Raw genomic sequence first — 57,671 nt, forward strand, 5'->3', positions numbered from 1 at the left:
CCGAACTCAGCAGTGAAACCGCTCAGCGCCGATGGTAGTGTGGGAGTTCCCATGCGAGAGTAGGTCATCGTCAGGCACTTACATGAAAAATCCCCCGGTATCCTCGGGGGATTTTTTTATGTCTGGACGATGGGCTGTCATCGCCTGCGACCCGTTCACCGGGAGTGAACGGGAACCGTCTTGAGACGGGCCCTTCGGGCGAGTCTCAGGGAGGAGACGAGTCGAGTCGGGGGAGCGCCGCTCGGACAAGGTATCGCCTTGTCAGGCGCGAGCGGGCGAGGTGGAAAGCCACGGCGTGCCGTGGAGGCGTCAGGCATCTATCCCGAGAAAACCCCGGCTTCATGCGAAGTCGGGGTTTTTTCATGTCTGGAAGAAAGAGCTAAAAAAAGAAGGGCGATCTTGGAGGTTCAGCCACTGATCTCGTAGCACTCGATGGGGGTGCCGTCCGGATCGGTGAGAAAGGTGAAACGGGCACCGGTGTGCTCGTCGACGCGGATCGGTTCGGGCGTGGCGCCTCGCGCTTCAAGGAGTGCCATGCAGGCGTCGAGGTCCGTGGTTGCGAACGCCAGGTGGCGCAGCCCGCAGGCTTCGGGGTAGCTCGGGCGCGGGGGCGGCGAGGGAAAGGAAAAAAGCTCCAGTTGGATGCCGCCGGGCAACAAGAGATCGAGCTTGTGGCTGTCACGCTCCTCACGGTAGGTCTCGTTCAGGATTTCGGCATCCAGGACTTCGAGATAAAAGCGTCGGGCACGGGGGTAGTCGGCGGTGATCAGCGCGACGTGATGCACGCCAGCAAGTGGTAAACGAGTGGAGGAGGCGTCCATGGGTGTCTCGTCGACGATGGTGTCATTGATCGACGCCCCGTGAGGGGCGCCGAAGGCGTCAGGTGCAGAGTGGTTCCAAGGCTTCGATCAGGCTATCCATCTCATCCTCGGTACCGATGGAAATGCGCAGGAAGTCGCGAAGCGTATCGGTATTGAAGTGGCGAACCAGGATCCCTCGTTCGCGGAGGCCGACGAAGAGTTGGGCGGCATCGATGTCCGGATGGCTGACCAGGAGGAAATTGGTCTGGGAGGGCAGGACCCGCAGCCCCAGCTCCTCGAGACGTCCCCGGGTGCGTTCCCGAGTAGTGATCACGGCTTCCCGGCAGGCCTCGAAGTGATCGTGGTCGGCCAGTGCCGCGATGCCCAGAGCACTGGCGAGGCTGTCGATGGGGTAGGAGTTGAAGGAGTCCTTGACCCGTTCCAGCCCTTCGATCAGTTCTCGGGAACCCACCGCATAGCCGAGTCGGAGACCGGCGAGACTGCGAGACTTGGAGAAGGTGCCGGTCACCAGCAGATTGGGATAGTCGGCAACCAGGGGAATCGCGCTTTCCCCACCGAAGTCCACATAGGCCTCGTCGATGAGCACCACCGAGCCGGTAATGCGTGACAGGAGACGGGCGATGGCCTGGCGGTCGTGCCCGTGACCGGTCGGGGCATTGGGGTTGGCGAACACCACGCCACCGGCTTCCTGGCTGAAGAGGTCCAGGTCGACGCGCCACTGGTCGTCCAGGGGCAGGGCGCGTCGCGTTACGTCATACAGCCGGCAGTAAACGGGGTAGAAGCTATACGTGATCTCCGGCATTTCCAGCGGCCGGTCGTGACAGAAGAATGCCTGGAAGGCCAGCGCCAGAACTTCGTCCGAGCCGTTGCCGACGAAGACCTGTTCCGGCTCGACGCCAAACTCCTTGGCCAGTGCGTCGCGCAGGGCGCGGGATTCGGGGTCGGGGTAGCGGCGCAGGTGATCCACCGGGAAATCGCGCAACGCGGTTTCGACACCGGGCGCGGGCGGATAGGGGTTCTCGTTGGTATTCAGCTTGATCAGTCGCTCGCGGGGTTGCTCGCCCGGGACATAGGGCGTTAGCTCCCGCAGCTTGGGGCTCCAGAACTTGCTCATCGTCACTCGCTCGGGGTGGAAATACTCGGGCCATGGTGACCCGCTCGCCGGCACCGCGCAAGCTGGCGTCGTGCTAAGCTCGACGTTCCCGCAAATGTTGGGGAAACACTGTATAAATGCCTACGCACGCAAATTACTGCGTTGCACGGTGCTCGAAAGCTCGCCTAACACCCGTTATGTCTCACTTTCTGTGCTCCGAGCGCCTTGCACTTCACTATGCTCGGCGATTTATTCAGCGCTTCCTTAGTTCGCCATGGAACGAGGCCGAATGCTTGCCCAGATTCTGTCCACCCTGCTGCCGGTATTCCTGATCGCGGGGAGCGGTACCCTCTATGGACGCTATCGGCGTCCGGACATCCAGGGACTGAACACGCTGAACATGGAGCTGTTCGTGCCCATGCTGGTGTTTGCCGCGCTGGCGGATCGGCAGGCGCCACTGACGGATTATGCTCGTCTGGCCCTGGCCGCCGCCGTGGTCGTGCTGGGTTCCGGGATCCTGCTGTGGCCACTGGCGCGCTGGCTGAAACTGGAGGTACGCACCTTTCTGCCGCCGATGATGTTCAACAATGCCGGCAACATGGGACTGCCGCTGATCGTGCTGGCATTCGGCGAACAGGCATTGCCGGCGGCGGTCGTGGTGTTCATCGTCGAGATGCTGCTGCACTTCTCGGTCGGCCTCTGGATACTCTCTCCCCATACGCCGGTGTGGCGCTTGCTGCGCATGCCCATTGTGCTGGCCAGTCTCGCGGGGCTCGGGGTCAACCTGAGCGGGATGATGTTGCCCGACTGGTTGCTCGAGGCGTTGAACCTGCTGGGAGGTGTCAGTATTCCACTGATGCTGTTCGCCCTGGGGGTTCGCATGCTCGACATCGACTTCGGACACTGGCGCATGGGGCTGCTTGGTGCGGTGTTGTGTCCGCTGTCGGGGTTGGTGGTAGCAGCGCCGATGGTGGCACTGCTGGATCTTTCGGGCATTACGGCGGCGGCGCTGTGGGTGTTTGCCGCCCTGCCGCCGGCAGTGCTGAACTATCTGGTGGCCGAGCAGTATCGGCAACAGCCGCACCTGGTGGCCTCGCTGGTACTGATCGGTAATCTGGGCAGCCTGGTGGTGATGCCGTTGCTATTATGGGTGGTGTTCGAGCATGTCCGTCCGATGGCATCATGAACAACGGAACCTGGCGGCGCCCAGGCTGTCCGCTGATGGCGCGAAAGGTTATGCTATCGAGCAGGTTGCCGTGTAATGCGGTGCCATGCCCATTGGTTAGGAGAACGAATATGCAAATCAGGACGTTGCTGGCGGGCTCGGCCATGCTTGCCTTGCTGGCGGGCTGTGCAGCTGGCCCCACCGATCAGGGAACCGCCGAGCCGGGGGTGACAACAACCGAGCAGACGTATCAGGGAACCCTGCCGTGTCGTAATTGCGAAGGGATCGACCTGAACGTCACCATGAAGGGAGAAGAGCAAAGCGCGGCCGCCGACCGTACTTTCGACCTGGAAGCGACCTATCGTGGCCATCCAGAAAATCCGCCCAACGAAACGTATTCCGGCAACTGGGAAGTGCTCGACGGGACGGCCGATGATCCGCAAGCCACCGTCTATGAGCTCACCCCGAATGGCGAAGGCCAGATCTATTACTTCCTGCGTGTGGATCCGCAGACCCTGGAGCTGATCGACCCACAGCGCCGTCGCTTCCAGAACAACGAAGTGCTGCGCTTGAAGCGCCTGTGATGCGACAAGCATCGCGTTGACGAGGGGCGGCCATCGGCCGCCCCTCGCGTATGGTTCCAACGTAAGTCTTCACACCTTCGACGAGACCCCCATGGCCAAAGCCAAGAGCGCTTTCGTCTGCACCGAGTGCGGCGCCGAATATCGAAAATGGCAGGGGCAATGCTCCAGTTGCCAGGAATGGAATACCCTGAGCGAGGTGCGGCTCTCCGCGGCCCGCCCCGGGGCCGCCAGCGGCGGTAGCGGTCGAGGGGGATACGCCGGGGTTGTGTCGCGAGAGGTGGTTGAGCTGTCCAACGTCGACCTGGGGGAAGTCCCCAGGCTGACCTCTACGTTCGAGGAGTTCGATCGGGTACTGGGGGGCGGTTTGGTGCCTGGCTCGGCCGTGTTGCTGGGCGGGCACCCCGGGGCTGGCAAGTCGACCCTGTTGCTGCAGACGGCCTGCAAGCTAGCCCAGCAGCGCCGTGTGCTCTATGTCACCGGCGAGGAGTCGCTGAGCCAGGTGGCGATGCGCGCTCACCGCCTGCAGTTGCCGACCCAGGGCTTGCAGATGCTGGCCGAGACCAGCATCGAGACGATCCTCGGCGTCGCCGAGCGCGAGCGGCCGGAAGTGCTGATCATCGACTCCATTCAGACCACCCATCTGGAGGATATCGCCTCGGCGCCTGGCGGTGTGGCCCAGGTGCGTGAATCCGCCGCCGCCCTGACGCGCTTCGCCAAGCAGTCCAGCACGGTACTCATGCTGGTGGGGCACGTGACCAAGGACGGCACGCTGGCAGGCCCCAAGGTGCTCGAGCACATGATCGATGCCTCGCTGTTGCTGGAAGGCGGTGCCGACTCGCGCTTTCGTACGCTGCGCGGCCAGAAGAATCGCTTCGGAGCGGTCAACGAACTGGGCGTCTTCGCCATGCTCGAGCACGGTCTCAAGGAAGTGAAGAATCCCAGTGCCATCTTCCTGTCGCGCAGTGAGGAACAAGCGCCGGGCAGCCTGGTGATGGTGGTCTGGGAAGGTACCCGTCCGATCCTGGTGGAGGTGCAGGCGCTGCTCGATGATTCGGCTCTGGGCAATCCGCGTCGTGTGGCGGTGGGGCTGGATCAGAACCGCCTGGCCATGCTGCTGGCGGTGCTGCATCGCCACGGTGGACTGTTCACTGGCGATCAGGATGTCTTCCTCAACGTGGTCGGCGGGGTCAAGGTACTGGAGACCAGTGCCGACCTGGCGGTCTTGCTGGCGGTGGTGTCGAGTCTGCAGAGTCGCCCGCTGGCCCGCGAGCTGGTGGTGTTCGGCGAAGTCGGGCTGTCCGGCGAGATTCGCCCGGTGCCCAGTGGTCAGGAGCGCATCGTCGAGGCTGCCAAGCACGGCTTCCGCCGGGCCATCGTGCCGCGTGCCAACGCGCCCAAGCAGGCGCCTGAGGGGATGGAGGTGGTGGCGGTGGATAAGTTGGCCGATGCCCTTGAGGCGCTCTAGACGTTGTAGAATGACGATAATGAACGCCAAGGAGAATGAGATGAGCGCCATCCGCCTGACCCAGTACAGTCACGGAGCCGGCTGTGGCTGCAAGATTGCCCCTGACGTCCTGGACGGCATCCTGGCCAAAGCCGGGCCGGGGGCCTCCCACTCCCGATTGATCGTCGGCAATCAGGGGCGCGAGGACGCCGCTGTCTATGACCTGGGCGACGGTCGCGGCATGATCGCCACGACCGATTTCTTCATGCCGATCGTCGATGATCCCTTCGATTTCGGTCGAATCGCCGCCACCAATGCCATCAGCGATGTCTATGCCATGGGCGGTTCGCCGGTGATGGCCCTGGGCATTCTCGGCTGGCCGTTGGACAAGCTGGGGGCGGACATCGCCGGCGATGTGGTCGGCGGCGCGCAGGCCGTGTGCCGCGAACTGGGCCTGGCGCTGGCCGGAGGCCATTCCATCGACGCGCCGGAGCCGATCTTCGGACTGGCGGTCAATGGCCTGGTCGATCTCGAATACCTCAAGCTCAACAAGGGGGCCCAGGTCGGCGATCTGCTGTATCTGACCAAGCCGCTCGGCGTGGGCATGCTGACCACGGCAGAGAAGCAGGGGCGGTTGGAGCCGGGCCATCAGGGGCTGGCGCGCCAGACGATGCTCGAAACCAACCGAATCGGCATGGACCTGGCGCGCATTCAGGGCGTGCATGCCATGACCGACGTCACCGGTTTCGGCCTTGCCGGTCACCTGACCGAGATGTGCGTTGCCAGCGACGTCGCGGCACGCATCGACTTCCGGCGACTGCCGCGTTTGGCCGAGGCTGAGGCCTATCGGCGTCAGGGCGCCGTGCCCGGCGGGAGCGGCCGCAACCGTGAGGCGCTGGGCGCGGCGCTACCCGCCATGGATGAGGCCCACTGGCAGTGGCTGTGCGATCCGCAGACCTCCGGCGGCCTGTTGCTTTCGGTTCATCCCTCCTGGGAGGACGATATCGAGCGCGTCGGGCGTTCCTATGGTCTCGAGCTCGAGCCCTTCGGCGAAGTCATCGCCGCGCGGGGCGAGGCGCGCATCGAGGTTCGAGGATGAGTCCGACGCTGGTCGAACCCGATCTCGAGCTGTTGCGCGAGCGCCGCGTCCTGATCGACGTCCGGGCGCCGGTGGAGTTTCGCCAGGGGGCGTTGCCCGGTGCGGTTAACCTGCCGTTGATGGATGACGAGGAGCGCCATCGGGTCGGTATTGAGTACAAGCATGCCGGCCAGGATGCCGCCATTGCGCTGGGGGAGCACCTGGTCGCCGGCGGTGTGCGGGCCGGACGCGTCGACGCCTGGCAGCATCTGCTGGCTCGTCATCCCGATGCGCTGATCTACTGTTTCCGGGGAGGCCAGCGTTCGCGGATTGCCCAGCAGTGGCTCGCCGAGGCTGGAATCGAGCGACCGCGCATTCGCGGTGGCTGGAAGGCCATGCGTCAGGCACTGTGCGAGCGGATCGATGCGGCAGCGGAACAGCCGCTGCTGGTGGTTGGAGGCCTTACCGGCTGCGCCAAGACAAGCCTGATCCAGGCGCTTTCATGCGGGCTGGATCTCGAGGCCTGTGCGCGTCACAAGGGCTCGGCCTTCGGCCGTCATCCACTGGCGGCGCCTTCCCAGATCGACTTCGAACATGCCATGGGCCTGCGCCTGTTGGACCTGCCAGGGCCGGTGGTACTGGAGGACGAATCCCGCCACATCGGCACCGCCAATATTCCTCTGGCCTTCTGGCGGAGTATGGGGCGGGCGCCACGCATCCGGGTCGAGATGCCCCTCGACTGGCGCCTTCAGCAGATTCACAAGGATTACATTGAGGACCTCTGGGCGGTCTATCGCCAGCAGTTCGGCGCGTGGCTGGGCTGGACGTTGATGCGCAAGCAGCTTTCCGGTGCCCTGCAGCGCCTGCGAAAGCGGCTGGGCGGGGCGCGACTGGCTCGGCTGCAGCGTCTTCAGGCACTGGCCTTTCGCGAGCATGAGCGGGGCAACAGCCAGGCCCACGAAGCCTGGCTGGCGCCATTGCTGACCGAGTATTACGACCCCATGTATCGCTATCAGCTGGAGAAGCACGACGATCAGCATTTCCTGCACGTGGGCGATTGGGACAGTTGTCTGGCGGCGGCGCAAGACTGGGTCGAAGGGGCATCGCGTGACGCTCGGGCATCCACTTCGACTTCAGCGGCGAGCGCAGGCCAGCCACTGGGATAGCCGTCGAGCCAGTCAGCGATCCGGCGGGACCTCGCAATGGGCATGAAGCAAAGGACGAGGAGCGGAAGGGCAAATGAAGCCGGTGCTCAAAGAACAGATCCTGACGATCTTGGCCGAGATTCCTCCGGGGCGGGTGACGACCTACGGTCGCATCGCCACCATGACCGAAGGCGCTACCCCGCGTATGGTGGCTCGGGCGTTGCGAGAGCTGCCCTCGGGACACGAACTCCCCTGGTTCCGGGTCATCACCGCGTCGCGGCGGCTGGCCGACCATGGAGGAGCGGATGAGCAGCGTCGTCGCCTGATTGATGAGGGCGTGGCGTTCGACGCTCGGGGGCGGGTGGCCAAGGAGCGCCTCTGGCCGTGAGCGATGCCATTATATTAGGAGATTTCATGAGTCAGTCATCCGGCGGTTTCTTCGAACGGCTCCAGGCGCTGACGCTGCGTGGTCAGCAGGCGTTCATGGCCGCTCTCTGTGAGCGTTTGGTGCCCAATTATGCCCTGTACGCCGAGACGACCGGTCATGGGGATGTCCAGGCGCTACGCGCCGTGCTGGCCCTGGTCTGGGAGCGGCTGTCGGTCAAGGACGCGCGCATCGACTTCGATCGGCAGGCGGAAAAACTGGCCGAGCTGGAGCCCCCGGAGGATGACGACAGCTTCGGGGCTCGCCGAGCGCTGGAAGCGGTTGTCGCCATTTCGGCGCTGCTCGATACCCTGCGCGGCGAGTCACCGGACTCGGTTCTGGACGTCAGCCGCACCTCGCGTGGCGGTGTGCGGGCCTTCATCGAGTTGACCGAAGGCGAGGAGGATGCCGGCAAGCTTGCCGCCCTGACGCGTGAACATCCGCTGATGTGCGAGGAAAACGACTTCCAGGATGCGGTGCTCGAGGCGGCCCAGGGCCACCTGGATCGCGACGCCCTCAAGGCCTTGCGTCACCTGGGGCGCAACGAAGGTGTCAGCAATCTTGGCCTGACGACCGACTGAGCGGTTAGAAACGCAGCCCTGCCGTGACCATGAGGCCGGCGGCACCGAACACGATCAGATCGCCTTCGACACGCTTCCAGCGTATGCCAATGCTGGGAAGTGCGGCAGGGGCGGTTTCCAGATGGTTGAAGGGAATCTTGTCCCGATACTCTCCCCTGTAGCCATGCAACAGCCCTGCCGTCAGCTTGGCGCGTAGGGTGGTGTCATGAGCGAAGTGCCAGAGAGGAAACTGCCTGCCGATGTAGAGATAAAAGGTCTCCTGCGCGAAAGAGTTCTGGAAATGAGCGCCACCGGCCAGCCAGTCATCCGGGGTATGGAATTCGAGGCCGATCAGTTCCTGATGGTTGGTGTGTTCGGGGTCAGGGTCGAAATGCCGAGTGTAAAGGCTGGTTTGCACGAGGGTATGATCCAGCTCCAGCGTGGGCGGCCAGTCGAGAGAAAAGGCGGGAGGATTGGCATGAACTGGGGTGGCATGAACTGGGGTGGCATGAACCAGGTTGGCCAGTAGCGCCCATGAAAGGATGACAACGAGCTTTCCGAGCGAGCGAGGCGTCATGACGAGTCCATCGTAGTATATGGATGCATCATGCCTGCCCTGGCCCGGGGCGACAACTGAGCCTTGTGCCTGGAAGGCGGCAACGTCTCGAGAAACGGCCCGGAGTGCCCCGGGCCGTTATCTTTACAGCGATTTAGCGTACCTCTGTTGCCGCTCGATTCCCGTACTCGACAGGCACCCAATCATAGCCCTCGGATGCCTTGCGAATATGGCCGATACCTGGGAAGGGCATATGGGGCACGGCGACAAGGTCTCCTGCTTCGGCAAGGACGGAAAAGGCCTTGGAGCGCACACTAGCGGCCATTTCCGGATTGACGTCATAGGCAATGGTCACCGATGGATCCGGGAACTGCACGGCCGCCACGTGGATGATGTCGCCGATGAAGGTGAGCGTCTGTCCCTGGTTTTCCAGCGTGTAGAAGGCACTGCCCGGTGTATGGCCTGGATGGAGAGACGCTGTCAGGCCTGGAAGTATTTGCGTGGTCCGGTCGAAGGAGTCGACCTTGCCGGCATCGACATAGGGCTTCAGGCTCGTGAGTGCCTGATCAAAGTAGCGCATGTCATAGTCGGCACGTTCCGCGTTCTGACGATCCAGAAAGAAGTCAACATCCGGCTTGCCGACGTGGACCGTGGCGTTGGGGAAGACGATCTGTTCGTCCCTGGTGAGTCCGCCCATATGGTCGGAATGCACATGGGTGAGCAGGACGTCGGTAATCTGTTCGGGCTCAACGTCGGCGGCATGTAGACTGTCGATCAGCTGGTTGCCCAGCCCCGGTCCGAACAGTGTGCCCACGCCCGTATCCACAAGGACGAGCCGGTTGCCCATTTCGAGTAGAAACGCATTGATCGATGCTTCGACGGGGTTGGACAGATGGGCCCGCTCCAGCATGGCATCAATTTTGTCGTTGGTAATGCCATGCAGGATCTCATGCAGGTCCTGTGGCACTGTGCCATCGGAGAGTGCCGTGACCCGGACGCCCCCTATCATGACGGCATAGGTATCGGCGCCCTGTTGGGCAATACCCGGAGAATGGTCTGGAGCGGAGTGTGAGGTCGCGAAGACCTGTCCCGACGTGATCAGGCCTACCAATAAGGCGGAAAGCATCAAGGATCGTACAGCCATTGGTCTGTTTTCCTGTTCAAGTGAATGTCAGGGCCAGAGCATAGGGGGCGAGATGATTGCCGAGAAAGCGATGGCCGTTATACCTTGCATAAGCCGCACTGATAGCCCCTGTATCGGCCTGTCCCGAAAGGGAATGAAGCCAGGAAACGCTAATGCCTGACCGTTTGAGCGAAATTGATATTGGCTTGTTGATGGCGTTCGAAGCCCTGATACAGGAGCGAAACGTCAGCCGCGCGGCGGATCGGCTGGGAATTACCCAACCGGCCCTTTCGGGGCGATTGACGCGCTTGCGTGCGATCTTTGGCGATCAGCTTTTTGTCCCGGTCGCCGGTCGAGGCGTGGCGCCAACTCCCCGCGCCAACGCGCTAGGGGCGACATTGCCGCAACTGCTGGACCATTTGCGCGAGTTTATCGGGCCATCTCCCTCGTTCGATCCAGGGAAAAGCGATCGTGAGTTTGTACTTGCGGCCTATGATAATCCCGCCATCATGCTGGGGCCGGACATTGTCCCCGCGCTCAAGCGGGCGTCGCCTAATATCAGGATCACATTCGTGGTGCCGGATCCCGAGACGATCACGCAGGCCCTCGAGCGTGGGGATATCGATATGGTCGTTGGTCTACCCCGATCGGAGGATGGAGGGCTGATTGGCCGGAGGCTGTTCACCGATGAATTCGTTACCGCGCAACGACATGGTCATCCGAGGGGCCGTCACCCGATCACGCTGGACGAATTCTGCACTGCCGAACATATGCTGGTGTCGACCAGCGGGGGAGGATATAGGGGAGCGGTGGATCGTGCGCTCGACAAGCTGGGCCGGTCGCGTCATGTCAGTCTGTCTGTCCAGAGTTATGCCCTGGCACCGCTCATCCTCGGCAGCAGCGATCTCCTGTGCACGCTGCCTGGCCGTTTCCTGCGACGCTTCGAAGCCATGGTCGATCTGTTTGCTCCACCGCTGGATATGGGCAACGTTGAGTTGTATGCCCTTTGGCATCCACGCATGAGGGACGATCCGGCGCATCGCTGGTTTCGTAATCTGGTGTTTGAGGTGGCTCGGGTAACACACGACTGAGGCCTGCCCATCGATTGCCTCGGGCAAGGCGCTGCCGTGGCCATCACCCGCCTTGCCCACAAGCGAGTATGTCGCTTCCGCCTGCGCTGCATCTTGGTATTCGTTTCGTTAGTGGTTCCTGATGCGCAAGGTCTCCAGACCGCGAAACACCAAGCTGGGTCGCCACTGCGTCCCGCCGGGTGCCAGAGAGAAGTCATGCTGTATCAAGGCCGGCAGAACACGCCGTAGTTCGATTCGTGCCAGATGGGCGCCCAGGCAGTAGTGCGCGCCATGAGCGAAGGCCACGTGTCGTCTGGTGTCACGGCCAAGGTCAAGTCGGTCGGGTTCGCGAAAGGCCTGGGGATCCCTGTTGGCTGCGGAAAAGGAGAAGACGACCATTTCGCCACGACGTATTTGGCGGCCACCGAAATCCAGGTCTTCGAGCGCGTAGCGTATCGAGCAGCGGACAGGACCGTCGTATCGCAGCAACTCTTCCACGGCGTTGTCGGAGATTTCGGGATGGGCTTGCCAGCGCTCGAGCTGGTCGGGGTGGCGAAGCAGGGCGAGTGCGCTGTTGCCGATCATGTCGGTCGTGGTTTCGAAACCGACGGCAAACATCAGGGCATAATGGGTGACCAGTTCCTCGATGCTCAGCCCCTGGTCCAGTGCGGTGTTCGGGTCGAGAATCCCGGGGCCACTCTTTACCTTACGTTGTGTTTCCAGGTGCTCGCGAATGTACCGGCTGAACTCTTCCGCACTGTGATTGATGCGGGCGGCCGTGTCATCGGACATCAGTGGATCGAAACCCGATATCATGTCCTGTCCCCAGGGCAATACTTCGGGTACGTCTGCGCGGGGGAAGCCCAGTATTTCGCTGATGGCAGCCGCCGGCAATGGCAAGGCGAGTTCCTTGATCAGATCGGCTTCCCTGTTTTGGCGCAGATTGCCGATAAGCTCTTCGGCGCATTCGTCGATATAACCGGCCCAGTGTTTGACGGCCTCGGGGGTGAACAAGGGCGAGAAGACGCGCCTGAGTTGTTGGTGTTGAGGTGGATCCAGAAACAGCATGAAGCGGTTGAGGTGTTGGCTGAAGGGAACCTCTTCCTGCTGTCGACTCAGGGCACTGAGGAAAGGAAAGTTGGCACTGCTCGTGTCGAGGTGTGGCAGCGTTTCGGCCAGCCCTCGTGGGTCGACACCAAAGCGCTTGTCGCGCAGTCCTGCCGAGACTTCGGCGTGGCGGGTCAGCCACCACCTGGAGACCGTGTCCTTGAGAACCGGGCCGCAGTCGCGCAGTTGTGAAAGGAATGGGTAAGGGTCGTCGACATGGTCCGGATGGTAAGGATCGAAGGAGATGCCATGTCGGGAGATCTCCAGGGCTCGCCCCGGTGCGCGAGGTGGTCTGGCGGGCAGCAGGCGATCCATCCCCAGGGAGAGCCGGGATTGTGCATCCATCGCCGGCCGCATCGCCTCGGCGAGTGCCTGAACATGGGGTGGACGTACCATGGTGAGGTGGTCGCCAGGCACCGTGATGACGTTCAGCGAGGCGCACAGTCCTTTCCAACCCAGGTCCGGCTCGTCGGTACAGAAATGCAGGCTGCGGGCAGGATGCACCAGTTGCGCGGGAAACTCGGAGCGCGCGCACAGCAGGGTGGCCGGACCGGGGTAATACCGCGGCCGGAATCGCATCATCGCCGTATAGTTGGTGTTATGGACGGTGGTGATCCTGTTCAGCGATGTCTGGAGCCGGTTACCTAACTTGTGCGTCAACCATTCCCGTTGCTTCTCCGGAGTGAGCGACTCCAGCTTGCGGGCGCTGATCGGGTTGCCGGAATTTTGGGTCAGGCGCAGGGTGATGTTGTGGAGTTCGTACAGCGCCATCAGGTCGGAGGGGATGTCATCGCTGGCATCTTGGCCCCCTCGGACCTGGAAGGTATCGATCAGAAATAGCGCTTCTATTCGCTCGCCCCGCTCGTGGAGTTGGCAGGCCATTTCATGAGCGACCAACCCTCCGAAGGAGTGCCCCGCGAGGCGATAGGGGCCTTCGGGCTGGATGGTCTGCATTTCGGCGATATAGCGCCGTGCGAGCTCCTCGACCGAACCGAGAGGGGATTCGGTACCGTCGATGCCCGGGGATTGAAAAGCGATCGTCGAGGCAAGGCCGGCCAGCTCGGTACAAAGACTCGATAGATAGGTTGCCACACCCATCGAGCCGGGAATGCAGAACAGGGGAAGGGCGACCTGCCAGTCGTGCAACGCGACTGCACAGGCACCGGATTGTTCTCCCAGGGGGGTACGCAAGGAGCCTCCGGCACTCTCCTGCATCCGGGTTTCTTCAACGAGGTCGATCAGTTGGCCCAGCGTCATGGAGCCGAATAGGGACATCAAGGGCAGTTTCACGTGGAAATGCCGCTCTATGTATGCGGTCAGTTCCACGGCGGCCAGAGAATCCAGGCCAAGCCGGTTCAGAGGGGACTCCTCGGGGATCGAGAGAGCCTCATCGTTATTCTCGGCAAGTCGAGCTATTTCCCGGGCCAGGCTCTCGCGAAGATTAGGTCGGTGAGAAGGGCTAGGCTGTTCCCGGGCAGTATCGTGATCGGTGGACTCAGGCGCGGTGTCGCCCTTGACGCTCACGGAATCGAAATATTGATCCACAGGCCCTCCTTGGTCATTCCTGCGTGGGTACTTGTCAAAACGTTGTGCTCAATGATGAACCCATGACTTTATGATGAATATTCAGACTTACAGAGAAGTAGCTGTAGTGATGAATAGAGTAATACCTCTAGTTTCTTGGTGATGAGGCGTCAAGTTGCTTTCGGTGTCGGTTTTTTAATTTCAGTTTTGATGGGGGTTATGTCGTCGGGAACCAGGCGAATAGCTTTCCTATTGCTTCAGGTTGGTGGCATGGTTGTAGTTAGTTGCTGAGAAGTCATGAAATGTTGCGCAGTGTTGTTGTTTTGTAAGTCAGAGCGTCTCGATTTGAGATAGTCCTTGACGTGATGGGTGCCTGTTGTATTGAAATGGTGGCGTCATCGCATAAGGCAATGGCAGCGCGCGCTGGGGATGCGCCAAGGGTACCTTGAAATCCCTGAGTTTTCTTGGGGTGTCGCATGTTTGATTGTAATTATTTCTTAAAGTGTTTCGGCAATTCTTCGGGTCTGATAAGGCGTGGGTGGCGTGGGTGATAAAGTGAGTCGAGTGAAAGACCCAATGTTTAATAATGGATAAAAACGGTTGTTCGTCCAGGGTGGGCGGCGAATATTGCAGGGAAGTGAGTTACATGGAGGTAGGGAATGAGGCGAGAAGCTGAGGTGGTCAGTGTCGGAGAGTGGAATGTCCATGTTGAGAGGTATCTGTTTTCCGGGGTGTCGGAGTCAGCCATTTTTGTCAATGGAGCGCTTTCAACAACACAAGCTTTTCGTAATACCATAAAAAATCTCAAGGGAAAGGTGAACATGATATTGTTTGACCTTCCCTTTATTGGAAAGTCCCGACAGTACAATGCCATTACCCGCCCCATGTCGAAAACGGAAGAGGTGATGGTGCTTCAGGGGTTGATGGATCGTTATCAGCCGTCTTACCTTCTTTCTGTGTCATGGGGAGGGCTGGCGGCATTGATGGCGCTTGCCAAGAAGCCACCCTCTGTTCGTAAGGCGTTGATCGCCTCCTTCTCTACCCGAATTACCCCGGAAATGCACCGCTATATTGAGCGTGCCAAGGTGTTGCTCGATGAAAGGAAAAATCATGAAGTTGCCACCTTGCTGAATGACGAGGTGGGGAAGTATCTGCCTGGCTTGTTGAAGCGGATAAACCATGAGCATATCAAGAGCCTCGATGACGAGACGTATCGCCAGGCCAGGTTTCATATTGGGCAAGTAGCTTCGCTCAGCTTTGATGATTACGTAGGTGTTTTCAAGGAGGTCGAGGTTCCTGTGCTGTTCGTGAATGGGGATTGGGATGAATACACCTCAAAAGAAGATGTCAGGTGCATCGAAAGCTATATCGATGAGTGTGAGTTTTTTGTGGTACCTGAGGCTGGTCATTTTCTTGATATGGAGAGCAAGTCTGCATCCAGGCACATGAACGAAATATTTGACCGTCATTTGCTGGCCTAGGCACTGTCCGAAAAGTGCCTGCGCTCGGTTATACGACGTTGAAAATCCGCTCAAATTCTCATTTACTCCTTGTAAACTCCGCGTTTTCGCAAATTTTCGCCTTGTCTAACCTTCGCTCGTCGACTTTTCAGACAAGGCCTAGGCTGGATGCTGTCGCGAAATGCTTTTCTTCGGGCTGGCCGTTGCATGCGGCCGGCCTTTTTCCAAGCCTGCTGATCAGGGAGCCATCTCAGCTGCGGAGCGCTCCGGTAACTACCCCTCTGCATTGGTTGCCGCGTCTTGCTGATGCACAATACCAAGCGATCAGCGGATAGCCGACATGCTGCTATGCCACTCCGCGCGGCTTGGAACCATGGCGTTGTCCCGGAAGGAGCGACTGCTCCGATTGAAAGCGGATCTACACTAGAGGAAGGTCACACGGCCAGCCGGGTCGCAAGGCGCGCTCCTGTTCGTCGATTCAGGGAAGGGCAAGCCACCCGGCCGATGTCATGGAGATGCGCTTTTGAAATATCTACGCCCCCTGCTTGCCGTGTTGTTGCTGGCAGTGATTGCCGGGATTCTTGCCAGCGATGTTCTGGACTTTCTCAGTCTGGACTATCTGAAGGCCGAGCAAGCGAACTTTCACGCCTGGTTCGCTGCCGAGCCTGTCGTCGTCGCTGGCGGGTTCTTTCTTCTCTATACCGTCATGGCCGCGCTGTCGCTGCCTGGGGCGACCCTGCTGACGGTATTGGGCGGTGCATTGTTTGGTCTGGGCTGGGGGCTTTTGATCATTTCCTTTGCCAGTGCGCTCGGGGCAACCCTGGCGGCGTTGATCGCGCGAACCCTGGCGCGCTCTTTTCTGGAGCAACGCTTCTCTACCCAGCTTGAGCGGGTCAATGCCGGCATTCGTCGTGAGGGTGCCTTCTACCTGTTCACGTTGCGGTTGATACCGTTATTTCCCTTCTTCGTGATCAATCTGGTGCTGGGGCTGACGCGGATGCGCCTGCGCACCTTCTATTGGGTCAGCCAACTGGGCATGCTGCCGGGTACCGCAGTCTTCGTGAATGCCGGGCGAGAGCTCGGTAATCTGGAGTCCCTCTCCGGCATCCTGTCGCCGTCGCTGATCGCTTCCTTTGCGCTGATCGGGCTTTTCCCCTGGCTGGCGCGTGCTCTGGTCGCCCTGGGCAAGCGGCGCCGGCTGGCCCGGCGGTTCCGGCGACCGCGTCGCTTCGATCACGATATCGTGGTGATCGGTGGTGGCTCGGCGGGCCTGGTGGCCAGCTATATCGCCGCGGCCGTCAAGGCCGATGTCGCGCTGGTGGAGCGTGACCGCATGGGTGGGGACTGCCTCAATACGGGCTGCGTCCCCTCCAAGGCCTTGATCCGGGCGGCCCGCTCGGCCAAGGAAATTCGCCAGGCGTCGGACTTCGGCGTTCACGCCGGCGAGCCCCGTGTGGATTTTGCCGCCGTCATGGCGCATGTGCGGCGTGCCATTGACGAGGTGGCGCCCCACGACAGTCGCAGCCGCTACGAGGGGTTGGGCGTCGAGGTGATGGAGGGGCAGGCGCACCTGGATGATCCCTGGCGTGTCGTTGTTACCACCGCGAATAGCGAGCGCGTTTTGACGACTCGCCACGTCATCATTGCCAGCGGGGCTCGGCCCCGGGTGCCGGACCTTCCAGGTCTCGAGCAGGTGGAGGTGTTGACCTCGGACTCGCTCTGGACACTCGAGGCATTGCCCGAGCGCCTCCTGGTGCTGGGTGGAGGGCCTATCGGCTGTGAGCTTGGCCAGAGCTTCGCGCGGCTGGGCAGCCGGGTCGACCTGGTCGAGATGGGCCCGCAACTGCTGCCCCGAGAGGATCCCGAGGTTGCCGACGAGGTTGCCTCGAGCCTTCGTGGCGAGGGCCTGCACCTGTATCTGGGATATCGGGCATTGCGGGTGGTGGCTACCGATGAGGGCCATGCATTGGAGATCCAGAGGGCTGGGGAGGTAGTCGAGCGTCTGGGCTTTACCCATCTGCTGGTCGCGGTGGGGCGGCAGGCCAACGTCGAGGGCATGGGACTCGAGGCCCTTGGCGTTGAAACCCGCGAGGATGGCACACTCCGCGTGGATGAAACGTTGCAAAGCGTGCTGCCCAACGTCTGGGCATGTGGTGACGTGACGGGCCCTTATCAGCTTACCCATGCCAGCGCGCATCAGGCGTGGCACGCCACGGTCAATGCGCTGTTCGGCGAGTTCAAGCGGTTCAAGGTCAATTATCGGGCGCTGCCGGCGGTGACCTTCACGGACCCCGAGGTCGCCCGGGTCGGGCTCAATGAGCGCGAGGCCCGGGAACGGCACATCGTGTATGAGGTTACCCGCTATGCATTGCACGACCTGGACCGGGCTTTGGCGGAGGGAGATGCGACGGGGTTCGTCAAGGTGCTGACCGTGCCCGGGCGCGATCGAATCCTGGGGGCGACGATCGTCGGCACCGGGGCAGGCGAGATGCTGGCTGAATTCACCCTGGCGATCACTCGCGGCATTGGGCTCAACAAGTTGTTGGGCACCATCCACCCGTATCCCACGCGCAGTGAGGCGGTGAAGGCGACGGCCGGCATCTGGAAGAACGCCCACAAGCCAGAGCGCCTGCTGGGGTGGCTCGGGCGCTACTTCCGCTGGCGGCGAGGCTGAAACGACTCGGGCATCATGGCGGTCCTTAGCCGGCATAACGGAGCAGGCGAGCACACGAAATCCCCGTGTCGTGGTGAACGACCGGATGAGGTGTTGAAGGCTGGAAAAATCGCCGATGGGTGATGGGTCACCTGATGCCTGGCCCCTCCTCACCACTCACAGTCCCTGTTCAACGCACGGCGCATGCCTCAACGTCTCGAACTCAGACAGATAAGGTAGCAGAGAAGGTAGCAGAGAAAGACAAAGCGTCTGTGCGCCACATCATCCCTTATATGGCATCCTGTTTAGCGCCTTACCCTTGGTGAGGCTAAGTAGCCGGTTGTTGGCGGTAGACCTTTGCTCAGGAATCCTGGATACGGCAGGTGCTGCACATATTACTCGAACCCAGGAAATGAGGTCACGCTTGTGAGCTATAACCCCCCTTCGATGAAGTCGCTGATTGCCTTCGAGGCCACGGCTCGCCAGGGTTCGATGACGGCGGCTGCCGACGAGGGATGCACTTCCCAACCGACGATTTCGCAACGTATTCGAGCGCTGGAAGAGAATCTCGGACTGCCGCTTTTCGATCGGCGGGGCGGGCGTCTCGTCCTGACTGTACAGGGTGAAAGCTTTTATCGAGAGATATCGCCCAGTCTCAAGACAATTCGCGAAGCTTGCGAGCGACTGATCCAGCATGGCGATCGGCCTGCACCATCCGTGGTGATCGCCGCTGGCTCGGGGTTCATGCACTTGTGGTTGCTGCCTCGCCTGCCAATGCTCAAACGCGCCTTCCCGGAACTGACCTTCAAGCTGATGCCGATCGACCGGGCCGACGCCCCGGAACTACAGGCCGCGGATATCGCCATTCGTTTCGGGCCTTACATGCCCCAGGACGAGGGACGGTTGCTGGCCAGTGAAGCCGTTTTTCCCGTCTGCAGTCCCGATTACGCAGGCGAGCATGGCGTGAAGGGTGAGTTGACGGCATCGGATTTAGCGCGTGTGTCGTTGCTGCACCAGGACATCAAGGACCCGCGCTGGCTCGACTGGACACAGTGGTGCCGGCATGCCGGACTGAGCCTGACGCCCAGGGAGGATATTTTCGCCTACCAGAACTATGCCTTGTTGCTGAACGCCGCACTTACCCACCAGGGCGTGGCACTGGGCTGGTCGATCCTCGTCGAGGACTATCTGGCGAGCGGGCAGTTGGTGGCGCTGTCTCCTCGCGTGACGCGCGAGGATTACGGCTATTGGCTCAGCGTCAAGCACCACCGCAGCGCGGTCATCGAACCGATCAGCGACTGGCTGCTCGATGTTGTCCAGCCGTAGGAGGGGCTCCGGTGGACGGGCGTCACGCGCCCCTGCGAGGAGGCTCGCGGGTGGGGGAGGCCATCATATCGCCAACGGATGCTCCTCACCGATGACAGCAGGATCGAAGGGCGTGCGCGCGAACACCCGCCGCAGCATCGGTTCGAAGTGCTCGAGCGGAGGCGTGGGGTAGTCGGGATCGAAGGCGGCCTGATCATAGCGCTCGCAGAAGTCCACGCAGCTCTGATACCAGGGATGATCCCGGTAGCGGTCGCGCTCGTTCGGGTCATCGCCGAAGTGGTGGGCATAATAGAATTTCTGGAACAGGCCATGGTGATGTACCACCCAGGTGACCTCGCCACGCACATAGGGACGGATGATCGCTGCGGCCAGCTGGGAGTGATTGTAGGGCGCCAGTTCGTCGCCGAGGTCGTGTAGCAGGGCGCCAATGATCATGTCCTCGTCGGCGCCGTCTGCCTCGGCGCGGGCGGCCGATTGCAGCGAATGTTCCAGCCGCGACACCCGGTAGCCGCTCAGACTGTTATCCAGATGACGCAGGGCACGGAGCAGGCGGTCTACTAGCCCCTGGTTGAATTCATCCTCCAGGCGCTCGAGAAAGACATACTCTTCCCGGGTGCCATCCTTCATCTGGCGGGATGTGACCTGTTCCATTTCAGGCAACCTCCTCGATCGAATCACTGTGTTTCAAGAGGCTTGCGAAGCGCTCGCGCGGGCCGTCGGTGTCGAGGTAACACCCCTGCAGGTGGCGATGCCCCTCGTTGGTGTCGTAGCGAGTACGTCCGTGCAGGACACGACTGTTGTCGAACAACATCAACTCGCCTGCATCGAGGGGAAAACGCACCTCGTAGGCGGGGTCCGTCAGTAGCTCGCCGAGCCGCTGGCGTGCTCGGTGGAACAGTCGGGTCTGGGCATCGGAGAGCAGCGGCAGGGCATCCAGGCGTGGGCTGTAGTGAACCCCGGTTGGATGACCGTCGTCATCGGTCTGGATCATGGTGCGATGGGTGACCAGTTCGGTCCCGGCATCGACGAAACGAAAGCGTACCGAGGTCGTCTTGAGCAGCTCATAGCCCTCCGGGGTTTCCTCGCGCAGCTGCTCGAGTACCTTGAGGCTGTCGGCGAGGGTCGAGAGCCCGCCGCTAGTCTCGTTGACCAGGCAGTGCAGGAGCTGGATGCCCGGTACCGGGCTGCGGTATGGGTTGTCCGTGTGGGGACCCAGAGCCACGCTGCGATACGCCAGGTCGTTGCCATTCGGCCGCGAGTAGACTTCGAAATAACGGCCGAAATTGGTTTCCTTCACATAGCCGTAGTGGCTGCCGACCTGGAGGATGCGCTCAGGGTCGGTCGGCACGCCGTGAAGGACGATATAGCCGTAGCGCAAGTAGGCGTCCAGCGAGGCCTGGAAGTAGGTCGGATCCTCGAGCACCCGGAGCCAGTCGAAGCGCACACGGCGTTGGTCGAGACTTGCATCCCAGGGCTCGGCGTCGGGGAAGCGGCGGGTATCGTCCAGTTCATTGGCCAGTACGCGGAGATCATAGGTCTCGCGATGGCCATCACTGAATGCCAGGGCGACATGGTGTTCGTCGCATCGGGTCGCACTCTCGAGCGTCAGCCCCGCATCGATGGCGTGAGAGTCGAACAGGCGTTGCTGGGTCATCGCTTCCAGTTGATCGGGCGCCTGGGTACGTTCACGCAGCCATAGTGGACTCATTTCCCATGATTGTTCCCCCTCGTTGATGACGACGGACGGGGGATGTTCATGAATGACGAACGCATGGCGGGTGGACATGTCGGTCTTCCTCGTTTGGCTGTGGTCAGCACGCTGGCGATCGCCGACAGGGTGACGAGTGAATGGCCAACCGAGTAGAGCCTTCCGCTTATGCCTTGGTATTCATTTTTCTTATACCCGCCCGGGATGCGCTTCGAGAGTCGCAGAAGGGCGTATTTCCCAGGCCAATGTGAGCTTGGGCTCAGGGGGCAAATAAATCGTTGGTCTGTTGGCGACAAGGACGTCATGGTGCGGAGACCTAAGACGACCAGACGGGCTGCTTCAATGTTGGCAATCCCCGCCAGGGAGGTTTCTCCATGACGCAACCCCATACAGGGACAGGCCGGCGGTTTCTCGGCTCGCCATTCGATGCAGTAGGGCAGCACCTGCTGCATCGAATGGATTACGCGACCGCCCGGACGAGCGAGCCGTTGCATGATGAAAGCGCTACGCGTTGGCATGTCGGCAGGCGCCTGCCGGATGCCATCGTGCCGGATGATCTCGCGCGATGTGCACGTGGCCCGGAACGTAGTCCGGAGACGCCATGATGACGTCGCCACCCCGCGCGCGTCAGCCGGCCGCGCTGCGGCGCTGGTTGCCGTTTCTCCACTGGCTGCCGCAGCAGACGCCACGCTCACTGCGCGTCGATGCCATCGCGGGATTGACCGGCGCTGTACTGGTGTTGCCCCAGGGGGTCGCCTATGCACTGCTGGCCGGTCTGCCTCCGGAATATGGCCTTTATGCGGCCATCGTGCCCGTCATCCTGGCGGCTCTGTTTGGCTCGTCCCGACAGATGGTCAGCGGCCCCGTGGCCGCGTTGTCGATCGCGCTCTTTTCTACCTTGCAGCCTTTTGCCGACGCCGGCACCAGCGAATTCATCACGCTGGCGATGACGCTGACGTTTCTGGCCGGTGCCTTTCAGTTGCTGTTGGGCCTGGCGCGTCTGGGGGCGCTGGTAGAACTGGTGTCGCACTCGGTGATCACGGGGTTTACGGCGGGGGCTGCGCTGATTATCGCGGCCAGCCAGTTGCCTCATGCGCTGGGGCTGACGCATATCGAAAGTGGCAACTTTCTCGCCATCTGGCCGCAGTTGATCGCTCACTTCGAGGCGATACAGCCCATGGCTCTGTTCATCACGGGGTTTACCGTCATTACCTGCTTGGCGTTTCAGCGCTGGCTGCCGCGCTGGCCGGGCATGATCGTGGCGATCGTGGCGGCCACGTTGCTGGTGGCCTGGCTGGATCCGAGCGGTGACGCCGTCCAGCGCGTCACGACCGTCCAGGCCGGGTTGCCTCCGTTATCGACGCCCGATCTTTCCCTGGACAATCTGCGCTTGCTGACACCAGGCGCCATCGCGCTGGGCTTGCTCGGGCTGGTTCAAGCGGTAGCCATCTCCCGGGCCATCGCGGCCAGTACCGGCCAGCGCCTCGACAATAATCAGGAATTCATCGGTCAGGGGCTATCCAACCTGGGCGGGGCCTTCTTTTCCGGTTATGTCTCTTCGGGGTCCCTGACGCGCTCGGGGCTCAATGCCAGCGCGGGGGCTTGCTCGCCCTTGGCTGCTCTGTTCTCGGCGTTGTTTCTGATACCGATTCTGCTGGTGGCGGCTCCGCTGCTGCAGCACGTGCCGATGCCCGCCATCTCGGGCCAGTTATTGCTGGTCGCCTTCAAGCTGGTCGACCGAAAAAGCATTCGCGAGGCACTGACGCTCAGCCGTTCGGAAGCCACGGTGTTGCTGATCACCTTTTTCAGCACGCTGCTGCTGGCGCTGGAATTCGCGATCTACCTGGGCGTGCTGGCCTCGTTGATCTTGTATCTGCGCCGCACGACTCGGCCACCGGTGGTGGAAAGTGACCTGTCCCAGGCGCCGTTGACCATCCAGCAAGTCGTGGAAGCGCCGTACTGCGATGTCGTCAGGATCGATGGCTCCCTGTTCTTCGGCGCCTGCGACTCGATCGGGCGCAGGCTGGAACGTTTCGAACAACCCGATCTGGTGATCCTGGCGGCGGGCATCAACTTCATCGATCTCAGCGGTATCCATCTTCTGCAGCGCCAGGCGCGCCGCTGCCATGCCCGGGGCGGCAAGCTGCACCTGGCCTGGACGAAACCCAGTGTCGTCGCCCGCCTGCAGCGCTTGGGGCTGGTCGATGGCGCTCAACAAGGCGGGCCGCTCGTGGCCATCACCATGTGACAACAACGACAACACTATCATTACAACAAGGAGAGGGTATTTTATGGGCTTCTCGAATAGACGGGCGCCGGGAGCGGCGTACGACGATAACGACATGCATACGGATTATGTGGTCGGACAGGACAACATCGAAGGACATCTGGGGCCTATCGGCTTTGACATCCATAACCGGGTCTTCGTCGTCTCCGCACTCGCCTCGGTGATCTTCATCGTGCTGACCCTGATGTTCCCGGAGCGGGCCGGGGAACTCTTCCAGTCCCTGGTCAGCTTCTCGACGAGCACCCTGGACTGGTACTTCATGATCCTGGTGGATTTCTTCATCGTGTTCTGCCTGGCCCTGGTCGTGCTGCCCCATGGCAAGGTGAGGTTGGGCGGCCCGGATGCCCGACCGGAACACGGCTACCTGTCATGGTTCGCGTTGCTGTTCACCGCGGGCATCGGGATCGCCCTGCTGTTCTTCAGCGTGCTGGAGCCGGTGTATCACGCCAATGTCTCTTCGCCATTGGGCACGCCTTCGCCCTTTGGTGCCGATGGCGTGCTGAACCGGTCGGCGATTCCCGAAGCCACCGCCATGGGATTGGCGGGCACGTTTCTGCATTGGGGGCTGCATGGCTGGGCCGTGTACGCAGTGATGGCGCTTGCGCTGGCCATCTTCACCTATAACAAGGGACTGCCGTTTTCCATTCGCTCGGTCTTCTTTCCCATCCTGGGGGACCGTGTCTGGGGCTGGTGGGGGCACGCGATCGATATCCTGGCGGTGTTTTCCACCTTGTTCGGCCTGGCCACGGCGCTCGGGCTGGGCGCCAAGCAGGCCAACGCGGGGATGAATTTTGTCTTTGGCCTGGAGGTCAATACCACGACCCAGGTCATCGTCATTGCACTCGTCACGGCAGTGGCGCTGGTGTCAGTATGGCGCGGCCTGGAAGGGGGCGTGAAGCGACTCTCCGAACTCAACATGGGCGCGGCTGTGCTGTTCTTCATCTTCGTGCTGCTGGCTGGCCCGACCCTGGTGGCGCTCAGCGGCATGTGGTCGGGGATGACGCATTATGTGACGGAGTTCATTCCGCTCTCGGCGCCCTTTGGTCGTGACGATGATGCCTATCGCCAGGCCTGGTCGGTCTTTTACTGGGCGTGGTGGGTCAGTTGGGCACCTTTCGTCGGCATGTTCGTCGCTCGTGTATCCCGGGGGCGTACCGTGCGCGAATTCGTGCTCTGCGTACTGATCGTGCCCAGCCTGTTCATCTTCATCTGGATGGGCGTGTTCGGCAGTACGGCGCTGGACCAGCTTTATGCCGATCCTGGCGTCAGTCTGGTCAAGGAATACGTGATCGATAACTACCGCCCCGAACTGGCCCTGTTCGGCATGCTCAATGAGCTGCCGTTGACCGGCTTGATGTCGACGCTGGGGATCATCCTGGCGCTGATCTTCTTCGTGACGTCCTCGGATTCCGGCTCGCTGGTGATCGATACCATCACCGCCGGCGGCAAGATCGATGCACCGCGGCCCCAGCGCATGTTCTGGGCCACGGTGGAGGGGCTGATTGCCATCGTGCTGTTGATTGGCGGCGGGCTGTCGGCGCTGCAGGCGGGCGTCACCGCGACGGCCATCCCGTTTTCCCTCGTGATGCTGCTGATGTGCTACTCCATCATCAAGGGCCTGAACGGCGAGCTGCGTCGCATGCGCAACGGAAGGTGATGTGACGCCCCTTTTGCCGGGTGGCAACGTCCGGCAAAGGGGGCTTTTGCTATCCCGCACGACAAAAAACGCCCGTACCAGGCTGGTACGGGCGTTTGCATTGCTTGCCGATTCGGCTCAGACGAGGTAATTCATCATCGTCTCACTCGCCGCGGGGATAACGCTGGGCTTCCTCGACCTCGTTGAGGTCCATGTGATTACGCATGTAACGCTCGGAAGCGTCCTGCAGCGGTTGATAGTCCCACGGATAGTAGTGGCCATTGCGCAGGGCCTCGTAGACGATCAGGCGCTGAGCCTGGGAGGCGCGCACGTCGGCATCGAAGGCCTTCATGTCCCAGCGCTCGTGCACCTTGGCCTGATATTCGGCCAGTACCTCGGCATAGTCGGGATGCTCCGCCAGATTGTGCTGCTCCAGCGGGTCGGCCTCCATGTCAAACAGCTGGGGCGGGTCGATCTCGCAGTAGTTGAATTTCCACTTGCCCTCGCGGATGGTCACGATCGGCGAATAGCTGGCCTCGGCGGCGTATTCCATGTACACCGGGGCGTCGCGCTTCTCGCCTCGGGTCAGGGGCAACAGCGACTGGCCATCGGTATAGGGGGCGATCGATGACAGGTCGATTCCCACCAGGTCGGCGATGGTGGTGTTGATGTCGATGATCGACACCGGGTCCTCGACATTGCGCGGTTCGATCCCGGGAGCGGACAGCATCAGCGGCACGCGCGACGAGCCTTCATAGGGGCTCATCTTGAACCAGAGCCCCTTCTCGCCAAGCATGTCGCCGTGGTCGGCGCAGACCACGATGATGGTGTTGTCGAGCATGCGGGTGCGCTCGAGCACGTCCATGATGCCGCCGATCTTGTCGTCGACATAGGAGATGTTGGCGAAATAGCCCTGGCGGGCGTTGCGCACGTCCTGGGGCTGGATATCAAACTTGGTGTAGTCGTTGGCCTCGAAGATCCGCTGGGAGTGCGGGTCCAGTTCATCGAAGGACACGGCGCCTTGCTGCGGCTCGAGATGCTCGCAGTCGTTATACAGGTCCCAGTACTTGCGACGCGCCACATAAGGGTCGTGCGGGTGGGTGAAGCTGACACACAGCGCCCAGGGACGCCCGTCATGACCGCGCGACAGATCGTACAGTTTCTGCTCGGCATGGAAGGCGACCTCGTCGTCGTATTCCATCTGGTTGGAGATCTCGGCGACGCCGGCCCCGGTCACCGAGCCCAGGTTGTGGTACCACCAGTCGATGCGCTCGCCCGGCTTGGTGTAGTCCGGCGTCCAGCCGAAATCGGCCGGATAGACATCGGTGGTCAGGCGGGTCTCGAAGCCGTGGAGCTGGTCGGGGCCGACGAAGTGCATCTTGCCCGACAGGCAGGTGGAGTAGCCGGCGCGGCGCAGGTGATGCGCCCAGGTCGGCACGCTGGAGGGAAATTCCGCGGCGTTGTCGTATACCCCGGTACGGCTCGGGAGCTGGCTCGACATAAAGGCGGCCCGCCCCGGTGCGCACAGATAGCTCGGCGTATAGGCGTTGTTGAAGTTGACCGAGCGCTTGGCCAGTTTCTTGAGGTTGGGGGCATGTAGGAAGTCGGCGGGACCATTCTCGAACAGCGTGCCGTTGAGCTGGTCGGCCATCAGGACCAATACGTTGGGTCGTGTCATGGGAAAACCTCCCTGGAGAGTATTGTTGGTGTCGAAGCTGCGGAAAGGAGCGTCTTCGTCCCCGTACAATGACGCGCCCGGAGGCAGCAGACCAACGATTTATTTGCCCCCTGAGCCCAAACTCACGTTGGCCTTTGGGAGGGGCGATGATGACTGAACCGTCCCGGTTTTCTCGGGGCATTCCAGAGTCAGGCCGCCTTCCTGGTCTGATCCTGTTGCTCATAATACAGCGCTTCTCGCTCGGTCGGCGGCATGTGGCCGATCGGCTCCAGTAGCCGCCGGTGATTGAACCAGTCGACCCAGCGAACTCAACGGCTTCCAAGTGCTAGGATGACGTCGTAGTCGGGGAGCTGGCCGAGGCTGTCGTTGGAGGTGATCAGGTCCAGCCCCTCGATCGTGGTCGAGGAGATGATCTGATCGGGCTCGGTGATGTTGAGGGCGATCAACTCGTAGATCCCGCCGGGGCGTCGTGAGCCAGCGGGTAGTAGCTGCTCAGCGTGGGCTGGGTATCGAGATCGATCAGTAGGGTGCAGTAGCCGGCTTCTGCCAGCAAGCCGCCAAGGTTGGCGGTCGTGGTCGTCTTGCTGACGCCGCCTTTGGAAGAGTCAATGGAGATGACACGCATGCAAAACCCCCGTGTCGCGATAGGCGAACGGGGCAAGCATATATCTACAGAGGAGGCGCCTTGGCGCTGTTCCGCAACCCTGCGATGTCAAAGGGTTTCCCGATGGTGCCGGCACCAGGAGTCGAACCCGGGACCTACTGATTACAAGTCAATTGCGGGTTACTGGGCGGCTGGAATAGCGCAGTCGCCATGCGCTATGAAAATTGTCATTCCCCAAGCGTGCAAGGAAGGCCTAGTCCGGCCTATTTACTCTATTGCACTACATTGGCGCTTAGAAGCATGGCCAACACCGACAGGGATGTCAACCCACCGATCATACGTTGTGGTTAAGCGAGGAGGGGGCATCCCTCCTCACCTCTCACCGCCCCAGTTTAGCTAAACTGGCACACGTCTGTTCAACGCACGGCGCATCGCTTCAACTTCTGGATGTATGTACTCCATCGTGGTGCGTATGTCGGAGTGGTTCAGGATGTTCTGCGTGATATGAATGTTCATTTCTGGGCTATCCATGAGGTCTGTTCCCAGGAAGTGACGAAAACGGTGCGGTGACATCTTGTACCCCGTGAGCTCCGATAATACTTGGAAGAATCGCTCAACTTGCTATGTATCCATCGTCGTTCTTTTATGGCGATGGCTAAACCGGTTCACATTAAAGAGTTGATCCTCTCTTTTGAACCCAGAGTTATGAGCAGCGACTATTAATTGGCGCATATATGGATACAGCCCATCAGGTATGGGCATTATACTTTCAGAGTGGGTCTTCGATCCCACAGCTGACGTGCGAAATACACGCTTTTTCAAATTTATGTCCCCTGCCTCAATATGTAATAATTGGTTGAGACGTATCCCTGTATAGAAGAATGTTTCCATCAAGGTCTGCCAGAACCAGGCTGGGTGGATTTTGGAGCGTTCATTGTAGCAATGCTCGTACCGTCGGCAGACCTCAAGGACCTCCCTGGCGTAGCGTATCTGAAAGGGTTGCAAGGATTTTTTGGATACCTTGGGCTGCTTAACCGAAACATCTATGAATGGGTTTTGGCTGCAGGCTATCAACCCATGCTTGATGCCGAAGCTATAGAGCGCCTTGAGATGCCTCACGTAGTTATTCCAGCTTGATTCAGTGATGCCATCAGGCCTGTCCTTGGTGCGTATGATCGTCAATCACCACCTGTCGTGTCACCATGCTCGGATAAGTCTCATGGCCTAAGTAGCGCCGAAATAATCGGACGACAGCCGTGTAGGTGCTTACGCTTTTAGGGCGAAGATGTTTGTCGGCAGCATAGCGACTCATCAATTCCAAGAACGACACATCATTCATCTGAAACTCCCTTTTCTCCCTTGGTGGTAACAAGAGTCAAAACCCAGTTGTCAGGTGGGATCTTCTGACTCACAAGCACCGGATCCTTGATTAAGTACCCCATCAGGTTTCCGGTTTTGTTCTTTCCCTCGACAGAAACTTTATGAATATTCTGTCCCTTGGTTCTGACGTGTACACCCAGCTTTTGAAACCGCTTCTGAACTGCCTGCCATTGGTTTTTGTCATTCAGCACGCTGTTACAGAAACGCTTAAAAATGCCGGGGCTGACAAGGAAGTAGGTACCATTAACGGTATGTACCGGGGCCTTTGTGTCATTAATGACAATGGAATGGTCCGCTAGACCCATCTTAAGCCACTGCCAGAACCGCTCTCCAAGGTCTGCTGGATCATTGGAATTGTTGGCATCCTCACTAGACTTTTGTATAAGAGGTGCCGTTTTAGCAGATTCTGATGCTTCTTGCAGTTGTGTTTCAGATTCGCTACTCGATCTTTCTTTCGTAACATCCTGTTTATCCTCCCTATTTACTTCCGGAAAAAGTGCCATGATGTCGTCATCTATTGACCCAGACTCTGCCTCAGACGCTATTGATGAGGTTGCCGCTACCTCTGCAGAGGCAGGGGCGGGGGTAGGCGTATCGGTCTGATCCTGCGTTGATTGTTCTACTGCAGAAGTCGGCTCTGTAGATTTTTCCAGGGGAGCCGTAGCTGTAGGTGGCTGCTGCTCCTCGACTGTCCCTGCTCCCTGGACCGTCAAATGACCGCTGAATGAACTCGGTCGATCGTCGACACCCCAAATCAGGGTGGGGGCACTTTGATCATGTTGAAGGTCTGCTGCCAGTCACCATCCGTGATATTGCATGTCCAGACGTGCTTGCCATCCTCAACTTCCTCGATGATGCCGTGAGCATGCATTTCACCCTGCAGTCTGTTTAGGTCGACAGGAATGCTTTTTATTCCTTGTGCATAGATATGCGCTTTGAGCTCGTTGATGGCACGAGGTGATACCAGCCATAGTGCTTCATCGGTCAACCAGGCTTGCCCCCCTCGTTTGTTGAGCTTGAACTGTTCTTTGACCAGGAACCTCAAGCCTTCGGCCAGCTTGCGCTGTATAGATTCGATGGGGGCGGAAAGCGCTTGAACAGGGTTTCCACCAAGAGCCTTGGCGACACTGGCGCGGTCAGCCTGATGGATCAGTTCGGCAATGATGCCACCTCGCTCGGTATGCCCCGAGATGGTGTACATGAAAAGAGAGAAAAGCTTGGGCTGGCTCATCAGCCAGTCCATGACCTTCCCTCCAAGGATCTGTTGACCTAGCAGGGTGTTGGCAGCGCTGTGAAGGTGATACTCCCGGTTTGCGCGATACCTCACGCGGTAGGGTTTCGGGATCACACCGTGCCATACACGCCATTCACTGCCGTCCTGGAGGTGGATCTCGATGTCGACCAACACTTTGGCGACGTCGTGCATCAGCGCGCCATAGATGATGGCAGCACTCCACAACTCACCGGTTGAGCTCTGGTCCTCTGGTTTCGCACCAGGAGGGAGAAGATGGCGTTGCCGGAGACGCAATCCATAACAGGCCATCTCGAGCGCGTGATCAAGCATGCCGCCGGCGTAGGCATGGTGGTGGGACTCCGAGGCTGGAAGTAGCTGCACCAGTTCGGCGTACCGTTCTATCGGGGCCAGCAAATACTCGTTGAAGACAGGCTGCGTCAGGGACGTTGTATCCCACAGCATCTTGACCATGGACTGACGACGCGGCGTCGCCAGGAGCTCCTTACCTGAACGCGGCGTATGGAACCCCTCTGATGCTTGCGAGGTGGTCGTGGAGCGCGAGAATAGGCGTCGGAGCATCGGTTGTTCCCTGCAGCTGTCAAACAGTCGATAGGTGTGACAGAGGAAGGGGGGCTACGCGAAGCCAAAACGTTAAGCCCAAGAGCGAGGTTTTTCACCCTGAAGAGCACTGTCGGCGTGGAAGGACTCGGAGGCTGGCAATTCCTGGACCAGTCCGGCATACCGTTCGATGGGGCCTGGACGTAGTCGACAAAGATCTGCCTGAATCGTACCGGCTTTCTCGGAGACCCGTTGGTTTGAGTCAGGCTACTTTCTTGGCCCGACCCTGCTGCTCATAATACAGCGCTTCTCGTTCGGCCGGTGGCATGTTACCGATTGGCTCCAAGAGTCGCCGGTGGTTGAACCAGTCGGCCCACTCCAGGGTGGCGAACTCAACGGCCTCCCGGTGCCGCCAAGGCCCGCTTCGACGGATTACCTCTGTCTTGAACAATCCGATCACCGTCTCGGCCAGGGCGTTGTCATAGGAGTCGCCAACACTCCCGACAGACGGGGCGATGCCGGCGTCCTCCAAGCGCTCTGTGTATCGAATCGAGACATATTGGGCGGATTCAACCGGTCGTCGCAACATCTCGATTTTGGAGGTGTTGCATGGGACGATCACGCGGCTGGGGCGCTGAACAGACGGGGCGAGCACAGATGCGTTCGCCTGGCCGACCGGGCGTCAACCAGCGGGAAATTCGCCAGCCGATGATCCGGCGGGCAAAGGCATCGATGACAAAGGCGACGTACACGAAACCCTGCCAGGTCGCGATATACGTAAAATTCGACACCCACAGTACATTCGGCTGAGCCGGCTGAAACTGCCGTTGCACTAGATCTGCTGGAGAGGCCGTGTTGGGATCTGGCACGGTCGTACGGACCGGCTTACCTCTCACCGCGCCTCGCAGCCCCATCTGGCTAATCAAGCGCTCGACGGAGCAACGAGCGGTGGGGATCGCTTCTCGATTCAATTGGCGCCAGACCTTGCGAATGCCATAGACACCGAAGTTCTCGTCCCAGACACGCTGGATCTCGGCACTCAGCCGGCGATCACGCTGGATGCGGGGTGGCGCGCGATCAGGCTGGGCATCTCGGGCCTTGCGTGCGTAGTACGTCGATGGGTCGATCGGCAGCACGCGGCAGATCGGCTCGGCCCCGTACGACTCCCGGTGATCGTTGATGAACTCGATCATCACTTGCCGCGGCGGTCGAGCTCCGCCTGGGCAAAATACGCGGAGGCCTTGCGCAGGATCTCGTTGGTCTGCTTCAACTCGCGGTTCTCACGTTCCAAGGCCTTAATCAGCTCCCGTTCAGACGTCGTCATACCTTCCCGACATCCTGCATTGCGCTCGGCCTGACGGACCCAGCTACGCAACGTCTCCGGAGTGCAGCCGATCTTAGGGGCAATGGCGCCGATGGCTGCCCACTGGGAGGGGTAGTCGGCTTCATGGTCGAAGACCACGCGTACCACCCGCTGGCGTACCTTGGGGGAGTATCGTTTTGATGTGCTCATGGCTCTATCCTCTCAAGGTTTGGAGCGTCCGGGAATCCCGATACGGTTCACGTCGTCGGGCCAATACGCTTGTGCCGAGCGGAATGGAGCAGCTTGATAGCGCCATCTGGGGCCCTCGCAATCAAGTTTGACAGGGAAGTCGATACGGCGAGCCGGCCCCCAATGCGTGGTTTCAGGCAGACAAGTAATATGGGTATTATGCGTAGGCTTGATGATCGTATCCCGCACTCCTCCTTCGATTAGCAATTGAGCAGTGCGAGCCAGCGATAGTCGAGCCGAACGGGGCTTACCATCTGTGACCAATAGACGCAATGCGCGCAGTACGGCGGCTGCCATGAGATAGCCAGTGCCATGATCAAGAACCTGAACCGGCAGGGCAACGGGACAATTAGCCCCAGTGCGATGCATCGCCTCTTGTGCCAGCCCGGTCTTGACCTGTAAGACGCTGTCGAAACCGCGCCTTGTATGCCAAGGTCCAGTCCAGCCATAGGCACTAAGCGAGACATCAACCAAGCTTGGATTGATCTGACGACGGCGCATCGCATCATATCCCAGTCCATCTAGTGCGCCGGGGCGATAACCATGCACAAGCACATGAGCTTGCGCCAAAAGCATCTCAAACCGGTCTCGATCCTCGGGGTTGCGTAGATCGAGACCAGCACAACGCTTGCCTATTGTGACCTCGGGTTCTAGCCCATCCTCAGCCCAATCGGGTGGGTCGATGCGTAGCACCTCGGCGCCGAAGCCTGCTAGAAAACGCGTGGCCACTGGCCCGGCGAGTACTCGAGTTAGATCCAGCACCCTCAGCCCACACAAATTTCCCTGAAATGAGGGCAGCCGAGTGCTCGTAGCATGATGGGGGCTCCAACTGATCAGCGGTTCTGCCGCGACAGCCTCCCCTTGTGGATGCGCCGCCCATTCCGACAGCCCGACCATGTGAGCAGCCACCCCGCCCGCATCGTTCACAGCCTGCTCCAACTCACGTCCACTCCAGGCCAATGTGGCAGCAGCAACCTGGCTGCGTTCGGGCTTGGTGCCCAAAACGCGCAGTGCGGCAGCTAGATGTGCAGGTACATTCGTGTGAAGCCGGATCCAACCATCGGCGGTGCGATAATTTCCCGCTACCGGATCCCAAGGGTTGGGCAGAGCCCAGCCCTCCGGTCTGATCGTGCTTGAACACCACAATTCGGTCGCGAATCGATCGACCGAAACTGTAGTCTTTCCAACTAGCGCAGCCAGCTCTTTTGCTGCAGCTACGATCGTAGCCATAGCAAGCTCGGATACCGTGAAAACCGAAGACAGAGAGAACGAACCACTCAGCACGGTTTTTACCCCTGAAGCCTGCTCCGCCCCGAGCGAATAAGTGATCTCGCGGTCATAGAATTCGTACATACTCTAGGGTCCTTTCCCATTGAGTGGCGCCTATGCCTGAGTACCCTCAGTCTCTGTCCGGCACCACCAGTGATACCAGTGATAACGATCTCAAGCATGGTTGGTTGAGTCGTTTTGTTGTTGAATTTTCAAATATTTTACACACAACTTCCTAGCAGAAAAGACGGCCTTATGGTAACTAAGACTTATGTCTAACTGGAATTTTAGCAATATCTGTTCCAAGGTTAAGCTATAGCTGAGTTGGAGTACTTTCTCATGGACGAGAATCCATTGACTGAAGCTAATCTGCTCTGGAGTGGGCGGGAGTTAATACATAACCGCCAATGGCAAATGGACCTTAGCCTGTGTGCTGGAGGGCTGGAAGATTATTTCAGTTGGATCAAAAAAACGTTGGGCGTAGTCGGTTTAGCATTGATCAAAAACGTACCTTTTACAGCCCTGCCCGAGACCGAGGCAGCGCAAGCCTTCCTTAACTTCGGCCTCAACTTCGGCTGCCCGGTTTCTCAAAGCGAAAAATTCGATTTCCTCGGCCGCGTCACCGATCGCGGCAGTGATATCCGCAATCACACAGCACGCGGCTATGAAAGCACAGCGGAACTACCATTTCACAACGACCGTTGCGATCTGTTAGCGCTATTATGCATCCGCCAAGCACCGATCGGTGGTGAAACCCGTGTAGTCAGCGCTGTTGCGGCCTGTCAGCGCCTGATGGCCACGGATCCGAAGCTGGCTCAAGTGCTGTTCGAGCCAGTCCCCTTTGATCTACGTGATACCAAGGGAGATAAGTGTTGGGGTATGATGCCCGTCTTCTCCTACAGCACAGGTGTTTTTGTCGCGCGCTATGTACGCCGTTTCATCGAGGCTTCCCAGCGCTTCGAAGACGCGCCACGACTAACTGAGCACCAAATCGCCGCATTTGATGCGCTTGACTCGATCCTACATGAGCCAGACATGGCCATGGACTTGCGCCTTGAGGCTGGGGATTTACTGCTGATCGACAACCATCGCTTGCTCCATGCACGTAGCGAATTTGAAGATAAAGCCGAGGCAGAGGCCAAGCGTCTCTTGCTGAGGCTTTGGCTGTGCTGGACGGGAAGCCCCGAGCTACCCGCCATGCTGGCACCAACTTATGGCCGTACAGGTAGTGGGAGCTTTCGCAGTGGCGTCTGGCCCACGACCTGCCCGTTGTCGAGTTTTCCTTCCGATTTAACGCAGGCCAGACAACGCGTCAAAGATATCATCCTAAGCAGCGAGTATAAAAAGAAGATTTCTAATTATACAACGAGAACGCTCAAGGCTGAGTAATTGGATGATCATGTATCTGACTGGCCACATAAGTTCATAGAGACAATTTTTTACATGGAAGGTAAGTCATGCCATTCGCAAAAACTTCAACGCCTAGGTTGATAGATGCGACCCTGCGTGAGGGGCTTCAGGCTCCCAATGCCAATTTTGCACTTTCTGATATTATCGAGACCGCACATTTTCTTGCCCAAGCTGGCAGTGACATGCTCGAAGTTGGCCACCCCTTAATTTCTAACAAAGCGATGCATCATGTTCGCGCTGTCGCCGACCTAGGGCTAAATCTGCCCTTGCTGTCCCATGCACGCGCCAAACCGGCCGATATCTATGCAGTAGCACATTCGGGGGCCGACTGGGTTGGAATATTCATTGGCGTCAACGAAATCAGCCAATCGGCTCGTCTCAATCAGCGTAGTTTCGAAGAGATTCTCAGGCTGACTAACAAGTCGGTGAGTCTTGCGCGAGAGCTTGGCCTAAAAGTGCGCTTCACGGTTGAGGATGCAAGCCGCACCAACGAGGAAAAGCTGCATACTTCATTCGCGACTGCACTGGCAGCCGGAGCGAACCGATTATGCTATGCTGACAGCGTAGGAGTCTGCGAACCACAACAAGTTGTCACTACGTTTCGGAAACTCGTGCAGCTTTTCCCGCAGACAGATCTGGAAGGGCACTTTCACAATGATCGCGGCCTCGCGATAGCCAATGCACTAGCGGCAATAGATGGTGGAGCGAGTTGGATATCAGTTTCGGTGAATGGGCTGGGCGAGCGCTGTGGGATCACAGACCACGGAGTGCTCGCGGCCAATCTCTCTCATCGTGGCACCCGCCCGATTTCGAATACGCAAGGTATAACCTTCACCACCCTTGCACAGAGGATCTCACAACTATCTAGCCAGCCCCTGCCAAAATGTTATCCCGTCTTCGGTGACTATGCCTTTACCCATACGGCGAGATTGCATGTGCTAGCCGTCAAACGCAATCACTCAAGTTATGAGTGGATGAGCCCAGACACTTTCGGACGCTGCCACAAGACGATGCCCTAGCTTTAGCGCAATGAATTTTTCTCGCTCACTTTTACATGTCACCTTTTATTCGAAAAGGAGAAAAAATGCTAAACACGAAAGCTGATGCTTGGGATATCATTGGCAGCCTTTTCTGGGAGCAGGGGCGCCAAAGCGCCAAACCCAGCCAACCCGAGCTGGAGCTGTTTACCAAAGGGATCGGTGAGGGGAGCCGCGTCTGTGTCGTAGGAGCCTCGACTAAAGACCTAGTTGACATGCTTCTGGATCGTGGTGCAGAGGTTACTGTCTACGATTTCTCGCAGGGTATGTGCAGCTCGCTTGAGCAGGCAATGGGCACGGCGCCAGTCACGATCCGGCAACTCGATATCACCGCACCTCTCGATGACGAGCTCACTGGGTCGTATGACTATGTGCTCAATGATCGACTGATTAACCGCTTCACTTGGGCTGAGGCAAAATCAGCGTTGATGAATATGTGCACGCTAGCTCATGACGGAGAAGTACGCGCTTCGATCAAGCTTGGGCACTACCCAATGGATCTCCGGATGATTGCAATGGGTGAAGAGCGCGGTACGCTAGCAAGTTTCTACGATAGAGAGACCCGCACGATCGATTTTTCACGCGCGGGCACCGTACTTGATGATGCTCTGCTCCCGCATGGAGATATTGACCCTGCGCTACTTCTAGAGTGGTATCGTGGTCGTGCGGCTGAGAAGCGTTTCGAGGACGAGGATGTCGTCTCGCTTGCCACAGCGATAGCACCTACTAATGGTAAAAACGCTTATATCGTCGGACGCGACACTTTTGCTGACGCAGGCGACACCACGCTTTTCACCTTCATAATGCACTGAGCCACGATAATGTGTGGAATTGGCGCAATTAGTTTCAGGCAGCCGCGCTCAGCAGACATGGTGACAGCGTTAAAGTCTATCAATCGCAACCAACATGCGCGCGGTCCCGACGGGAGCGGAATGACACTTGCCGCTTCGAGTGGCATCGGCATGGTGCGGTTACGCATGCGCGCCGAAATGGCGGAACCTGAACCGATCCCTCTGGGTAATGAGTGTTTTGCTGCCTATAACGGCGAGGTTTATTGGGACGGTGTAACCTTGCCCGAAGGCGGCATGGGTGAGGTACTGACGCTGGTTGGCGATCAGCCCGAAGCGGTTGATGGAATGTTCGCCATCGCAACGCTCGATCGTCGTCAAGACAATATTCGCCTGCAGCGCGACCGCTTCGGAATAAAACCGCTCTATAAGCGCGAAATCGAAGGGGGCGTAGCAGTTGCTTCGACGATCAGAGGGCTGATTGGGGCATTTGGCCGACCTTCTGTGCGACATGCTGCGATAGAGCAATTTTTAGCCTTTGGGCGGCCGCTCGATGGTGGTTCCTTCTTTGATGACATCTCTGAGGTTCCACGAGGAACACAGTGGGTGATGACCGGCGGGCAACTAGTTCCCGAAACCTCGCTACATGCAATGTCGGAGCCGCGCACAAGTTTTGCATCCGAGTTTGTTCTACCCAAGACGTTACGTGTGGCACTGCAATCCTCGCTACAAAGAGTGCAGCCATCGACACGGGCGATGGGACTTGCAGTCAGTGGCGGGCTCGATTCGACTATCCTTGCCGATCAACTTGCAGAGATGGGGGTCGAGGATCTGCGAACAGTCAGCATACGTGTTGCGGGCAGTAGCGACGGAATCTCAAATTTGAGCCAATTAGGTATCAAGGCAAGGGCTGCGCAAAGCTGGACTCATACCACTCGGACTGTCACCCCCGAAAGCTTCGCTCATGGAGTCGAACGCGCCGCAGCACAGATGGGAGAGCCGAGCCGAATGAGTTCAATTCCACTTTATGCAGCTCTGGCTGATTGTGCAGCTGATGCGGGAATTGTCATGCTCTTGGTCGGGGAGGGGGCCGATGAGCTGTTTATGGGCTATTCCAGCTACGCTGCCGTAACCTCGGGAAAAGCGACAGCGATCTCCGAGTTCCTAATACCATCCACGCGATGCCCATATCTAGATGCTCTCATGGGACCGGGGTTTGCAGCGCAGATGAAGACATTTGCGCATGATATCTATCCAGATATACCAGCGATGGCCCCGCTTGACCGGTTGCGCCAAATTGAGTTGGATCACAGCCTTGGCCCGCTCTTACAGCGCGCCGATCACTTGATGATGGCACGGTCGATCGAAGCGCGTACGCCTTTCCTGCATGGTTCTGTCCCCGAGCTGGCACTAGCGGTTCCTGCAGCGCGCCATATGGCGGGGGGGCAAAACAAGGCGCTGCTGCGCTCGGCTTTTCCTGAGGTGCAGAGCCGGCCCGGCCCTTGGCGTACGAAGCTTCCCTTCCGCGCCCCTATCACGGATTGGTTACGAGGGCCGTTACAAAGCTGGCTTGATGCGACACTGCGCAGTGGTGAGGAACTTTTGGTTGATCTGGGTTTACGACGCGCGGGACTGAATCTGGTGCGCGCAGATCTGGCACGGGATCGTGGTGCAGCATATGAGGTGGCTTATACATTGCTATCGTTAATCTTCTGGAAACGCTGGCTTGATGAAGGAGCGAATGATGCAGCTAGATGAGGCTCTCCTTGGGAGCGGAAATCTGCGTTGTATTGCGCCGAATCGTCTGTACAAAAAGCTGAGCGTGGCGGGAATTAGAACGGCTTCTCTGCGGTGGCAAGGAGTACAGCTTACGCTTTTGCATTCGCCCTGCCCAACTGGGGTTCCAGTGTTGCTTTTGCATGGGGTTACCTATTCTGCAGCAAGTGTATTTGATTTGGCTGTGCCTGGTTATGAGCGGGCGGATTTCTCGACGCTGCTACAGCTTACGTGGCGCGGGCTAGATACTTGGGCACTTGATTTCGCCGGTTATGGTCTGTCAGGGCCACGCCCCTACCCCGATACTGAAACTATTAACGATTATGTAGCCCAGGTCAGAGCCGCATCCATTGAAATTGAAGCCCGAACCGGAGTACTCCCAGTCTTGGTCGGATGGTCTTGGGGGGCGCAAGTAGCTAGCCGCTTCGCTGGTCACTACCCTAAAAGCTGCCCGGGACTAGTCTTCTGGAGCGGACTGTGGGGAGGTAGTGGCATGATCAATTACATGCGTGAGGTGAGGTTTCCCAAGGAGGTGCGCCGAAGAAACACGCCGACTCATGCAGCAGCAGACTTTCGTACACCCGTCGCTTATGCACCCGAAGTTCGTACGGCCTTTATCTCTCACGCCCTATCGTTGGATCCGACAAGTCCGACCACGGGCCTTCGAGAGACGGTGTTGAATATGCCGCTACACAATCCAGTGAATATAACCTGCCCGGTGCTTGCAATTCATGGAGAGCTAGATCCTGTCGTACAGATAGATGACATTACCGACTACGTGGCGGCCCTGGCTTCTCCGCACAAGTGGCATATTCGATTGCCGGGAGCCGATCACAACGCACAGTTTGGCCATGACCGAAACCGCTTGTTTGATGCTATCGCAGATTTCTGCATTACACATGGTTACAAACATGCCGCCATTTTGCCACAGGATGCAATATGACCGTACTGATTCTCAATCGTTCCGCAATGTCCTATTCAGCTTATCACGAATGGTTTGATCTGCCACCAGAAACGCCGCTTATCTATTTTAGTTCACCTGGGCGGCGTGACCTGTCCGGGCCAGAACAGGTCGCTGCAGATTGTCACTATGCCAAAATTCGTGAATATGCTGATTACGACACTTCTGATCAGTTGGAGTGCGATGTTCTTGATCTGCATGCGCATAGCCCGGTCCGGGCGATCGTGGCGATGTCTGAATGGGATCAGGTCCGGGCCGGACGACTGCGCAGATTGTTAGGTCTCTCGGGCACGGAAGAGACTACAGCCACGGCATATCGCGACAAACTAATAATGAAGGAATATCTGTCACGTGAAAGGGTACCGGTGACTGAATTTTGTACAGCCGACAACATGACAAATTTGGTTGAGTTCATTGAGAGAGTTGGCTATCCAGTGATAGTTAAGCCACGGCTGATGGCAGGGTCGGTAGGGCTTAATGTGCTGAGCAACTTCGACGATCTTTCTCGTTTCGCACAGGGCGGGTTTGGTCCAGCGATGGAAACACAACACTTACAAATGGTTGAAAAGTTAGTGAATGTCCGCACTGAATACCATATTGATGGTATCATCGTTGATGGCTCTCTGCGTTTTATTTGGCCCTCACGCTATGTAGGGGCAGTCTCCGATTTCGCATCTGACTCTCTTTTCGGAGCAATCATGTTGTCACCTGATCACCCGCAGAGAAAACCACTTTGTGCCCTTGTCGAGAGGACGATTCAAGCTTTACCTGACTTGACCACTAGTACCTTTCACGCCGAGGTCTTCGAAACAGAAGACGGACAGTTGCTGCTTAACGAGATCGGCTGCCGGACCGGAGGCTTCCGTGTCAACGATTTAATCAAAGCAGGGTTTGGACTGTGGCTGAACCGTGAATGGGCGAGACTACAGGCTGGACTTGTAGCGCATGTTGCCCCGCCTGAACTACCGAAACAGCTGGCTGGTTACCTATTATTACGCCCACGCCAAGGAATTGTGCGAGAAATTCCGTCACATTGCCCGATGCCTTGGATCTTCGATTACCGCACAGATGCGCGACCGGGCGACTGTTTTGCGGGCAACGTATCATCAACTAGCCAGTTGGCCTCAGTCGTTGTCACCGGGCAGAGTGAGTCGGATGTCGAGCAACGTTTACAAGAAGTCTATGAGTGGTTCTATGCCGCACTGCGTCTAGAACCGATAGAAGTGCCAGAAGCCAAAGGAGTATTATAATGGCTATTGTTATACTGCACCGCGCGGCACTGGCCAACGCACCCTATCACGACTGGTTGCGCAACGTTGAGGAACCGATTTATCTGATCGTCTCGGCCGCCAAGTTGAGTGCGTTCAACGAACGGATTGAAGACCTGCCTCAAGGGCGTTATGCCGCTGTCAAAGTTGTTGAGGGATACGATACTAGCGGCGAGGTGGAGCTGCTTGTACTTGATATCGCGCGTCGCGAGCCGTTACGCGCGATTCTCGCTCATGCCGAGTTCGATATCGAGCGAGCGGCACGACTGCGCGACTATTTAGGAATACCCGGACAGAAGACTGACAGCGCACTTGTCTTCCGCGACAAAATCGCAATGAAGCAGGCTGCACAGCAGGCAGGTATTCCGGTAGCTAATTTTTCCCCTCTTGAGAACGCACCGGGACTCCGCGATTTCGTTGCAGCCAATGGTCTGCCAGTGGTGATGAAGCCGCGCAATGGAGCGGGGGCATGTAACATCACTGTTCTACAAACACAGACTCAGGTTGCAGAGTTGATCCAAGAGGGGGTTTCTCCGCCACTCAATATTCGGAATAACTGGATGCTTGAAAGCTATGTGCCAGGTCAGACCTATCATGTCGATGGGCTGGTGCTGGATGGGGAAATTGTACTGAGTTGGCCGTCAATCTATACCACTCCCTCGCTTGACTATCTTGGTGCGACAGGGCAGACCAATGCTAGTCACGTGCTATCCTCTAATAATCCTCTATGTGCACGACTGAACGACTTTACAGCTCAGGTACTTACCGCTCTTCCGACTCCACGCAATACGGCTTTTCATGCAGAGTTATTTCACACTCACGACGGACAACTCGTACTGTGTGAGATCGCCAGCCGCACTGGTGGCGCGCGAATATGCGATGCAATTGCTGCCTGTTTCGGAGTGAACATCTCGGAACGTTGGGCTCAAGCAGATTGTGATCTGTTATCTGATACGAAAGTGACCCGTGGAGGAAGTGGGTTGCCCCAACCTGCGGTACTGGGTGGCTGGGCACTAATCGCACCGCGACCCGGCCGTATAGAGCAGTTGCCCAGTACTTGTCCTTTGTCTGGGGTCGTAGATTTTACTCTAAATATTGAAACCAAACAGGTTATTGGGAATCCGAAGGCCGCCACTGACAGTATCGCGAGCTGTGTCTTCCAAGCCGAAACAGAGACCGATTGTCGTGCGACGATAGAGAATTTTCGCAACTGGTTCGCACAAGAATGTCATATCTCAGAAGTGTCATGAGCAGACATTTCCGCCTCGAAGTGGCGTTCTCAGCCTTTCTAGGGTCGCGCTTTCTTTCGTTGTTAGCCGACCAAATAGCACTGCTGGCTATTCCTGTCGCGGCTTACATGATGACGGGGACGGTTGTATGGTCAGGCTTGGCCTTGGCCATACAATGGGTGCCACGGATCGTGCTGTTGCCATTCCTATCACGCGTAGTCGATCTATATCCTTTGCGAGTACAGTACCTGTTGGTCGACTCGACCCGGGCACTGCTTGCATTACTATTAGTCTTTACACCTAGCCTAGCTCTGATACTACTTGGAGCAGGGGTGTTATCACTTCTCAACGGCTATGCTTTCGTGATCCTAGAATGTACTGTAGGAACTCGGTTCAGTCGTGATGCGCTAACACGAATGCAAAGCCGATTGCAGGTAATTGAAAACCTCTCTCGAGTTTTGGGACCGGGCATTGCAGGCTTCGCATTGTCAGCAATTGGCCTACCTTTAACACTGGCGATTTGCTCTGTTCTTTTCGTTGTAGCGTATAGCCTAGGCACTATATTCTTTCCGCATGATATCGGTGAAAAAGTACAGACACAGACTGAAGGTTGGTTGCAAAATCTGCGCAGTAGCGCCCACCTATTATGGAGTGTAAGGCCGTTACGACGCCTAGCTGGCCTGACTCTAGGATTAAATTTCCTTGACGGGGTACTGACTGCGTTGATGCCTGCCCTCCTTGTCACCCGATTAGGCCAGAGCGAAACAGTGATCGGCTATCTCAACAGCGCAGGTGCACTGACGGTAATATTAGTTATGATTGTCGCGTCCAAGCTAGCTAGCGAGAAAAGGGTCAAGGTTCTTGGTCACGGAGCTCTTGCAGCCACGATAGTTGCAGTAAGTGTAGTTTCGACTGCTTCCTCGCTGACCATATTTACTTTGGCCTATATCGTTTACTTAGTCGCGAACTCTGTTTTCGTTCTCTATCTACGCACTGAGCGTGTGCGTCACATCCCAATCGAACATTTTGGACAGGTCCTCGGGGTGTTGATTGCGGTAATCCTATCGGCTATTCCATTATCTGGCCTTGCGGTGAGCCTTCTGAGCAAAGTTTGGTCTATCGATATAATCATGCTGTTCTCAGTCATGGTGGCAAGTTTCGTCTACGGATTCTCCTTCTTCAGTACACGGGTGAAAAAATGAATTCTCAGAAGAGAGGTGACCATTTTCCACTGCGACTTATTCGCGGCGGATCTTCCAAAGGAATTTTCCTGCGTGAGACTGACATTCCTTCACCAGGCCCCGAGCGTGACGCCGTCATTTTGAAGCTTTTTGGTACGCCGGATATTCGTCAAATCGACGGTTTGGGAGGCGGCGACAAGCTAACAAGTAAGCTTGCAGTCATGGGAAAGGCGCTTCGGAAAGATTGCGATGTGTCTTATTTATTCGGGCAAGTCGGCACTAAGTTTTCCGATCTTGACTGGCAGTCGAATTGTGGAAATATTAGCGCTGGCGCAGCACTATTTGCTGCCCTTGACGGATTAGGAGATCGTGACGGGGCAACAATGTCTCTTAGTATAGAGCAACGCAATACTGGGCGAAAGTTGCTCGCGAGAGTTCCCATGGCAGGGGATATACCTTCCCGTACGGGAGACTTTGAGATTGGTGGAGTTCCTGGCACCGGACCGCGAATTGATCTCGATTTTGCCGACTTTGCTGGCAGTACACTGAATCAAGGTTTGTTTCCGACAGGTGCGCGGGCTGACCTCATTACTCTGGCGAATGGCATACAACTTTCTGCCACAATCATTGATATCGCTAATCTGAGTGTAATTGTAGCAGCACGTGATTTGGCCATCGATCTATTAATGCCGATTGATGCTCTGCAAAGAGACTATGCGTTGCGCACACGTCTTGATACGATCCGCGCTGCAGTCGCCATTCGGCTGGGGATGTGCACTCAGGAAGGAGTGGCTACATTCCTTCGTCGCAGTGTTAATCCCTTCATTCATATCGTTGCACCGCCCTGCACCTATCCCAGCATCAACGGAAATGAGGTCAAGGCTGAAACGCAGGATATCTGGAGCCGTTCCTACTCACGCGCCACATTTTCTAAGGCCTTTCCCGGCTCGGGTGCGGTGGGATTGGCGGTTGCAGCGAGGCTGAAAGGCACAGTTGCCAACGATGTAGCGTGGTGCGGCGATAATCCAAGTCAGGTATGGGTAGGGCATCCTGGAGGACTCCTATCGATGGAGGTCGCAAGCACGGAAACAGTAAGAGAGGTACAGGTTTCGCGAGCAGTGCTGGGCCGAACTGCAAGGTTGCTACTAGAGGGAGTCGGTTATGCTTAATCCTCGATCAAAACTTTTACTCTCCAATTTAGTTATGACAGAAAGTTTGCATCGAGAAAGCGAATGAGCTGATGGGGAGGGAGGTGTAACTATTGTCCAGCATCAATTCAAAGCAGTTTTTTCGTGCAAAACCCGTTTTTCTAATACCGGACATTAAGCTTATGATACCTTATATGCAAAATATGTATTATAGGTGCTGAATAGCGTCGGTGAATTATGGATAGAAAGGAATGAGCGAATGATTAATAAAAGCAAAGAAGTCATGCCAGAAAGGCGAAAAGTGCTGTTGCTCGTGGGTGTTGGAGTTATGGCCGAAGGGTATTTACAGGCTGCTCAACAACGAGATCTAGATGTTGCAGTGGTCGAGACGAGCGGACGTCTTAAAGAGTTGCGTTCCAAGTTTAGCTGCATTGTTGAAGGAGAAGAGGTTAAGGCATCGGTATGCTTGGATGAAGCTTGGGTCTTGCCAGCTCTGAACTTGGCGAAACGAGTTAACCCAGCAGCTGTTCTCGGCTTTGCTGAACCCCAGATTATGAGCGCCTCAATTGTACAAGAGGAACTAGGCTTGCCCGGCCCCAGTGTGCGAGCCGCTACCGTATCACGGAATAAAGCTACTCAACGAAGTCTTTTTGAAAATGCGGGAATTGATCAACCTGAGTGGATATTGGTGGGAGGGTTAGGTGAGGCAAAAGCCTGGGCCACTTCCCGCTTTCCGGTTGTGGTGAAGCCTCTATCGCGGATGGGGAGTAGCGGCGTGGAGCGAATCGATGATGATGCCAGCTGGAAGGATGCATTATGTCGCCGTGGTACTGAGGGGCCTCTTCTCGTAGAAGAATATATAGAAGGTGACGAATTTAGTATTGAAGCACTTATATCTGAAGGGCGCATAATTTTTTCCAATATTACGAGAAAAACTACTTCAGGTGCCCCGCACTTCGTTGAGCTCGCGCATGTTGCTGGATATGCTGTTGAACAGCCGGATCTTGCACAAGACGCACTTGTGATTCTCCAGAAAGTAGTAAAAAAAATTGGCGTTCAATCTTCGATAGTTCATCTAGAGTTCAAGCGTCGCCCAAGTGGTAGAGTGGCAGTCATAGAAATAGCAGTTAGGACACCTGGTGATCATATCATGGAGCTTATTTTTCGATCATATGATTTCAATATATACGCGGCCGCACTCGATTTAGCATTTGGCAACGAATTGCAAGATGTAAAATTTATGCGCCGCGTGCAGCTGGCTGGTGTGCAGTACGTTGATTCAACTCTAACTGGAAAAATTAATAATATCAGAAATCTTGCATGGGATCAAATTCCTGGGTACGAGAGAAGCCATATAATGAAGAAAACTGGTGATTCCGTGAAGCCTGCTAGCGAAACGAGGGACCGAGTAGGATATGTGATCATCACACAGCCAACCCTGAAATCACTTGAAACTTCAATGCGCAGTGTGGTTGAGAGCTTCTTCATCTCAGTCTCGTAATAGAAATATGGCGACCAAATTTCTAAACTCAAAATATCTAAGAGCGTTTAAGTCGGCGCCGGATTTATTGAGAACCTTGGTGTAGGCTTGGAATTTCCCGTGTCTAGTGGATACTTTCAAGTTTTGGTTGGAGCTATAGTTGAGGCTGAGCTAAGGAAGTGAATTTAACCAAGTTTATATATCAGGGTTGCCTTCCTGCAACCCTGACATGTTATATTCTTGTGCAGTCTATTTTGAGGGGAGGTCACTTGAATCTTTAGCAGCTGAGTCTTCGTCCAAAAATCTCGTCACTGTGCTTAAAAAAACCAGCGCTCCTAAGTTTTCACTTAGACTTCTCATTGCATCTCCGATGGTCTTAGCTATATTGTGCGAGTCTTCTCGTTCCATGCTATTCACTTTCCCTGAATTCGACATCTCGATTAGATCATCAATGCTCTTTGCTATGGTATTAAGGTCGCGAGCGGACTGAATAACGCTCTCGCTTCCAGGAAGGCCGAATACGTGACGTGTTCTATTATACCAAGGGATTGTCCAAAGCCCTTGCATCAGTTTAGCCGCATGTTTCTTAAGAACCGTTGAGGTCTCAGCATCACAACTAACCATATTCTCTCCTCCAGCTCTCTCAAGAAATGTATTCGTTATGGATCCCATTTCTTTTTTAAGATCAGTTGCCGGCTCTATGATCATCCTCATAACCAGCTGTCCTATCAAAAAAACTGAAACACCTGTTACTATGGTGACAAATACGCTCAAATCACTCTCCTTATGTTCGCCATACTCTCCACTCACGATGCCGAGGATAGTATATAGGGATTACTTATTGGTTTCTTGCTGTATGTTTTATCTACGAGGGTGGCCTTCAGGTCGCAGCGCAAGGCCGGTTCAAGCAAGTAGTCCAGCTCATAGGTGTTGGTAACCTCTGGTGACAGCCACTTCTCGTAGGCTTCCTCGGGCAGCCACATCGGCACTGACTTTCGATGAATGTTCTCCAACGGCTTGATCCCAGGCAGTGTGATGATGGATGCGGAGTAAACGATCTCGCCTGTTACCTTGTCCGTCCATTCTTTGTAGATCCCGCCAAAGGCGATGGCTCTACCGTCCGCCGGTTCCAGGAGATGTGGGTTCTTGCCATCCTGGCTCTCGACGAAGAAAGTGGCCGGCACGATGCACCTCCTGTGCCGATACTCCGGTTTCTTCCCCACCTTGTAGTACCGCGTATTTACTGAGAAGTACCCTAAACACGACAAGAAAAAAGCCCCTCCGAAGAGGGGCTGGGGGTCAAGCGACCAGTTGCCTGGCCAACTCCATCTCGACCGACTCGCCATCACTGTTGAGCGCATCCAGGCCCGACTCGGGTATGTCCCCGGATGTACTCTGTGCCACAGCAATTTTGCTGGCCATCAGCCGCAGACAGGCGATCTGCGAGGTCTCGGCGTAGCCGAAGAACACCACGCGCACCGCCCGATGCTGTCCGATACGCCAGGACCGCCGCGCAGCTTGCTGGAGTGTGTATACGTTCCAGCCCGTCTGCATGAACGCGATCGTCGGAAAGTCGAGAAGGTCCAGTCCTGTCTTCACCAACTCGGGATTGGTGATCAGGATATCGATACCTTTCTCTACCTGGTCCGCGATCCAGTCCTCGCGACGGCTGGTGTCGATGCTCGAGCGCAGCACGGCCACTTTCAACCCTGCCTGCTCGAGGACGCGCTTCAGGCGGCTCGTCGTGTCACGCTTACCGGTATAGGTGGAGTAGACCAGGACCTTGCGGCCCTCAGCCTTCTCTGACCGACACATCGCGACCAGCTCGTCCTCCTTGGGCATCGTCGACTCGTCATCAAAGATCGACTTGGAGAAGTTGATCAAAGCCCGCGATCGCGGGTGTTTGACCGTCTCAGGCCGAAAACAGCAATCAGGCCACGCCAGAAGGACATTGAGCACCACGCCCAGCAAGGTGGTGTCCTTGTGTGCCAGCGCTTCCTTGAGCGCCTGTGTCAGCTCCCGGGAGAGCCTGTCATAGGCACGGGCCTGTTCTGACGACATCGGTACTTCCACGAACTCCTCGTCATACGGCGGCAGTACATCGCCGCCGATGTCCTGGAGCTTGAGAAACACCGTGAAGGGCAGCACATAACGCAGTATGCCCTTCGGCCCGAAGCCTGGTGCCTTGACCGTGCGCACCGACGTTTTCCGGCCCTTCGCCGTCTTGTTCCAGCACCCTCGCGCTCCGAGTAGCGATCATGCTCTTTCCACTCCACGGCATGCAGGGCGGGACGGTCGCCAACCGCCGCGCTCGCTTGAACCAGATGCCTGGCTGTTAGACCTTTGCCGCGGGGTGCGCAGCCTTATGTAACCGCTGCGTGTGCTGTGCATCCCACATGAACCCTTTCCCGCGGCGACGCATCAGTCGGCGAGTGCGAGATTTGAGTGACGTGGCTGAAATGCCACTGGAGTTCATCAATGAACAGGCGATCCTCAAATTCGAGGATGCGGTTGGTGGCGGCTGTCAGTTTTCCCAACCACCGTCGTCCAACCTCCCGGATCGCAGCTGACTCATGTCCAATCGGCCAATGCTGGACATGAGACGCAGCATCAGCTGTTCCTCGGGCATTTCCAGCGAAAAGACGAAGATTGGGGAATTGGCAAGCACAGTGTTGCCTGCCGTGGCGATCAGCGCATTCTCGACGAAGTTCATTCCCAGGGTGGTCTTGCCTTGAGAAGGCCGTCCGGCGATGACAATCAGGTCCGAGCACTGCCAACCACAGGTGAGGTTATCGAGATCCTTGTAGCCAGTGGGTGTCCCCGTAATGCCATCCTTGGCATTGAAGGCGCGATCGATCGTGTCGATCGCTGACGACAGGGCAGAGCGAATACCAGCGGACTGAGTCTGGCGATCTTCAGCCAGCTCAAACAGCTGTCGCTCGGTAGTTTCGATCAATGCCTTATTGAGTAGGTTGCCCTCCAGTGCTTGCTGGTTGAGATCACGCCCCATGCGGGAGAGCTGTCGGCGGAGCTGATGCTCGCGCACGATGTCGGCATACGCCACGATGTTGGCCGTGGTCGGTGTGTTGCGTGCGATTTCCGTCATGCAGGCCAGCCCACCTACTGGTCTCGAGCTTTCCGTCACGCTCCAGAAGCTCCGAGATCGTCACCACATCCAACGGCTGGTTCGCGTATGGCTTGGAAGATAAGGCGAAGGGAGTAGCAGTAGAACGCCTTGGCATCGATGATTTCGCAGATGTCGCCCCACTTGCTGTTGTCAAGCATCAGCGTGCCTAGGGTGGATTGTTCTGCCTCAATGTTGTGGGGAGGTACGAGCTCCATGGCTTCAACGTCGTTAGGCGCGAGGGATTGGCATCAGTGAACATGGCCCACCCCCGGTTTATCTGTACCCGGCTCGCGATTGGGCTTGGTCGCCCCGACCGCGTGGATAGCCTCGGCCCATTCGAGGTAGAGGTCGGCAGCGATGGCCTTGATCTGATCGGCGCAAGACGGTGCCTTACGACCAGAAGGGTTGCGATGCTCCGGCTGGCTTTGGAGCGCTGCTGAGCGATACGCGGAAAGATTGACCAGCGGCGTGTCGAGCACACGAATGCCATGATCCTCGACTTCGGCGTACATGCTGCGGATGCTGTCCGATATATCGCGGGCATCCTTCAGCTAATCGGTCATCTTGTTGAGGAGGATCGAGACGGGAGGGACATCGAAGCGCGTGTACTGAGTGAGCTCACGCATCTCGCTGAGCATCCCCTGTGCACCACGCACGAATTCACGGGCAGTCAGCAACTCGGGGGCAATGGGGGAAACGAGGTGATCAGCAGCGAGAACGGCCATCTCGAGCAGGATAGAGCGAGCGCCCAGTGTATCGATGAGGATGGCGTCGTAGCGATCCGAGAAGCGTTCGAGTAACCCGATCAGGCGGAACCGACCATTGGGTGCGTTGAGCAGCAGCTGCTGCAACTGATTCCGATAGTCGTTGGAGACAACGATATCGAGATTGGGAATGGACGTCCGGGATATGATCTGGTCGAGGTCAGCCAGGTCAGTGGCGAGCAGTTTGTACACCCCGCAGGAGCAGGATGGGTCAGCTCATAATAGGAAAGGGTAGGCTGGGAGTCCGGGTCAATGAGGAGGGCCTTGAATTCTGCATCAGCGAGCAAGCCGCCAAGGTTGGCGGTCGTGGTGGTTTGCTGACGCGCGCTCTTGGAAGGGATGATGGATGCGATGCGCATGCAAAAGCCCCGTGTCGCGATAGGCGAACGGGGCAAGCATATATCTACAGAGGAGGCGCCTTGGCGCTGTTCCGCAACCCTGCGATGTTAAAGGGTTTCCCGATGGTGCCGGCACCAGGAGTCGAACCCGGGACCTACTGATTACAAGTCAATTGCGGGTTTCTGGGCGGCTGGAATAGCGCAGTCGCCATGCGCTATGAAAATTGTCATTCCCCAAGCGTGCAAGGAGGGCCTATTCCGGCCTATTTGCTCTATTGCACTACATTGGCGCTTAGAAGCATGGCCAACACCGACAGGGATGTCAACCCACCAATCATACGTTGTGGCTAAGTGAGGAGGGGCATCCCTCCTCACCTCTCACCGCCCCTGTTTAGCTAAACTGGCACACACCTGTTCAACGCACGGCGCATCGCTTCAACGTCTGGATGTATGTACTCCATCGTGGTGCGTATGTCGGAGTGGTTCAGGATGTTCTGCGTGATATGGATATTCCTTTCGGGACTATTCATGAGACTCGTTCCCAGGAAGTGACGGAAACGGTGAGGAGACATCTTGTACCCCGTGAGCTCCGACAACGACTGAAAGAATCTCTCTACCTGCCATGTATCCATCGTCGTTCTTTTATGGCGATGGCTAAACCGGTTCACATTAAAGAGTTGATCCTCTCTTTTGAACCCAGAGTTATGAGCAGCGACTATTAATTGACGCATATATGGATACAGCCCATCAGGTATTGGAATTATACTCTCAGAATGCGTTTTCGATCCTACAGCGGACGTACGGAAAACACGTTTTTTCAGATTTACGTCACCAGCCTCTATGTGCAACAACTGGTTCAATCGTATTCCCGTGTAGAAGAATGTTTCCATCAGGCTCTGCCAGAACCAGGCAGGATGTATTTTTGAGCGTTCATCGTAGCAATGTTCATACCGTCGGCAGACCTCAAGCACCTCCCTGGCATAGCGTATCTGCAAGGGTTGCAACGATCTTTTGGGTACCTTTGGTTGCTTGACCGATACATCCAGGAAAGGATTTTTGTAACACGCAATCAACTGATGCTTGATACCGAAGCTATAGAGCGCCTTGAGGTGCCTCACGTAGTTATTCCAGCTTGATTCAGTGATGCCATCAGGCTTGTCCCTGGTGCGAATGATCGACACCCGCCAATCAATCACCATCTGTCGTGTCACCATGCTTGGATAAGCTTCATGGCCTAAGTAACGACGGAACAATCGGACGACACCTGTGTAGGTGCTTACGGTTTTAGGGCGAAGATGTTTGTCAGCAGCATAACGACTCAACAATTCCAAGAACGACACATCATTCATCTGAAACTCCCTTTTCTCCCTTGGTAGTTACAAGAGTCAAAACCCAGTTATCAGGTGGGATCTTCTGACTCACAAACCCAGGATCCTTGATCAAATAACCCATCAAAGTCCCGGTTTTATTCTGTCCTTCGACAGAAACTTTATGAATATTCTGCCCTTGGGTTCTGACATGTGCACCCAACTTTTGGAATCGCTTCTGAACCGTTTGCCATTGATTTTTTTCATTCAACACGCTGGTACAGAAACGCTTAAAAATGCCGGGGCTGACAAGGAAGTAGGTACCATTAACGGTATGTACCGGGGCCTTTGTGTCATTGATAACGATGGAATGGTCCGCTAGACCTGTAGTGGCATAGTGAATCTGGCCACCTGATTTTGAGTGTATGATCACTCACATAGACAGTCAGGGGCAGATGATGGCGAAGAAAAGAAGGTTCAGTCCAGAATTTCGCTTGGAGGCGGCCCAGCTCGTGGTCGATCAAGGTTACACGCTGAAGGCAGCGTGTGAAGCCATGGGAGTAGGCAAGTCCACCATGGAGTATTGGGTACGTAGACTTCGGGCTGAGCGGGCAGGCAAGGCACCGCTGAAAGGTGAGGCACTGACGCCGGAGCAGCGAGAGATTCAGGAGCTGAAGCGTACGCTGCGGCAGGTAGAGGAAGAGAAGGCAATATTAAAAAAGGCTACCGCTCTCTTGATGTCGGACTCCCTGAACAATTCTCGATAATCGAGCGACTTGAAGAGAGCTATGCGGTGCAGCACTTGTGCCAAGTGTTTGGGGTGCATCGTAGTAGCTACCGGGCCTGGCGTGACCGGGAAAGAAGGCCCTGTGAGGCTGAGCAGAAGCTGCTGGATCAGGTGATCGAAGCGTATACCCTCAGTAACGGCTCGGCCGGCGCTCGTAGCATCGCCAACATGGTCACGCAGGCTGGAACACCACTGAGTCGTTACCGGGCCAGCAGACGGATGAAACAGCTGGGGTTAGTGAGCACACAGCCACCAAGCCACGCCTACAAGACAGCTGATCAACCGCACCAGGATATCCCGAACGTTCTCGACCGGGAATTCGAGGTAAAGGGTCCCAATCAGGTATGGACTGGCGACATTACCTATATTTGGTCAGGGTCACGCTGGGCTTATCTGGCAGTGGTCATCGATTTATATGCCCGTAAACCCGTAGGCTGGGGATTGTCCTTGTCTCCGGATACGGAGCTGGTGAAGAAGGCACTGATCATGGCCTACGAATCGCGTGGAGAGCCACCAAACATCCTATTTCATTCGGATCAGGGCTGTCAGTATACCAGCCTGGCATTCCGACAGATGCTCTGGCGCTTCCGGATGACACAGAGTCTCAGTCGCCGAGGAAATTGCTGGGATAATGCCCGAACAGAGCGCTTTTTCAGGAGCTTGAAAACGGAATGGATGCCAGAGATTGGCTACCCCAGCGTTGCGGCGGCGAAGCAATCTGTCACTGATTATATGATCGGTTACTACAGCAGCCTCAGACCGCACAGGCATAACGATGGGCTACCGCCGAATGTAGCAGAAAAGAACTACTGGAATGCTCAAAGCCCGGTGGCCAAGAACACTTGACCACTACACTCATCCACCGACAGAAAGCGCACATCCGGCGATGTCCTCGCGGCCAGGCCTCGCTTGACCGCCCGCTTCATGATGCCGTCAAAGCGGTCCAACTCAGTTGCAATTGCCGACTGACAGCCTGAATCGACGCCTCCTTCAGCCACTCAATCACGAGGGCCTCAAAGAGCGCGGTGTAACGACTATTGCCTTCTGCCCAAGGCACCTGGATCGTCAGGCAGCCGTGTTCTGGGCAACGGACACGTGGCACATTCGCCACCACCTGGGTCTGGAACTGACAGGTGTCGAGATGTCGCCACTGACGGCGTCGTTTGTCGTATCGCGGGGAAGGTTGGCCACACCGGGGACAGCATAGGCTGGCAGAAGCCTCGCATTCGACCAGACCGCTATCCTCATCAAGGTCCACATGGCTGACGAACCATGGAGTGGAAAGGCCGAGGATACGTTCGTATAGCGGGTTCTGGTGCATGGTCTTCCCATCATAGTGTGATCATGACAGGAACTATGATGGAAGAACTGAAGGCCAGTTGGAACCAGCACCCACTACATTAGATGATGACCCATATTTGAACAGATATGGCGTGGTATAGTATCTCTCTTCACTTCTTCGGCCTTTGCAGAAGTTTCCTCATGGCTCCGATACCGTCCAAGCGGCTTGGTCGTAACGCTGCGTCTCATGTAGACTTGGGTATCAACTGGAACATAATGTTGATTGGGCATGGTCAGGTTTGCAGGTAGATCTGGCAAAATTACCGAGAAAGGACGGCGCACCTTGAGTCTCTCTCAAACTCTCACCCGGTGGTTCCTCTCTTTTAAGAGCAACAATTTCGAGACGGCAGCCATTCTCAAGAAACACGTCAGGGACATTGGCACGCAAAAGGCGCCGGATGTCCCGACATCGTTGCGGTCCCTGTGCGACGTCAGTGAATTCTGGCTCCACGACCAGAGGATCATCCAGTTGACGCCCAAGGAGAAGAAGTCAGACGATCATATCCTCTACATCCACGGTGGCGGTTACATTCACGAGTTGGTGCGCGCCCATTGGTCCATCATCACGCAGCTGGTAAAGCACACGGGTGCGACCATCACGGTGCCGCTCTACGCCTTGGCGCCGAAACATGATCATACCAAAGCAACGCCCATGATGGATGCGCTCTACGATCAGATTACCGTTGACAGGGCAGGACAACGGACCTTCGTTGCCGGTGACAGTGCAGGCGGTAACTTCACACTCAGCCTAGCGCTCCGCCGACGCGATGCCGGCAAGTCGCTCCCGGATGGGCTCATTCTCTATTCTCCATGGCTGGATTTCCAGCTTAAGGCCGATGGCATTCGCGACGTCGAGCCGAAGGACATAATGCTGGGCGTCGGTGGCATTCTTGTGTGCAGCCAATGGTGGGCCGGTAGTGCTGATCATGCGTCTTCGTATTTCAGCATGGTCAATGCCGACCCGGAAGGGCTGCCCCCTGTCGCGATCTTCAACGGAGACCTGGATCTTCTGGTCGTCGACGCGCGTCGCTTCGCTGACCTTTGTAGGTCGCGGGGGGTCGAAACCTTCTACAAGGAATATCCAGGCGGGTTTCACGTTTTCATGGGAGCCACGTTCACACCAGAGGCTCGCGACGTGTTTCGTGAGACGAGAAGGTTCATGGACCAAGCAAACACACCATTGCGTAAACACAGGTAGTGGCGCTTTGATCGATACCGTTGACGGCATCGAAGTTCGTGTCTCGCTTGGCCGAAGGTTCAGGCGCGCTGCTGCCGCTGACGCCTCCAGCGAGCGATAATGCGATGGGTAACATGGGAAGCACGACTGCGGTGCGTAGAATCAAAGCCATAGATTGTTTACCTTTGTTGTTGGAATGTATTCGGCCCGTCTTAGAGGCGTTTTATAATAGGGGCCGATTGAAGTATTGACATTCAGCTTCTTGAGTCAGACTTTACTATCTCATGCCGTTTGAGATCCGTGAGTGATTGGTCTGGCCAAATACCATGATTTGAACGGACAATTTGATGCTGCGGGATCGGGAACAGTACAAAGAAAATGGGGCCGTTGCGTGCCACACCCGACGAATAATCCTGCGGTGGGCTCACCTGAACAGTCGCAAGGTCAACATCTTTGGGATATACCACCGATCCATGCAACCACGTACTCCTGTAGAGGCTGTACTGGCCTTTTCCCCACATTCCATGCGTCATCTTTGATCGATCTTCAGTTTGCCGTGACCACCACGATCATTCGGGACGCGATGGCCCCTAGCGTTTGCCGACACTCTCTGGCCAAGGTCGGTTTTATCGACTAGCCCACTAACTTACGGGCGAACAACTTCATAAAGACGGCCAGATACAACCAACCTTGTCAGGCACAAAGGTAAGTGATGTCGGTGATCCAACCCTGATCAGGATGCTCGACGGTAAACTCCCACCGCAGCTGATAGCCAGCCATCAGCGGGGTAACATCTCCCTTTCTGTCTGACCAGAGCCAACCGATGAAGCAGATCTCTTCCGCCTAGGCTGAGCACTATAATAAGAAGAAGGTTACCTGCCGTGAGCAGTTCCTGGTCCAGATGGAGGCCTTGGTGCTCTGGCAACGGTTGGTCGAGGGGGGGCAGCCGCCCTACCATACCCTTATGGGCCTGATTGTAGGGCGGACGCATCATGCAGATATCTAGCTTTAGGTTGCGGGCGAAGACGCCGGTATGAGCTTCTGACCGGCTACCACCAACAAGAAACCCACCATATACATCAGCAGGCTATAGACCATCACTGGCACCGACATCTCGCTGGATTCCAGCAAGGTCAGCGTCACCATAAATGCCAGAGTGCCGTTCTTGATACCCAGTTCCACGGCCACGGCCATGGATTCCCACCGCGACAGACCCAGCACCCGGCTGAAGCCTAGTCCGACGATGATACCGGCCAGGTTGAGCAGCAAGGTGGCCGGCCCAGCGTCAAGGAACAGCTGCACCAGGCGATCCCTTGACTCCCACAGCAGCAAGATGCTCAGCAGCAGCAAAACTGCCGCGCCAAAGCGGCTGACACCATTCTCCATCCGCTGGGCTCGCTCTGGCCAGCGGCTGCGGATCAGCATACCGGTAGCAACCGGTAGCAGTACGATCACTGCCAGCATGGTAATGGTCTTGCCCACTGGCAGGGTGATCTCCGCGCTTTCACCGAAGTATTGCACCAGCGCCAGGTTGGTGAAGAACGGCAGGCTGAGGATGGCGATCAGGCTGGCAGACACCGTCAGCAGGATAGACAGAGCAACGTTGCCCCGAGACAACAGGGTAAACAGATTGGACGTGGCACCACCGGGGCAAGCCGCGATGACAACCAGACCAACGGCCAGTGCTGGTGTTAGGCTCAGCATGGACGCAATAGCAAACGCGGCCATGGGCATCAGCAATATCTGAGCAATGGTACCGACGATCATGCCTTTGGGGTTGAGTGTCACCTGCCCAAAATCACGCACGGTGAGCGTCAAGCCAATGCCGACCATGATAATGAACAGTGAGACCGGCAAGCCGATCGAAAACAGAGGGCTGGATTCCAAGGGAGAATCTCCTGAATAGTCGTTATTTTCGCTGTCAGAGAGCCAGTTAAGTGCCCGGATATGGGCCGGGAGCGCCACCGAGTCATTGATGGGTGGCTACCAGCCCCGATGTTCTTCAAGCGATTGAAGATTCAGCGTTTCAAAAGGTGCCCACGATGCCTACAGCGCGTTTTACCCCCGGCCATAGATGGCATCACGTACAGCATTGGGAAAGGGCCCCAGTGTGCCGGCGAGCGTCGTATTGGTCAGGCTGACGACACTCAGCTCGCGAGCCGGATCGACAAACCATTTATGCCCATATACGCCTCCCCAGCTCCAGGTCCCGGCGCTCACAGGCAAGTTGGCAGCCGCCGGATCCCTGCAAATGCCGCACCCCAGACCAAAGCCCCAACCGGGTTCAGCTAAATTGGCCTCGAGTTCTCCGACAACATTGGTCGTAAATCGCTCGACACTTTCCGGCTTTAGCAGCGGGCCACCACCCTGACGCAGAGCTTCCAGTAGCTTTAGTGTATCGATGGCAGTACCCGCCATGCCACCGCCGCCCGAGGGAAAGGTTCTGGCATCGAAGATGCTGTCAGGTACAAAGTTCAATGTTAAACCGTTGAATGTAATCTGGTGACGAGCCCCCATGCACTCCGGAGGCTGGCCTGCCTCGGGGCTATTGGCGTAAGGAACAGCGAGCCGAGATGTATCAACGACCGAGAAGGTTGTATCGGTGATAGTCAGAGGGTCCGTGACTCGCCGGCGAATCACCTCTGGTAACGTACAGCCGTCCACCACCTCTAATACGGCGCCGAGGACATCGCTCGCCACCGAGTATCCCCAGGAGGTTCCAGGCTCATAAGACAAGGGCAGCGACGCTATGCGCTTCACATTCTCTGCCAATGTTATCCCTGTTGCGTCGATACCATCTGACACACCAGCCCGCCGATAAGCCCCCCCCTCCGGTTCAAGAAACCCATAGGTCAAACCCGCTGTATGTGACATCAGATGACGTATTCTGATGATTGACTCTTCACCATCCGCGGTTCTTGGTCGGAAGTAAGTCAGGTATTTCGTGACCGGGTCATCGAGAGCGAGCTTCCCTTCTTCAACCATCTGCATGGCAGCGACGGTGACATATAACTTGGTTACCGAGGCCAGCCTGAAGATTGCGTCCTCACGCATGGGAGTACTCGCTTCACGATCGAGAAGGCCGGCGGCGCGTCGATAGATGAGAGCGCCTTTTCTGGCCACCATGACCACAGCCCCCACGACAAGATTATCGGCCAGCGCTTGGTCGATGGCAGCGTCGAGCGCCGGGGAAAAATCAGCGCCTACCTCAGAGCCTTTGGCGGAATTGCTTACAAGACTGGCCTCGGCCGTCAGATAGGATTTGTCATCGTTTTCCATGATACCTCCTGCGGTAGTGTTTGGTTGCTCATTGACACGAAAATTCTTCTGCGGTCATCCCTCCTGATTTCTGAGCATGTTTACGAAGCACGGACACGGCAATTAACATGGAGAGCAGAGCGAGCACGGCGGCACCCGAGATATAGGCGCCGACGCTAAAATCATCCCTGGCACTAGTGATCCTCAATCCTCTGAGCGCTTCATTGACCTGAAGCGCCTTGACCGCCGCTCGCA

At 57.2% G+C, this 57,671-nt stretch carries 51 protein-coding genes, 1 rRNA gene, 2 pseudogenes and 1 other annotated feature (1 of these 55 running past the window's edge); of the genes and pseudogenes, 26 read left to right on the forward strand and 28 right to left on the reverse strand.

All coding sequences use genetic code 11. The annotated features are described in order from the left end of the window. Window positions 1–76: ribosomal RNA gene (gene rrf / locus FZZ93_RS18705) — 5S ribosomal RNA — on the forward strand; the annotation flags it as partial. Window positions 77–407: 331 nt separating this feature from the next. Here the strand turns inward: rrf and gloA2 are convergent. Together gloA2 and hisC are read right to left on the reverse strand one after the other, a co-directional pair. Continuing rightward, window positions 408–821, reverse strand: a complete 414-nt coding sequence (gloA2, locus tag FZZ93_RS02945) for an SMU1112c/YaeR family gloxylase I-like metalloprotein (RefSeq protein WP_149320848.1) — start codon at window positions 819–821, stop codon at window positions 408–410. 58 nt (window positions 822–879) lie between these two features. Continuing rightward, entirely contained in the window at window positions 880–1,935 is a 1,056-nt protein-coding gene (hisC, locus tag FZZ93_RS02950) for a histidinol-phosphate transaminase (RefSeq protein ID WP_149320849.1), read from the reverse strand. A gap of 268 nt (window positions 1,936–2,203) precedes the next feature. On the opposite strand from hisC, the gene FZZ93_RS02955 reads away from it, so the two are divergent. The 7 genes from FZZ93_RS02955 (at window position 2,204) to FZZ93_RS02985 (ending at window position 8,335) form a co-directional block, all read left to right on the forward strand. Continuing rightward, entirely contained in the window at window positions 2,204–3,100 is an 897-nt protein-coding gene (locus FZZ93_RS02955) for an AEC family transporter (protein WP_149320850.1), read from the forward strand. 110 nt (window positions 3,101–3,210) lie between these two features. Then, window positions 3,211–3,663: a copper resistance protein NlpE N-terminal domain-containing protein gene (locus FZZ93_RS02960; protein WP_149320851.1), complete on the forward strand. Its 453-nt coding sequence runs from the start codon at window positions 3,211–3,213 to the stop codon at window positions 3,661–3,663. A gap of 91 nt (window positions 3,664–3,754) precedes the next feature. Further along, window positions 3,755–5,128 carry a DNA repair protein RadA gene (gene radA, locus FZZ93_RS02965; RefSeq protein WP_149320852.1) on the forward strand — a complete coding sequence of 458 codons (1,374 nt, stop codon included), beginning with the start codon at window positions 3,755–3,757 and terminating at the stop codon, window positions 5,126–5,128. A gap of 40 nt (window positions 5,129–5,168) precedes the next feature. Continuing rightward, window positions 5,169–6,206, forward strand: a complete 1,038-nt coding sequence (gene selD / locus FZZ93_RS02970; RefSeq protein ID WP_149320853.1) for a selenide, water dikinase SelD — start codon at window positions 5,169–5,171, stop codon at window positions 6,204–6,206. Continuing rightward, window positions 6,203–7,351, forward strand: coding sequence for a tRNA 2-selenouridine(34) synthase MnmH (mnmH, locus tag FZZ93_RS02975; protein WP_149320854.1), 1,149 nt, complete (start codon window positions 6,203–6,205; stop codon window positions 7,349–7,351). Before selD ends, mnmH begins: the two co-directional genes overlap by 4 nt. A 73-nt stretch (window positions 7,352–7,424) precedes the next feature. Continuing rightward, a complete protein-coding gene (locus tag FZZ93_RS02980; protein ID WP_149320855.1) occupies window positions 7,425–7,718 on the forward strand; it encodes an MGMT family protein in 294 nt (97 codons plus the stop codon). Window positions 7,719–7,744: 26 nt separating this feature from the next. After that, window positions 7,745–8,335 (forward strand): YjaG family protein, encoded by a 591-nt coding sequence (locus FZZ93_RS02985; RefSeq protein WP_149320856.1) that lies wholly within the window; start codon window positions 7,745–7,747, stop codon window positions 8,333–8,335. A gap of 4 nt (window positions 8,336–8,339) precedes the next feature. Here the strand turns inward: FZZ93_RS02985 and FZZ93_RS02990 are convergent, their stop codons facing one another. Further along, the gene (locus tag FZZ93_RS02990; protein ID WP_149320857.1) at window positions 8,340–8,891 is read right to left on the reverse strand and encodes a hypothetical protein; all 552 of its coding nucleotides are present in this window, start codon (window positions 8,889–8,891) and stop codon (window positions 8,340–8,342) included. A 133-nt stretch (window positions 8,892–9,024) separates the two neighbouring features. Further along, on the reverse strand, window positions 9,025–10,014 hold the full coding sequence (locus FZZ93_RS02995) for an MBL fold metallo-hydrolase (protein WP_149320858.1): 990 nt from the start codon (window positions 10,012–10,014) through the stop codon (window positions 9,025–9,027). A 152-nt stretch (window positions 10,015–10,166) separates the two neighbouring features. On the opposite strand from FZZ93_RS02995, the gene FZZ93_RS03000 reads away from it, so the two are divergent. Beyond that, window positions 10,167–11,084, forward strand: coding sequence for a LysR family transcriptional regulator (locus tag FZZ93_RS03000; RefSeq protein WP_149320859.1), 918 nt, complete (start codon window positions 10,167–10,169; stop codon window positions 11,082–11,084). Window positions 11,085–11,192: 108 nt separating this feature from the next. Here FZZ93_RS03000 and FZZ93_RS03005 read toward each other — a convergent pair whose 3' ends face one another. Beyond that, window positions 11,193–13,715: a cytochrome P450 gene (locus FZZ93_RS03005; RefSeq protein WP_149320860.1), complete on the reverse strand. Its 2,523-nt coding sequence runs from the start codon at window positions 13,713–13,715 to the stop codon at window positions 11,193–11,195. Between the two features lie 638 nt (window positions 13,716–14,353). Here FZZ93_RS03005 and FZZ93_RS03010 point away from each other — a divergent pair. The 3 genes from FZZ93_RS03010 (at window position 14,354) to FZZ93_RS03020 (ending at window position 19,133) form a co-directional block, all read left to right on the forward strand. Then, complete coding sequence (locus FZZ93_RS03010; RefSeq protein ID WP_149320861.1) at window positions 14,354–15,175, forward strand: alpha/beta fold hydrolase; 822 nt, start codon at window positions 14,354–14,356, stop codon at window positions 15,173–15,175. 502 nt (window positions 15,176–15,677) lie between these two features. Beyond that, on the forward strand, window positions 15,678–17,828 hold the full coding sequence (locus FZZ93_RS03015) for an FAD-dependent oxidoreductase (RefSeq protein ID WP_149320862.1): 2,151 nt from the start codon (window positions 15,678–15,680) through the stop codon (window positions 17,826–17,828). A gap of 405 nt (window positions 17,829–18,233) precedes the next feature. Next, window positions 18,234–19,133: a LysR substrate-binding domain-containing protein gene (locus FZZ93_RS03020; protein ID WP_149320863.1), complete on the forward strand. Its 900-nt coding sequence runs from the start codon at window positions 18,234–18,236 to the stop codon at window positions 19,131–19,133. A gap of 63 nt (window positions 19,134–19,196) precedes the next feature. On the opposite strand, the gene FZZ93_RS03025 is transcribed toward FZZ93_RS03020, so the two are convergent. Both FZZ93_RS03025 and FZZ93_RS03030 read right to left on the reverse strand, forming a co-directional pair. Then, window positions 19,197–19,784: an HD domain-containing protein gene (locus FZZ93_RS03025; RefSeq protein WP_149320864.1), complete on the reverse strand. Its 588-nt coding sequence runs from the start codon at window positions 19,782–19,784 to the stop codon at window positions 19,197–19,199. 1 nt (window position 19,785) lies between these two features. Then, the gene (locus FZZ93_RS03030; RefSeq protein WP_149320865.1) at window positions 19,786–20,919 is read right to left on the reverse strand and encodes a TauD/TfdA family dioxygenase; all 1,134 of its coding nucleotides are present in this window, start codon (window positions 20,917–20,919) and stop codon (window positions 19,786–19,788) included. 523 nt (window positions 20,920–21,442) lie between these two features. Between FZZ93_RS03030 and FZZ93_RS03035 the strand changes: the two genes are divergently transcribed. Next, window positions 21,443–23,089, forward strand: a complete 1,647-nt coding sequence (locus FZZ93_RS03035; RefSeq protein ID WP_149320866.1) for a SulP family inorganic anion transporter — start codon at window positions 21,443–21,445, stop codon at window positions 23,087–23,089. Window positions 23,090–23,183: 94 nt separating this feature from the next. Beyond that, window positions 23,184–24,785 (forward strand): BCCT family transporter, encoded by a 1,602-nt coding sequence (locus FZZ93_RS03040; protein ID WP_149320867.1) that lies wholly within the window; start codon window positions 23,184–23,186, stop codon window positions 24,783–24,785. Window positions 24,786–24,927: 142 nt separating this feature from the next. Here FZZ93_RS03040 and betC read toward each other — a convergent pair whose 3' ends face one another. The 8 genes and pseudogenes from betC to FZZ93_RS03080 all read right to left on the reverse strand — a co-directional run bounded on the left by betC (window position 24,928) and on the right by FZZ93_RS03080 (window position 33,123). Next, entirely contained in the window at window positions 24,928–26,442 is a 1,515-nt protein-coding gene (gene betC, locus FZZ93_RS03045; RefSeq protein ID WP_149320868.1) for a choline-sulfatase, read from the reverse strand. A 308-nt stretch (window positions 26,443–26,750) separates the two neighbouring features. Continuing rightward, window positions 26,751–26,888: a hypothetical protein gene (locus FZZ93_RS18710; protein WP_425460606.1), complete on the reverse strand. Its 138-nt coding sequence runs from the start codon at window positions 26,886–26,888 to the stop codon at window positions 26,751–26,753. Beyond that, window positions 26,885–27,067, reverse strand: a complete 183-nt coding sequence (locus FZZ93_RS03050) for a ParA family protein (RefSeq protein WP_425460607.1) — start codon at window positions 27,065–27,067, stop codon at window positions 26,885–26,887. Before FZZ93_RS03050 ends, FZZ93_RS18710 begins: the two co-directional genes overlap by 4 nt. A gap of 375 nt (window positions 27,068–27,442) precedes the next feature. Further along, window positions 27,443–27,652: pseudogene (locus FZZ93_RS18715) on the reverse strand (tyrosine-type recombinase/integrase); the annotation flags it as partial. Between the two features lie 725 nt (window positions 27,653–28,377). Beyond that, a complete protein-coding gene (locus FZZ93_RS03065; RefSeq protein WP_149320871.1) occupies window positions 28,378–28,929 on the reverse strand; it encodes a conjugal transfer nickase/helicase domain-containing protein in 552 nt (183 codons plus the stop codon). Window positions 28,930–29,180: 251 nt separating this feature from the next. Beyond that, on the reverse strand, window positions 29,181–30,239 hold the full coding sequence (gene mobH, locus FZZ93_RS03070; RefSeq protein ID WP_149320872.1) for a MobH family relaxase: 1,059 nt from the start codon (window positions 30,237–30,239) through the stop codon (window positions 29,181–29,183). A 241-nt stretch (window positions 30,240–30,480) separates the two neighbouring features. Then, window positions 30,481–31,731 (reverse strand): annotated as a pseudogene (locus tag FZZ93_RS03075) (IS3 family transposase). Continuing rightward, window positions 31,337–31,453: a sequence feature (AL1L pseudoknot), on the reverse strand. Its footprint overlaps the pseudogene before it by 117 nt. 12 nt (window positions 31,732–31,743) lie before the next feature. Beyond that, complete coding sequence (locus tag FZZ93_RS03080) at window positions 31,744–33,123, reverse strand: CoA transferase (RefSeq protein WP_149320873.1); 1,380 nt, start codon at window positions 33,121–33,123, stop codon at window positions 31,744–31,746. A gap of 255 nt (window positions 33,124–33,378) precedes the next feature. Here FZZ93_RS03080 and FZZ93_RS03085 point away from each other — a divergent pair, with 255 nt between their 5' ends. The 10 genes from FZZ93_RS03085 (at window position 33,379) to FZZ93_RS03130 (ending at window position 45,338) form a co-directional block, all read left to right on the forward strand. Beyond that, the gene (locus FZZ93_RS03085; protein ID WP_149320874.1) at window positions 33,379–34,428 is read left to right on the forward strand and encodes a TauD/TfdA family dioxygenase; all 1,050 of its coding nucleotides are present in this window, start codon (window positions 33,379–33,381) and stop codon (window positions 34,426–34,428) included. A gap of 68 nt (window positions 34,429–34,496) precedes the next feature. Beyond that, on the forward strand, window positions 34,497–35,468 hold the full coding sequence (locus tag FZZ93_RS03090; protein WP_149320875.1) for a LeuA family protein: 972 nt from the start codon (window positions 34,497–34,499) through the stop codon (window positions 35,466–35,468). A gap of 65 nt (window positions 35,469–35,533) precedes the next feature. After that, the gene (locus FZZ93_RS03095) at window positions 35,534–36,298 is read left to right on the forward strand and encodes a class I SAM-dependent methyltransferase (protein WP_149320876.1); all 765 of its coding nucleotides are present in this window, start codon (window positions 35,534–35,536) and stop codon (window positions 36,296–36,298) included. Between the two features lie 120 nt (window positions 36,299–36,418). Then, on the forward strand, window positions 36,419–38,032 hold the full coding sequence (locus FZZ93_RS03100; protein WP_187774447.1) for an asparagine synthase-related protein: 1,614 nt from the start codon (window positions 36,419–36,421) through the stop codon (window positions 38,030–38,032). Next, window positions 38,019–38,993, forward strand: coding sequence for an alpha/beta hydrolase (locus FZZ93_RS03105; RefSeq protein ID WP_187774448.1), 975 nt, complete (start codon window positions 38,019–38,021; stop codon window positions 38,991–38,993). The genes FZZ93_RS03100 and FZZ93_RS03105 overlap by 14 nt, the downstream gene beginning before the upstream one ends. Next, the gene (locus FZZ93_RS03110; RefSeq protein WP_149320879.1) at window positions 38,990–40,261 is read left to right on the forward strand and encodes an ATP-grasp domain-containing protein; all 1,272 of its coding nucleotides are present in this window, start codon (window positions 38,990–38,992) and stop codon (window positions 40,259–40,261) included. The genes FZZ93_RS03105 and FZZ93_RS03110 overlap by 4 nt, the downstream gene beginning before the upstream one ends. Beyond that, window positions 40,261–41,529, forward strand: a complete 1,269-nt coding sequence (locus FZZ93_RS03115; protein WP_149320880.1) for an ATP-grasp domain-containing protein — start codon at window positions 40,261–40,263, stop codon at window positions 41,527–41,529. Before FZZ93_RS03110 ends, FZZ93_RS03115 begins: the two co-directional genes overlap by 1 nt. Beyond that, window positions 41,526–42,710 (forward strand): MFS transporter, encoded by a 1,185-nt coding sequence (locus FZZ93_RS03120; protein ID WP_187774449.1) that lies wholly within the window; start codon window positions 41,526–41,528, stop codon window positions 42,708–42,710. The genes FZZ93_RS03115 and FZZ93_RS03120 overlap by 4 nt, the downstream gene beginning before the upstream one ends. Next, window positions 42,707–43,858, forward strand: coding sequence for a PrpF domain-containing protein (locus FZZ93_RS03125; protein ID WP_149320882.1), 1,152 nt, complete (start codon window positions 42,707–42,709; stop codon window positions 43,856–43,858). Before FZZ93_RS03120 ends, FZZ93_RS03125 begins: the two co-directional genes overlap by 4 nt. A gap of 238 nt (window positions 43,859–44,096) precedes the next feature. After that, a complete protein-coding gene (locus tag FZZ93_RS03130) occupies window positions 44,097–45,338 on the forward strand; it encodes an ATP-grasp domain-containing protein (RefSeq protein WP_149320883.1) in 1,242 nt (413 codons plus the stop codon). A gap of 228 nt (window positions 45,339–45,566) precedes the next feature. On the opposite strand, the gene FZZ93_RS03135 is transcribed toward FZZ93_RS03130, so the two are convergent. The 9 genes from FZZ93_RS03135 to FZZ93_RS18725 form a co-directional block, all read right to left on the reverse strand. Then, window positions 45,567–46,091: a hypothetical protein gene (locus FZZ93_RS03135; RefSeq protein WP_149320884.1), complete on the reverse strand. Its 525-nt coding sequence runs from the start codon at window positions 46,089–46,091 to the stop codon at window positions 45,567–45,569. A gap of 32 nt (window positions 46,092–46,123) precedes the next feature. Further along, window positions 46,124–46,678, reverse strand: a complete 555-nt coding sequence (locus tag FZZ93_RS03140; RefSeq protein ID WP_149320885.1) for an SOS response-associated peptidase family protein — start codon at window positions 46,676–46,678, stop codon at window positions 46,124–46,126. Further along, window positions 46,617–47,516, reverse strand: coding sequence for a helicase-related protein (locus tag FZZ93_RS03145; RefSeq protein WP_149320886.1), 900 nt, complete (start codon window positions 47,514–47,516; stop codon window positions 46,617–46,619). The genes FZZ93_RS03140 and FZZ93_RS03145 overlap by 62 nt, the downstream gene beginning before the upstream one ends. Window positions 47,517–47,841: 325 nt before the next feature. Further along, complete coding sequence (locus FZZ93_RS03150; RefSeq protein ID WP_149320887.1) at window positions 47,842–48,462, reverse strand: replicative DNA helicase; 621 nt, start codon at window positions 48,460–48,462, stop codon at window positions 47,842–47,844. Beyond that, the gene (locus FZZ93_RS18720) at window positions 48,459–48,659 is read right to left on the reverse strand and encodes a DnaB-like helicase N-terminal domain-containing protein (RefSeq protein ID WP_149320888.1); all 201 of its coding nucleotides are present in this window, start codon (window positions 48,657–48,659) and stop codon (window positions 48,459–48,461) included. Before FZZ93_RS18720 ends, FZZ93_RS03150 begins: the two co-directional genes overlap by 4 nt. A 33-nt stretch (window positions 48,660–48,692) precedes the next feature. Further along, window positions 48,693–48,956 (reverse strand): hypothetical protein, encoded by a 264-nt coding sequence (locus FZZ93_RS03160; protein WP_149320889.1) that lies wholly within the window; start codon window positions 48,954–48,956, stop codon window positions 48,693–48,695. Between the two features lie 39 nt (window positions 48,957–48,995). Beyond that, a complete protein-coding gene (locus FZZ93_RS03165; protein WP_149320890.1) occupies window positions 48,996–49,400 on the reverse strand; it encodes a ParA family protein in 405 nt (134 codons plus the stop codon). 541 nt (window positions 49,401–49,941) lie between these two features. Next, window positions 49,942–50,895 (reverse strand): tyrosine-type recombinase/integrase, encoded by a 954-nt coding sequence (locus FZZ93_RS03170; RefSeq protein ID WP_149320891.1) that lies wholly within the window; start codon window positions 50,893–50,895, stop codon window positions 49,942–49,944. Further along, window positions 50,888–51,286: a conjugal transfer nickase/helicase domain-containing protein gene (locus FZZ93_RS18725; RefSeq protein ID WP_149320892.1), complete on the reverse strand. Its 399-nt coding sequence runs from the start codon at window positions 51,284–51,286 to the stop codon at window positions 50,888–50,890. Before FZZ93_RS18725 ends, FZZ93_RS03170 begins: the two co-directional genes overlap by 8 nt. On the opposite strand from FZZ93_RS18725, the gene FZZ93_RS03180 reads away from it, so the two are divergent. Next, window positions 51,279–52,486 (forward strand): IS3 family transposase gene (locus tag FZZ93_RS03180; protein ID WP_407650234.1). Its coding sequence is split into 2 segments (ribosomal slippage): window positions 51,279–51,576 and window positions 51,576–52,486, totalling 1,209 coding nucleotides; the frame shifts between segments, so codons are not numbered across the junction. The genes FZZ93_RS18725 and FZZ93_RS03180 overlap by 8 nt on opposite strands. Before the next feature lie 76 nt (window positions 52,487–52,562). Here FZZ93_RS03180 and FZZ93_RS03185 read toward each other — a convergent pair. Beyond that, entirely contained in the window at window positions 52,563–52,961 is a 399-nt protein-coding gene (locus FZZ93_RS03185; protein ID WP_149320893.1) for a helix-turn-helix domain-containing protein, read from the reverse strand. A 303-nt stretch (window positions 52,962–53,264) separates the two neighbouring features. Here FZZ93_RS03185 and FZZ93_RS03190 point away from each other — a divergent pair, with 303 nt between their 5' ends. After that, window positions 53,265–54,179: an alpha/beta hydrolase gene (locus tag FZZ93_RS03190; RefSeq protein ID WP_187774451.1), complete on the forward strand. Its 915-nt coding sequence runs from the start codon at window positions 53,265–53,267 to the stop codon at window positions 54,177–54,179. 987 nt (window positions 54,180–55,166) lie between these two features. Here FZZ93_RS03190 and FZZ93_RS03200 read toward each other — a convergent pair. The 3 genes from FZZ93_RS03200 to FZZ93_RS03210 form a co-directional block, all read right to left on the reverse strand. Then, window positions 55,167–56,045, reverse strand: a complete 879-nt coding sequence (locus FZZ93_RS03200; RefSeq protein ID WP_149320895.1) for a bile acid:sodium symporter family protein — start codon at window positions 56,043–56,045, stop codon at window positions 55,167–55,169. 171 nt (window positions 56,046–56,216) lie between these two features. Continuing rightward, window positions 56,217–57,437 (reverse strand): serine hydrolase domain-containing protein, encoded by a 1,221-nt coding sequence (locus FZZ93_RS03205; RefSeq protein ID WP_149320896.1) that lies wholly within the window; start codon window positions 57,435–57,437, stop codon window positions 56,217–56,219. A gap of 28 nt (window positions 57,438–57,465) precedes the next feature. Then, window positions 57,466–57,671, reverse strand: partial view of a hypothetical protein gene (locus FZZ93_RS03210; RefSeq protein ID WP_149320897.1) — the 3' portion only. It continues 118 nt past the right edge of the window; 206 of the gene's 324 nt are visible here — the last part of the coding sequence; its start codon lies beyond the right edge, outside the window; it ends in the stop codon at window positions 57,466–57,468.

This window comes from Halomonas eurihalina (assembly GCF_008274785.1).
Taxonomy (GTDB): Bacteria; Pseudomonadota; Gammaproteobacteria; order Pseudomonadales; family Halomonadaceae; genus Halomonas; species Halomonas eurihalina.

Coding starts and splice junctions, on each gene's coding strand:
- FZZ93_RS03115 (WP_149320880.1), top strand. CDS start 40,261: ATGGCTATTGTTATACTGCACCGCGCGGCACTGGCCAACGCACCCTAT.
- FZZ93_RS03095 (WP_149320876.1), top strand. CDS start 35,534: ATGCTAAACACGAAAGCTGATGCTTGGGATATCATTGGCAGCCTTTTC.
- mnmH (WP_149320854.1), top strand. CDS start 6,203: ATGAGTCCGACGCTGGTCGAACCCGATCTCGAGCTGTTGCGCGAGCGC.
- FZZ93_RS03205 (WP_149320896.1), bottom strand. CDS start 57,437: ATGGAAAACGATGACAAATCCTATCTGACGGCCGAGGCCAGTCTTGTA.
- FZZ93_RS03090 (WP_149320875.1), top strand. CDS start 34,497: ATGCCATTCGCAAAAACTTCAACGCCTAGGTTGATAGATGCGACCCTG.
- FZZ93_RS03120 (WP_187774449.1), top strand. CDS start 41,526: ATGAGCAGACATTTCCGCCTCGAAGTGGCGTTCTCAGCCTTTCTAGGG.
- FZZ93_RS03085 (WP_149320874.1), top strand. CDS start 33,379: ATGGACGAGAATCCATTGACTGAAGCTAATCTGCTCTGGAGTGGGCGG.
- hisC (WP_149320849.1), bottom strand. CDS start 1,935: ATGAGCAAGTTCTGGAGCCCCAAGCTGCGGGAGCTAACGCCCTATGTC.
- FZZ93_RS18720 (WP_149320888.1), bottom strand. CDS start 48,659: ATGGAGCTCGTACCTCCCCACAACATTGAGGCAGAACAATCCACCCTA.
- FZZ93_RS03100 (WP_187774447.1), top strand. CDS start 36,419: ATGACACTTGCCGCTTCGAGTGGCATCGGCATGGTGCGGTTACGCATG.
- betC (WP_149320868.1), bottom strand. CDS start 26,442: ATGACACGACCCAACGTATTGGTCCTGATGGCCGACCAGCTCAACGGC.
- FZZ93_RS03030 (WP_149320865.1), bottom strand. CDS start 20,919: ATGTCCACCCGCCATGCGTTCGTCATTCATGAACATCCCCCGTCCGTC.
- FZZ93_RS02960 (WP_149320851.1), top strand. CDS start 3,211: ATGCAAATCAGGACGTTGCTGGCGGGCTCGGCCATGCTTGCCTTGCTG.
- FZZ93_RS02955 (WP_149320850.1), top strand. CDS start 2,204: ATGCTTGCCCAGATTCTGTCCACCCTGCTGCCGGTATTCCTGATCGCG.
- FZZ93_RS02995 (WP_149320858.1), bottom strand. CDS start 10,014: ATGGCTGTACGATCCTTGATGCTTTCCGCCTTATTGGTAGGCCTGATC.
- FZZ93_RS02990 (WP_149320857.1), bottom strand. CDS start 8,891: ATGACGCCTCGCTCGCTCGGAAAGCTCGTTGTCATCCTTTCATGGGCG.
- FZZ93_RS03105 (WP_187774448.1), top strand. CDS start 38,019: ATGCAGCTAGATGAGGCTCTCCTTGGGAGCGGAAATCTGCGTTGTATT.
- FZZ93_RS03125 (WP_149320882.1), top strand. CDS start 42,707: ATGAATTCTCAGAAGAGAGGTGACCATTTTCCACTGCGACTTATTCGC.
- FZZ93_RS03170 (WP_149320891.1), bottom strand. CDS start 50,895: ATGAATGATGTGTCGTTCTTGGAATTGTTGAGTCGTTATGCTGCTGAC.
- FZZ93_RS03000 (WP_149320859.1), top strand. CDS start 10,167: ATGCCTGACCGTTTGAGCGAAATTGATATTGGCTTGTTGATGGCGTTC.
- FZZ93_RS03185 (WP_149320893.1), bottom strand. CDS start 52,961: ATGCACCAGAACCCGCTATACGAACGTATCCTCGGCCTTTCCACTCCA.
- FZZ93_RS02985 (WP_149320856.1), top strand. CDS start 7,745: ATGAGTCAGTCATCCGGCGGTTTCTTCGAACGGCTCCAGGCGCTGACG.
- radA (WP_149320852.1), top strand. CDS start 3,755: ATGGCCAAAGCCAAGAGCGCTTTCGTCTGCACCGAGTGCGGCGCCGAA.
- mobH (WP_149320872.1), bottom strand. CDS start 30,239: ATGCTCCGACGCCTATTCTCGCGCTCCACGACCACCTCGCAAGCATCA.
- FZZ93_RS03160 (WP_149320889.1), bottom strand. CDS start 48,956: ATGTACGCCGAAGTCGAGGATCATGGCATTCGTGTGCTCGACACGCCG.
- gloA2 (WP_149320848.1), bottom strand. CDS start 821: ATGGACGCCTCCTCCACTCGTTTACCACTTGCTGGCGTGCATCACGTC.
- FZZ93_RS03130 (WP_149320883.1), top strand. CDS start 44,097: ATGATTAATAAAAGCAAAGAAGTCATGCCAGAAAGGCGAAAAGTGCTG.
- FZZ93_RS03065 (WP_149320871.1), bottom strand. CDS start 28,929: ATGGCACTTTTTCCGGAAGTAAATAGGGAGGATAAACAGGATGTTACG.
- FZZ93_RS03110 (WP_149320879.1), top strand. CDS start 38,990: ATGACCGTACTGATTCTCAATCGTTCCGCAATGTCCTATTCAGCTTAT.
- FZZ93_RS03025 (WP_149320864.1), bottom strand. CDS start 19,784: ATGGAACAGGTCACATCCCGCCAGATGAAGGATGGCACCCGGGAAGAG.
- FZZ93_RS03010 (WP_149320861.1), top strand. CDS start 14,354: ATGAGGCGAGAAGCTGAGGTGGTCAGTGTCGGAGAGTGGAATGTCCAT.
- FZZ93_RS03050 (WP_425460607.1), bottom strand. CDS start 27,067: ATGCGTGTCATCTCCATTGACTCTTCCAAAGGCGGCGTCAGCAAGACG.
- FZZ93_RS03040 (WP_149320867.1), top strand. CDS start 23,184: ATGCATACGGATTATGTGGTCGGACAGGACAACATCGAAGGACATCTG.
- FZZ93_RS03035 (WP_149320866.1), top strand. CDS start 21,443: ATGATGACGTCGCCACCCCGCGCGCGTCAGCCGGCCGCGCTGCGGCGC.
- FZZ93_RS03140 (WP_149320885.1), bottom strand. CDS start 46,678: ATGCGCTCAACAGTGATGGCGAGTCGGTCGAGATGGAGTTGGCCAGGC.
- FZZ93_RS03080 (WP_149320873.1), bottom strand. CDS start 33,123: ATGTACGAATTCTATGACCGCGAGATCACTTATTCGCTCGGGGCGGAG.
- selD (WP_149320853.1), top strand. CDS start 5,169: ATGAGCGCCATCCGCCTGACCCAGTACAGTCACGGAGCCGGCTGTGGC.
- FZZ93_RS02980 (WP_149320855.1), top strand. CDS start 7,425: ATGAAGCCGGTGCTCAAAGAACAGATCCTGACGATCTTGGCCGAGATT.